At 46.7% G+C, this 42,668-nt stretch carries 44 protein-coding genes, 1 tRNA gene and 9 pseudogenes; 15 read left to right on the top strand and 39 right to left on the bottom strand.

From position 1 onward, the window contains the following. The 8 genes from D1841_RS10520 to D1841_RS10485 form a co-directional block, all read right to left on the bottom strand. A partial coding sequence (locus tag D1841_RS10520) for a DNA cytosine methyltransferase (protein ID WP_160643005.1) occupies nt 1-247 on the bottom strand: 247 nt, incomplete at its 3' end. A gap of 34 nt (nt 248-281) precedes the next feature. Next, complete coding sequence (locus D1841_RS10515) at nt 282-578, bottom strand: DUF4314 domain-containing protein (protein WP_160643004.1); 297 nt, start codon at nt 576-578, stop codon at nt 282-284. Nucleotides 579-595: 17 nt separating this feature from the next. Next, nucleotides 596-1,048 carry a hypothetical protein gene (locus D1841_RS10510; RefSeq protein ID WP_160643003.1) on the bottom strand — a complete coding sequence of 151 codons (453 nt, stop codon included), beginning with the start codon at nt 1,046-1,048 and terminating at the stop codon, nt 596-598. Nucleotides 1,049-1,065: 17 nt separating this feature from the next. Further along, nucleotides 1,066-1,326, bottom strand: a complete 261-nt coding sequence (locus tag D1841_RS10505; RefSeq protein WP_160643002.1) for a hypothetical protein — start codon at nt 1,324-1,326, stop codon at nt 1,066-1,068. A 629-nt stretch (nt 1,327-1,955) separates the two neighbouring features. Beyond that, nucleotides 1,956-2,480 (bottom strand): YcjF family protein, encoded by a 525-nt coding sequence (locus tag D1841_RS10500; protein ID WP_160643001.1) that lies wholly within the window; start codon nt 2,478-2,480, stop codon nt 1,956-1,958. Nucleotides 2,481-2,494: 14 nt separating this feature from the next. After that, nucleotides 2,495-3,937, bottom strand: a complete 1,443-nt coding sequence (locus tag D1841_RS10495) for a hypothetical protein (protein ID WP_160643000.1) — start codon at nt 3,935-3,937, stop codon at nt 2,495-2,497. 12 nt (nt 3,938-3,949) lie between these two features. Further along, nucleotides 3,950-4,789, bottom strand: coding sequence for a hypothetical protein (locus tag D1841_RS10490; RefSeq protein ID WP_160642999.1), 840 nt, complete (start codon nt 4,787-4,789; stop codon nt 3,950-3,952). 82 nt (nt 4,790-4,871) lie between these two features. Continuing rightward, the gene (locus D1841_RS10485; protein ID WP_160642998.1) at nt 4,872-5,318 is read right to left on the bottom strand and encodes a hypothetical protein; all 447 of its coding nucleotides are present in this window, start codon (nt 5,316-5,318) and stop codon (nt 4,872-4,874) included. A gap of 243 nt (nt 5,319-5,561) precedes the next feature. On the opposite strand from D1841_RS10485, the gene D1841_RS10480 reads away from it, so the two are divergent. The 4 genes from D1841_RS10480 (at nt 5,562) to D1841_RS10465 (ending at nt 9,021) form a co-directional block, all read left to right on the top strand. Beyond that, a complete protein-coding gene (locus D1841_RS10480) occupies nt 5,562-5,894 on the top strand; it encodes a helix-turn-helix domain-containing protein (RefSeq protein WP_160642997.1) in 333 nt (110 codons plus the stop codon). 111 nt (nt 5,895-6,005) lie between these two features. Then, entirely contained in the window at nt 6,006-7,118 is a 1,113-nt protein-coding gene (locus tag D1841_RS10475; protein WP_160642996.1) for an amidoligase family protein, read from the top strand. Then, the gene (locus D1841_RS10470; RefSeq protein ID WP_160642995.1) at nt 7,118-8,032 is read left to right on the top strand and encodes a hypothetical protein; all 915 of its coding nucleotides are present in this window, start codon (nt 7,118-7,120) and stop codon (nt 8,030-8,032) included. The genes D1841_RS10475 and D1841_RS10470 overlap by 1 nt, the downstream gene beginning before the upstream one ends. A 440-nt stretch (nt 8,033-8,472) precedes the next feature. After that, nucleotides 8,473-9,021 (top strand): recombinase family protein, encoded by a 549-nt coding sequence (locus D1841_RS10465; RefSeq protein WP_160642994.1) that lies wholly within the window; start codon nt 8,473-8,475, stop codon nt 9,019-9,021. Nucleotides 9,022-9,062: 41 nt separating this feature from the next. Here the strand turns inward: D1841_RS10465 and D1841_RS10460 are convergent, their stop codons facing one another. Then, entirely contained in the window at nt 9,063-9,362 is a 300-nt protein-coding gene (locus tag D1841_RS10460) for a hypothetical protein (protein ID WP_160642993.1), read from the bottom strand. A gap of 150 nt (nt 9,363-9,512) precedes the next feature. Here D1841_RS10460 and D1841_RS10455 point away from each other — a divergent pair, with 150 nt between their 5' ends. Then, nucleotides 9,513-9,701: a helix-turn-helix domain-containing protein gene (locus tag D1841_RS10455; protein WP_160642992.1), complete on the top strand. Its 189-nt coding sequence runs from the start codon at nt 9,513-9,515 to the stop codon at nt 9,699-9,701. Between the two features lie 39 nt (nt 9,702-9,740). Here D1841_RS10455 and D1841_RS10450 read toward each other — a convergent pair whose 3' ends face one another. Then, nucleotides 9,741-10,241 (bottom strand): relaxase/mobilization nuclease domain-containing protein, encoded by a 501-nt coding sequence (locus tag D1841_RS10450; protein ID WP_160642991.1) that lies wholly within the window; start codon nt 10,239-10,241, stop codon nt 9,741-9,743. A gap of 425 nt (nt 10,242-10,666) precedes the next feature. On the opposite strand from D1841_RS10450, the gene D1841_RS10445 reads away from it, so the two are divergent. Both D1841_RS10445 and D1841_RS10440 read left to right on the top strand, forming a co-directional pair. Further along, nucleotides 10,667-12,637, top strand: coding sequence for a DEAD/DEAH box helicase (locus D1841_RS10445; protein ID WP_160642990.1), 1,971 nt, complete (start codon nt 10,667-10,669; stop codon nt 12,635-12,637). A gap of 187 nt (nt 12,638-12,824) precedes the next feature. Further along, nucleotides 12,825-14,246, top strand: a complete 1,422-nt coding sequence (locus tag D1841_RS10440) for a site-specific integrase (protein ID WP_160642989.1) — start codon at nt 12,825-12,827, stop codon at nt 14,244-14,246. Nucleotides 14,247-14,367: 121 nt separating this feature from the next. Here the strand turns inward: D1841_RS10440 and D1841_RS10435 are convergent. From D1841_RS10435 to D1841_RS19165, 21 genes and pseudogenes are all read right to left on the bottom strand, one after another. After that, nucleotides 14,368-14,444 (bottom strand) — tRNA-Met (locus D1841_RS10435). A 38-nt stretch (nt 14,445-14,482) separates the two neighbouring features. Next, on the bottom strand, nt 14,483-14,680 hold the full coding sequence (locus D1841_RS10430; protein ID WP_166554259.1) for a hypothetical protein: 198 nt from the start codon (nt 14,678-14,680) through the stop codon (nt 14,483-14,485). Between the two features lie 162 nt (nt 14,681-14,842). Then, nucleotides 14,843-15,964: an SGNH/GDSL hydrolase family protein gene (locus tag D1841_RS10425; RefSeq protein WP_160642987.1), complete on the bottom strand. Its 1,122-nt coding sequence runs from the start codon at nt 15,962-15,964 to the stop codon at nt 14,843-14,845. 35 nt (nt 15,965-15,999) lie between these two features. After that, complete coding sequence (locus D1841_RS10420; RefSeq protein WP_160642986.1) at nt 16,000-17,307, bottom strand: sugar phosphate nucleotidyltransferase; 1,308 nt, start codon at nt 17,305-17,307, stop codon at nt 16,000-16,002. A 5-nt stretch (nt 17,308-17,312) separates the two neighbouring features. Continuing rightward, nucleotides 17,313-18,257: a GDP-L-fucose synthase gene (locus D1841_RS10415; RefSeq protein WP_237076291.1), complete on the bottom strand. Its 945-nt coding sequence runs from the start codon at nt 18,255-18,257 to the stop codon at nt 17,313-17,315. Nucleotides 18,258-18,278: 21 nt separating this feature from the next. After that, on the bottom strand, nt 18,279-19,337 hold the full coding sequence (locus tag D1841_RS10410) for an NAD(P)-dependent oxidoreductase (RefSeq protein ID WP_160642985.1): 1,059 nt from the start codon (nt 19,335-19,337) through the stop codon (nt 18,279-18,281). Further along, nucleotides 19,321-20,139, bottom strand: a complete 819-nt coding sequence (locus D1841_RS10405; protein WP_160642984.1) for a transketolase — start codon at nt 20,137-20,139, stop codon at nt 19,321-19,323. Before D1841_RS10405 ends, D1841_RS10410 begins: the two co-directional genes overlap by 17 nt. A 33-nt stretch (nt 20,140-20,172) precedes the next feature. Beyond that, the gene (locus tag D1841_RS10400) at nt 20,173-21,099 is read right to left on the bottom strand and encodes a transketolase family protein (RefSeq protein WP_160642983.1); all 927 of its coding nucleotides are present in this window, start codon (nt 21,097-21,099) and stop codon (nt 20,173-20,175) included. Between the two features lie 30 nt (nt 21,100-21,129). Next, nucleotides 21,130-22,329, bottom strand: coding sequence for a DegT/DnrJ/EryC1/StrS aminotransferase family protein (locus tag D1841_RS10395; RefSeq protein ID WP_160642982.1), 1,200 nt, complete (start codon nt 22,327-22,329; stop codon nt 21,130-21,132). Beyond that, a complete protein-coding gene (gene gmd / locus D1841_RS10390) occupies nt 22,319-23,371 on the bottom strand; it encodes a GDP-mannose 4,6-dehydratase (protein ID WP_160642981.1) in 1,053 nt (350 codons plus the stop codon). Before gmd ends, D1841_RS10395 begins: the two co-directional genes overlap by 11 nt. Nucleotides 23,372-23,468: 97 nt before the next feature. Further along, complete coding sequence (locus D1841_RS10385) at nt 23,469-24,398, bottom strand: alpha-1,2-fucosyltransferase (protein WP_160642980.1); 930 nt, start codon at nt 24,396-24,398, stop codon at nt 23,469-23,471. 109 nt (nt 24,399-24,507) lie between these two features. Then, a complete protein-coding gene (locus D1841_RS10380) occupies nt 24,508-26,118 on the bottom strand; it encodes a 2-C-methyl-D-erythritol 4-phosphate cytidylyltransferase (protein ID WP_160642979.1) in 1,611 nt (536 codons plus the stop codon). A gap of 12 nt (nt 26,119-26,130) precedes the next feature. After that, the gene (locus tag D1841_RS10375) at nt 26,131-27,045 is read right to left on the bottom strand and encodes a phosphorylcholine transferase LicD (protein ID WP_160642978.1); all 915 of its coding nucleotides are present in this window, start codon (nt 27,043-27,045) and stop codon (nt 26,131-26,133) included. A gap of 19 nt (nt 27,046-27,064) precedes the next feature. Next, nucleotides 27,065-28,411 (bottom strand): Gfo/Idh/MocA family oxidoreductase, encoded by a 1,347-nt coding sequence (locus tag D1841_RS10370; RefSeq protein WP_160642977.1) that lies wholly within the window; start codon nt 28,409-28,411, stop codon nt 27,065-27,067. After that, nucleotides 28,408-28,938 carry an adenylyl-sulfate kinase gene (locus D1841_RS10365; RefSeq protein ID WP_160642976.1) on the bottom strand — a complete coding sequence of 177 codons (531 nt, stop codon included), beginning with the start codon at nt 28,936-28,938 and terminating at the stop codon, nt 28,408-28,410. The genes D1841_RS10370 and D1841_RS10365 overlap by 4 nt, the downstream gene beginning before the upstream one ends. A 24-nt stretch (nt 28,939-28,962) precedes the next feature. Then, nucleotides 28,963-30,030, bottom strand: coding sequence for an FkbM family methyltransferase (locus tag D1841_RS10360; RefSeq protein WP_160642975.1), 1,068 nt, complete (start codon nt 30,028-30,030; stop codon nt 28,963-28,965). Between the two features lie 47 nt (nt 30,031-30,077). Continuing rightward, on the bottom strand, nt 30,078-32,072 hold the full coding sequence (locus tag D1841_RS10355; RefSeq protein ID WP_160642974.1) for a hypothetical protein: 1,995 nt from the start codon (nt 32,070-32,072) through the stop codon (nt 30,078-30,080). Between the two features lie 286 nt (nt 32,073-32,358). Next, nucleotides 32,359-34,047 (bottom strand): flagellin, encoded by a 1,689-nt coding sequence (locus tag D1841_RS19615; protein ID WP_160642973.1) that lies wholly within the window; start codon nt 34,045-34,047, stop codon nt 32,359-32,361. 144 nt (nt 34,048-34,191) lie between these two features. Next, the gene (locus D1841_RS10345; protein WP_160642972.1) at nt 34,192-34,368 is read right to left on the bottom strand and encodes a carbon storage regulator; all 177 of its coding nucleotides are present in this window, start codon (nt 34,366-34,368) and stop codon (nt 34,192-34,194) included. A 27-nt stretch (nt 34,369-34,395) separates the two neighbouring features. Next, nucleotides 34,396-34,959, bottom strand: coding sequence for a hypothetical protein (locus D1841_RS10340; protein ID WP_160642971.1), 564 nt, complete (start codon nt 34,957-34,959; stop codon nt 34,396-34,398). A 183-nt stretch (nt 34,960-35,142) separates the two neighbouring features. Further along, a pseudogene (locus tag D1841_RS19165) lies at nt 35,143-35,490 on the bottom strand (recombinase family protein); the annotation flags it as partial. Here D1841_RS19165 and mobQ point away from each other — a divergent pair. Further along, nucleotides 35,455-36,213, top strand: a pseudogene (gene mobQ / locus D1841_RS10330) (MobQ family relaxase); the annotation flags it as partial. The pseudogenes D1841_RS19165 and mobQ sit on opposite strands and share 36 nt — an antisense overlap. Nucleotides 36,214-36,404: 191 nt before the next feature. After that, nucleotides 36,405-36,590, top strand: a complete 186-nt coding sequence (locus D1841_RS10325; RefSeq protein ID WP_237076289.1) for a recombinase family protein — start codon at nt 36,405-36,407, stop codon at nt 36,588-36,590. Nucleotides 36,591-36,633: 43 nt separating this feature from the next. On the opposite strand, the pseudogene D1841_RS10320 reads toward D1841_RS10325, so the two are convergent. After that, nucleotides 36,634-36,918: pseudogene (locus D1841_RS10320) on the bottom strand (MATE family efflux transporter); the annotation flags it as partial. Nucleotides 36,919-37,131: 213 nt separating this feature from the next. On the opposite strand from D1841_RS10320, the gene D1841_RS10315 reads away from it, so the two are divergent. The 4 genes and pseudogenes from D1841_RS10315 to D1841_RS10300 form a co-directional block, all read left to right on the top strand. Further along, nucleotides 37,132-37,656 carry a PadR family transcriptional regulator gene (locus D1841_RS10315; protein WP_160642969.1) on the top strand — a complete coding sequence of 175 codons (525 nt, stop codon included), beginning with the start codon at nt 37,132-37,134 and terminating at the stop codon, nt 37,654-37,656. A gap of 181 nt (nt 37,657-37,837) precedes the next feature. Then, a complete protein-coding gene (locus D1841_RS10310; protein ID WP_008978029.1) occupies nt 37,838-38,191 on the top strand; it encodes a helix-turn-helix transcriptional regulator in 354 nt (117 codons plus the stop codon). A gap of 2 nt (nt 38,192-38,193) precedes the next feature. Beyond that, a pseudogene (locus D1841_RS10305) lies at nt 38,194-38,563 on the top strand (hypothetical protein); the annotation flags it as partial. Between the two features lie 63 nt (nt 38,564-38,626). Next, nucleotides 38,627-38,791 (top strand): annotated as a pseudogene (locus D1841_RS10300) (helix-turn-helix domain-containing protein); the annotation flags it as partial. On the opposite strand, the gene D1841_RS19840 reads toward D1841_RS10300, so the two are convergent. The 3 genes and pseudogenes from D1841_RS19840 to D1841_RS10285 form a co-directional block, all read right to left on the bottom strand. After that, entirely contained in the window at nt 38,735-38,857 is a 123-nt protein-coding gene (locus D1841_RS19840) for a transposon-transfer assisting family protein (RefSeq protein WP_347564041.1), read from the bottom strand. The pseudogene D1841_RS10300 and the gene D1841_RS19840 overlap by 57 nt on opposite strands. A 2-nt stretch (nt 38,858-38,859) precedes the next feature. Further along, on the bottom strand, nt 38,860-39,813 hold the full coding sequence (locus tag D1841_RS10290) for a hypothetical protein (protein ID WP_160642968.1): 954 nt from the start codon (nt 39,811-39,813) through the stop codon (nt 38,860-38,862). A gap of 3 nt (nt 39,814-39,816) precedes the next feature. After that, a pseudogene (locus tag D1841_RS10285) lies at nt 39,817-40,047 on the bottom strand (hypothetical protein); the annotation flags it as partial. Here D1841_RS10285 and D1841_RS19160 point away from each other — a divergent pair. Together D1841_RS19160 and D1841_RS10280 are read left to right on the top strand one after the other, a co-directional pair. Beyond that, nucleotides 39,982-40,272: pseudogene (locus D1841_RS19160) on the top strand (recombinase family protein); the annotation flags it as partial. The pseudogenes D1841_RS10285 and D1841_RS19160 sit on opposite strands and share 66 nt — an antisense overlap. Nucleotides 40,273-40,278: 6 nt before the next feature. Then, nucleotides 40,279-41,034, top strand: coding sequence for a DUF4368 domain-containing protein (locus D1841_RS10280; protein ID WP_237077168.1), 756 nt, complete (start codon nt 40,279-40,281; stop codon nt 41,032-41,034). A gap of 81 nt (nt 41,035-41,115) precedes the next feature. On the opposite strand, the pseudogene D1841_RS19835 reads toward D1841_RS10280, so the two are convergent. The 4 genes and pseudogenes from D1841_RS19835 to D1841_RS18710 all read right to left on the bottom strand — a co-directional run. Continuing rightward, a pseudogene (locus D1841_RS19835) lies at nt 41,116-41,301 on the bottom strand (recombinase family protein); the annotation flags it as partial. 214 nt (nt 41,302-41,515) lie between these two features. Further along, complete coding sequence (locus tag D1841_RS10270) at nt 41,516-41,734, bottom strand: DUF1902 domain-containing protein (protein WP_160642966.1); 219 nt, start codon at nt 41,732-41,734, stop codon at nt 41,516-41,518. Between the two features lie 64 nt (nt 41,735-41,798). Further along, complete coding sequence (locus D1841_RS10265) at nt 41,799-42,278, bottom strand: helix-turn-helix domain-containing protein (protein WP_160642965.1); 480 nt, start codon at nt 42,276-42,278, stop codon at nt 41,799-41,801. Between the two features lie 95 nt (nt 42,279-42,373). Then, nucleotides 42,374-42,668, bottom strand: a pseudogene (locus tag D1841_RS18710) (hypothetical protein); the annotation flags it as partial.

The raw sequence follows: 42,668 nt of genomic DNA, 5'->3' as shown, positions 1-42,668 counted from the left end.
CAGCAATTGAAAAAGATTGGCAAGGAAAGCCTCCGCAAATAAGGTCGATATCCGGCAGCGCATTGGGGTCGATGGTTTTGGCATCTGCAAAGAACACTTCTCCTTCCGTATCGTACATAGCGTTATATGCCTGATTTGCATACCTGTCTATTTCGCAGTGACCGACGCATTCAAACCCGCCTACAGCCTCCAGGCCAGAACGAAAGCCGCCGATTCCCGCGAACATATCAAAAAATCGGATAGCCATCTGCCATCCGACCTACCCGAAATTGAAGCACCTCCTACATTTTCATACCGAAATCTTCATCTTCGTCCATGTCCGGCTCCTGTTCCTCTGCCAGTTCTTCTTCCGTCAGCTTGCGGAAAGAGTCCTCGTTGGGGATAAGCCCCAGCGACCGGCCATTGTCGAACTTGCAATGCAGGGTACCGATGTCGTCCACGGTAAGCACCGTACCTCGGGTGTTGTCCTCAACACGGTGCATATCCTCGCCCATACTCAGCAGCATGATCCTTGTGCCGCTGGGGTACTCAGCCTTGTAGCGCTCAGCCATCCTGTGCAGTTTATCCCATTCGTTCATTGTGATACCTCCATTTCTTAAATACCGCCCATCCCTTGATGGGGTTCCAGATGTTCTTCCAGCTCATCTTCGGTACAGAGAAAATAATCATCACTGCTGTTCCAGTAGGAAACGTAGAGATCACCCTCATCCGTTTCGATGGGCCGCTGCTCAAAACCTTCCCCAAGCCCATCTGAACATTGCCCAAGGATTTCTTCCCGCAAATCGGCCATCTCGTCCGGCGTAAGCGGCTCTTTGAGGTGGCAGTCGATACGGCCCAGGAGCCTGCCATCCATTTCTTCTACCGTCCACACGGCGGACATGAGCTTGGCAGCTACACCAGCATTCCTGTCCAGGTACTGAGCCATATCGCCCATCTCAGGGCCTTGCTCGTCGGCGATGCCCTGCTCAATCTGGTCTTGGTACGCCGTCAGAAAGCCGCTGCCCACGTCGATATACTCGTCGCACTCGCCGTCATCCAGCTGGCCCACGAGAGGGCAGTAGAATGTCAGCTTGACCGGCCCGGCAGGAACTGCTCTGCCTCGTATGGGATAAACGCTTCCATGCGCTTGGCGAGAAAGTTCAGTTCGTCCAGGTCGATTTCTTTCCCGTTCAGTACGGACAACGCCTGCGGAGTGACCTCATCGGCCACGAACCTTGGGGGTGTAGCGTGGAAAGCGTTGACAAGCTCTGTTTCGAGCTTGCCATCGGGTAGGGGGAGGGTGAGCTCAGTCCGCATAGGGCCGTGCCAGATTTTCAAGGTTATCATTTTAGAGCCTCCTTTCAGAAATGAAAAAAGCCGGTCGCTTGTTTTGGAGAGGTTTCTCCAGCGACCGGCTATGTATTTCTGTGGCGAGAGGGCCAGCAGATGCTATCCACTGGCCCTCTCGTTCTGCTTTATTCTGCTGTGTGAGGGTTCGGTTCCTGCCGGAAAGCCAAAACGCCATTTTTTCATCTACGTTTTTGACTTTTCAAATCCAGGCTTTTAGGCATCAAAAAACCGCGCCACAGCGCGGTTTTTTGAGCGAATATCTTTTTTATATCCACAGGATGGTTGCGGGGGCAGGATTTGAACCTACGACCTTCGGGTTATGAGGGGCTAATTGTAAATTTAACTGTAAATAAATACGCTAAATCAACCGATTTCTAAGGAAACGCAGTATATTATTTCACTGTTATACACAATTTGCCCACACTCCCCTGCCCACGATGGTTGAGGCTGGGGTCAAATTGGGGTCAACATTTTTTATACATTTCCTGTTGAAACCTACTTTTCATATTTATACAAGCCTTATTCATTATAGCAAGTCCAAAAAGCAGCTATCCCTAATAAGACCAAAAATCTTCCAGAACCAACCGATTTCTACCTGTTCTTGAAGAACTAAACGTCCCAGGCAACTATTCTTTTTTCTTCTTCATTTGCGCCTTAAATGCTTCCTTCAACATATCTTTTCCAGCTTTTGAAGTCAACTCGTTTTGCCTCAATTTACCCATTTTAATTGCTTTGCACACTTCAATATAGGCTTTGCCTAAAGCTAGAGTAATAACACCTGCTGTTCCAGCAGAGATAACCCCGCCAACAACAGAGCCAGCTCCAGGGATAAGCTTAAACAAATTCGCCGCTACCGTTTTCCCTAATACTGTGGCACCTCCAACACCTATTGCTGCAACTGCGAGCGATTTAAGAGCATCCTTACTTATGTCAATATGAAATACACCATTGATTGCAGCCATCATTGCCACTTGCTCTGCAATCATCATGGGGGCATCTGCAAAGGGAATTGGTATAACACCTGTTGCACCTGTACCCGCAGCAAAACCAAGCACTACATTATTGGCTTTTTCAACCATTTCATTGTACTCATACGCCTGCAAATCGTCAATAAAAGAATCCTCATAATCTCGTTTGTTGTTTTCTTCCATATGGATTTCCCCTTTCATGCTAAAAAGAAACTGTCAATATCCGCTTTATTTCTTAATACTTTGCCGCTCTGTACCCCTATGTAGTCTGCCAGGGCCACAGAACCATCAAAAGCTAAATTTACATCTTCGTCAAAGGCCAACTCTGTAATGGAGACAAACTTTGCAAACTCTTTTTTCAACTGTGCGATAAGCATTTGGTAATGTTCATCCAATTCCTTATTCAGTTGCTCTATCCCTTGCATATAGCTCTGGGATAAGGCTTGCTCCCGCTGAGAGAAGTAATCCTTTGTAATACCATACAGCATGGTGCCTACTACATTGCCGATAACGGCTCCCAACACGGGAACCGGAATAAACACCTGTCCCAGCAAGGAAGAAACCGCACTCACAGACACATCTAAGCACAACACCTGAGAATTATCCAGAAATTCTTCTTCTGAAATATTTCCCAACTGTAATTGTCTCGCCTGAGAAGAAACCCCCAAAACGGCTGTGACAAAAGCGCTGGCTACTGCCGCAGGCGTAGCCGTAAAGTTTGTCATGCCGTAGATAGCTGCACCACGGATACCGCCTGTTGCTGTACCCTTGGCGGTATCTAATCCAACTTCTTTCCAATCCTCCGCTGTAAACTCAGAAACTTTCTTCCCTTCCTTAAGCTTTTTAGCTACACCAAGGCAAAAGCTCATGCCCCCTTCCACAGCGGCGGAAACTGCCGTAGCTTGAACACCTTGCTTTATAGTAGGTTTACTAGCTTCATATGCTTCATTGCGGCGCTGTTGGTCAATTTGTCGGATATTATCCTCTTCACCCTTAATACTTGCGACAGCTTTCCCCTGCTGCACATCTTGATAATTAGCAACAGATGGTTTGACTACTCGGGTGAAGCTTATCTGCTCATCCCTCTCCCATTGGCGTATGGATTTAACTAAAGTGTTTTCGCTACGGCTCAGCGCAGAAGATGGTTTATTTAGGATAGAGATGATTTTCTCGTATTGGTCTTTGGGGATTTGGTAGAACCCGTTATCCGTCTTTATAAAACCTGGGTAAGTTTTTAAATGTTCTTTTACCGCATCAAAAGACCTATTTCCTAAATCACCAACGTAAAATTTAGACTGTACTGGCCTGCCTTGAAAAAGGTAATCCTCCGGGGCTGTCCTCCCCACGCCCTCAAAAGTGTACTCTGGGAAAAGTCCTAATATCAACCTTCTGGCATTAGAGATATTGACCTGGAAATGTTCCGCAATTTCCCCATGCTTAGTGAGCGGGCTTCCTAATATCTTTGAAGGATCGCCAATAAAATCTTTTAATTTTTGAAGCTCTTGCAGCGCCTCCTTCAAATTGATATCTTGAGCAAACAGTTTCCGCACTAATTCATCCAGTCGTATTTGGTTTAACTGATGAATCCAGGAGGCTATTGCTTGCTCTTGGGACGTTTTTATGACCTGTGTTGCCTCCATAAAGCCGCCTCCTTAAACAGTCTCGTTAAGAAGCTCTGCTAAAGAGAAAGTGTTGTTGACCAAAATCCCCAGCCTCTTTTGGTCTGAGTCAGCCAGGGAGAGATAATCTGAACCTTTTAACCGTTTGCATTCGTTGAAAGAATCCTCCAATTTGCTAAGAAGTAAGGATGTCTTATCGATAATGCTCTGAATTTTTGCAGTAGTCTCACGCAAATTGGCACCAGCTATCGTTACTTCTCTCGCTTCTGCAATGGCCTCGTCAGCAATTTTCTTATTTTTCTTTCCTTTGGAGAAAACGGCTAATGCTGCGGAGGCACCAGCAATCCCCCAGCCCACAGGCCCGGCTAAAGCCAATAAAGCCTGACCCCCAGCTATGCCAGCACCGCCTGCACTCAAGGCTCCACCACCTAACCAAGCCAGGGCCGCTTTTGTTGCCACAGCGCCATGAAGGGCAGATATAGCTGTACCTGTGGAAGCTGTACCAAAAGTTGTGGCTACCCACATGGCAGCAGAAGGAGCCAAACTGGCAACAGCAGTACCCGCAGCAAGTCCTGTAGCAACGCCTACGCCTGATTTGACAGAACTTGAAAGAGCCTCTGCCCCGTATTCTTCTGTACTATGGAACTTCTCTTTTTCTGCTTGAATATCCAAAAGGTTCTTCTCAAATTCCTTTGGGCTGTTGGCAATGCCAGATACAAAAGCTTCTATTTCCTCTATCAAACGGACGCATTCCCGCCGCTTTTGGTATAGAAAGACTCCACATCCTTGCATCTTTTCATACTCAGCATTGTATTTTTTGACTGCACGTTCATGGATTTCCATCGCGTCATTTTTGGGCTTTTTGTAAAGCATGGGTACACCTCCACACAGCAAATTATTTTATACCTTCCCCGCCAGGGGAAACTAGATGGTATATCCTATCCACGGTGTAATATCACAGATGAAGTAACACTTTTCGAACCCAATCCTGAATGCTAGTATATTTTGGGGGGAACCTTAAACCCTTCCAGAATGAATAGGTTGGTAAATCTTCGTCAGGAACTAAGCCTTTTAAATCATCAAATCGTTTCGCGTTAAAGCAACGCAATCCAATCACTACTCGCTTATCATAAGGAGGGAAAACCAAATCGACTTCAGGAGGTTCGTCACTCCATCCTGAGCCAGTATAATACTGATATTTATCATTGAACTTGTACCGAGCAACATTTCCTACACCACTAAAACCTTCCTCCCAGTCCTGACTCCATGGGATTTTAATACCGGAAAAGCTGTCACCGTCAACAGCGAACAGAATTTCATTCCCTTGAATCATTAAGACTGCATCATGATAATTATAACCTTCGCTACCATCTGAAAGATGAATTCTAAAACAATCAACCATATGTTACTCTCCCATCCGAGTTTAGATTTCGTCTTTAGTTGCTATGTCCTGCGCACACTATGGAGCGTACACATAGTATACTAGACGAGTGAAGTCGAGCGTTTTTTCTGAGGTTTCTCGATATTTCCACAGAAATCGATTTTCGCTCTATATTATACCTCACCAAGTTTATTTTGTCAATATTTCCAATAAAAATCGAATTTGGCGCTATAATCAAGTGAAAACAACTGGTGAGGTTTCCTTATGATTGGAGAGCGCCTATACGACTTACGCAAGGACTTTGGGCTGACGCAGGACGAGTTAGCCGCGATACTGAAAATCAACAAACACTCCATTTCCTCCTATGAACGCGACAAGAGCGAACCGCCAGACGCTATCAAAATCGAGATGGCTAAGTTTTTTGGCGTGTCGGTTGACTACCTGCTGGGCCTTACAGACGACCCTAACCCTTATAATGGCAAGCATCCTGTCATACGACTGCCTATTAACTTCCCGGAAAGCGCTAAACGAAGCTTGTACGATTATATATCATTTCTAAAAAGCAAGTATACGGATAGACAAGATGAGGATGCTTAAAGAGTAGATAGGCTAATCTCGTAAATATGCACGATTTCAACTGTATATTATCTCTATGAGAAAGCGCAGAGCCATAAACTCTGCGCTAATTTACTCTATGGAGGTAATAACATGAATGAAGCTGCTATTTGTACCGTCTGCCACCAGCCTTTCCCACAAACCCAGCTTACAAGCTTTGGGGATGCTTTGCTCTGCCCAACCTGCCTTGAAAACTCTACAGTGCTGTGTGAGCACTGTGGGCAGCGGATATGGGCAGACGAAAATGCGGGAGATGCTGGCATCTCGCTCTGTCCATCCTGCCGGGAATCCCTCTACACCACCTGCACAAGCTGTGGCTGCCACGTATCCCCCAGCGCCGCCTATTATGAAGATGAGGACGATTGCCAGGAGTACCCCTACTGTTGGTGCTGCTTTAACCAGATGCAGCGCGACAGCGATATCCACGAATACAGCTACAAACCCTCCCCCATCTTCTTCGGCAATGGCAACCGCTACTTCGGAGTGGAGCTTGAAATGGACGAAGCAGGTGAAATCGGCAAAAATGCCTGTCAAATCCTGCGCAGAGCCAATCAAGGAGAAGAGCTTGCTTACTGCAAACACGATGGCAGCTTGAATGATGGCTTTGAAATCGTCACGCATCCCATGACTTTGGACTATCACCAGCAGGCTATGCCTTGGAAAGCGCTATTACAGGAAGCTGTCAACTTAGGCTACCGCTCTCATAAGACAAGCACCTGTGGGCTCCATGTCCACGTCAACCGCTCCGCTTTCGGTGACACTGTGGCTGAACAAGAAGCCTGCATTGCCAGAGTGCTCTACATCGTGGAGAAATTTTGGGATGAGCTATTGAAATTCAGCCGCAGAACGCCTCATCAGCTTGAGCAATGGGCCAGACGCTACGGCTACAAAGACCAACCGCAAGACATACTTGACCACGCGAAAAAAGGCTATAATAATGGTCGTTATGCCTGCGTCAATCTCTCCAACTACAAAACCATAGAGTTTCGCATTTTCCGTGGAACTCTCAAATACAACACTCTCATAGCCACGTTGCAGCTTGTAGACAAGATTTGTGACGTGGCTATCAATCTGTCAGATGAAGAGCTTACCCCTTTGGCCTGGACAACCTTTGTCGCTGGAATCCAGGAACCAGAGTTGGTGCAGTATCTCAAGGAAAGACGCTTATACGTCAATGAGCCTGTGGCAGAAGGGGGTGAAATCTGATGTGCTGCTTATTTGGACTGCTGGATTGCGGAAGTGATTTTTCTCCTAAACAAAAATCAAAAATGCTGTCTATCCTCGGTACTGAATGCGAAATCAGAGGCACAGACGCTACAGGCATTGCCTACAACTCCGCTGGTGAGCTTCATATTTATAAGCGTCCTGTTCCTGCTCACAAGTTGCGGATGCGCTTACCTTCGGATGCTAATATCATAATGGGACATACACGCATGACAACGCAAGGAAGCGAAAAGCGGAATTACAACAACCATCCTTTTTGGGGTCAGGCTGGTGTGCGTTTTGCGCTTGCTCACAATGGGGTACTGCGCAATGATAAAGCGCTGCGCAAATCAGAGGCTTTGCCAAAGACTAAAATCGAGACAGACAGCTATATTTCTGTGCAGCTTTTAGAAAAGCAAAAAGCCCTCAACTTTTCCAGCCTAAAGTCTATGGCAGAGAAAGTCGAGGGTTCTTTTACTTTTACCCTCCTGGATGAGCACAACAACTGGTATCTGGTGAAGGGTGACAACCCGATTTGCCTCTGCTGGTTCCCTCAAAGTATGGTATATCTATACGCATCAACAGAAAGCATTTTAAGTAGCGCTCTTTGCAGGATTCCCTTGAAGCTGGGGAAATCCGAGAAAATAGTGGTTGCAGATGGAGAGATACTGCGAATCAACGCACGAGGGCAGATTGCAAGGAGTCGATTTGAGATGAAGGAAAGCTGGTGGAGCTATCCCATAGCCTATTCTTACGAAAGCTTATATTGCTCAACAAGAGTGAACCAAAGCTATACAGACGAATTAAAGTCTGTAGCTGCCGCTTTTGGCTACTCCCCTAGATTTGTAGACAGCGCTTTAGGAAGTGGGTTCACTCTGGATGAAGTAGCGGAAATGCTCTACTGCAACGAAATGTAGGTTAAACTTGCCTTATAACAGTTTACATAATTGAAAAAGAAAGGTTGATGCAAAATGGAATGGACAATGATGGGATTCGTTATCACGCTTGCTATCCTCTGTATAATGGAGGAATCCAATAGCGAAGCAAGGAAGGGGGTGTAAGGGTATGGTTATCAGTTTTGCAGCTTTAGGTACAGCCCTGGCCAGCTTTGCAGAAGGTGCTATTTTGGCTGCTTCTGTCTACCTTGTAAGCAGAGGTGTGAGGAATCCTCTGCGGAACAGGAAGAAGTAGAAAACAAAGAAGCCTGGCCTTGTTCATGAGGTCAGGCTTCTTGCTTGTGCCAATAGGGTACACTCTAACAGCATATCAAAATCATATCCCAGTAGGGTTGATTTCCGGCTTTTGGCATATGCCAATTTCCGTAGAGACCCTATTGGGAAAGAGAGGAGAGATACCTTTGAAAGTCGGCTACATCCGCATCAGCACCACAGACCAAAACACAGCACGCCAAGAAGTGCTCATGCAAGAGCTGCAAGTGGAGCAAGTCTACATCGACCGCATGAGCGGCAAGAATACAGACAGACCAGAGCTACAGCGTATGATGCACTTTGTGCGTGAGGGTGATATGGTGATAGTTGAATCCATCAGCCGTTTTGCCAGGAATACCCGTGATTTGCTTGACTTGGTAGAACAGCTCACCGCAAAACACGTAGAGTTTGTCTCCAAGAAAGAAGCTATCGACACCAGCACACCAACAGGTAAGTTTATGCTTACTGTATTTGGAGCGGTTGCCGAATTGGAGCGCGAATACATCCTACAGCGCCAAAAAGAAGGGATAGCAGTAGCAAAGGCTGCTGGCATCTACAAAGGCCGAAAGCCTATCGTGCATCCAGATTTTGACAAGGTTGTGTGTCAGTGGCGAGAAGGGAGGTTTACTGCCAAAGAAGCTATGAGCAGGTTAGGCATGAAACCCAGCACATTCTACAGGAAGGTAAAAGCGTTATAACCCAAGAGTGAAGGGGGTTGGAACCCCAACCCCTTTCTTTTTTAGCTGTCATACTGCTCGCAACTGCTGTCTTTGCAGTTCCCAAAGAAAGCACATTTAGGACACTTGCACTTGGGTTTCTTGGCATAATGGCCTCGGCCTTGCTTAAAAAGCCGCATAGAGTTTAGCTGGTTAAAAATAGCCATTTCACTTCTGCCGAAATGCAAAGCCATCTCCGAAATACCATCCCCGAGCTTGAACATATCTGCAAGCTGCTCTCGCTCTTCTTTTGACCAATAATCCTTGTTGCGGTCTGCTGTGCTTTCGCGCATACGGATTATCTCATTTCGATGTTCTTTCACGATTCGCACCTCCTTTCCTATAATTCTTATTTTTATGTTAGTTCATATTATCTTTTTACATCTCGAAAAAAGCAGCTTTTCTATCTGCATTTTTTCATAATAAACAAACGAACAGAATAATAAAAAAAGACAAAAGGAGACTGAGCAGCTATGTTAGAAGAATATGATGCCTTATTAACCGTGCAAGAGCTTCGGGAGATTCTGAATGTAGGACGCGGTTCCGCTTATGAGCTGCTGAAACAAGGCGAGATACCCGCATTCCGTATCGGTAAGAATTGGAAAATACCGAAGGATGCAGTTATCCACTACATCAGCCAGTGGCAGAACCACCTGCATTAACAGCAAACCCCCGATGGTTTTAGGCCATCGGGGGTTCTCTCACTGGATATCTTCGTCAGACAAAGTTGAGACGTACTTTATACTATAGATGCCGTATCGGTGGTTAGCGGCGTTGATAGCGTTCAGCAGTTGAAAGTGCTCCGCTTTGTCACCATGGTACTTATAGCCATCTACATAGCTGACAGCGTTAAACATGATGTGGAAATGCAGGTTCTTTGTATCCTCGTGTACAGCATAAACTACTTGATACCTTTGGCCTAAGTAAGCTGCAACCTCTCGCGCTATAGCGTCAACTACTGTTGGGTCAGTGGTGTCAAAAGGTGTGTAAGATACCATAAAATGTCGAACCCGAATTCGGCTATCCTTGTTAAACTGCTGTGCTGTCTGGTTCATTTCCTCAACAACATTAGCTCCCACGCTTTCTCTTCCCACAAGCTGGTGTGGGATTTTGTTTGGCTGCATGATGTAATCGTACAGTAAACTTCTTGCATTCTCGTTCTGATGAGTTCCTTTTTTGTTTGCAACTTTCATAACTGGCATTTTGTATGCCTCCTTTAAATTTATTTTTACTCTATAGTATATATATAAATATAAAATTACATATAAGTATAGTGCGTATAAAATCAATAGCTATTGAATATAGTCTTTTAATTTAACTTGAATAGGATAATTAAATACCCCCCAACCCCCAAAGCCAGGGAAGAAATATTCTCAACTCTTTGCGAATATTAACATCCCTGCCAGGTCCCTACTGAGATGTTATGTTCGTTTTAAAACTTTACCATCGTTTTTAAGATTGCGACTTATCCGCTAACAACAAGGCTTACTCCGATAGAACCATCCTCTTTCATCAAACGTCTGTTGTCCCTTATTCAAAATCTCACTCATCACTTGCATTTCAAAATTTTGTATGTTATTATATAAGAAAACGACAAAATTTTTGCAATTTTGAGGTTTGATTGTCTATGCAGTACCTTACAGAAGCCATAAGCAAAGAAGAAGTTGATTCCTGGAAACCGGGGGATACTGTCGTTATAAACTCCCCCACTGGCAGCGGAAAGACCACTTTTATTCTCTCAGCGCTTCTCCCTCGCGCAATAAGAGCAGGTAAACATATCCTTTATCTCTGCAACCGCAAAATTCTGAATGAACAGGTCATAGTCGATTCTCGCAGAAAGCTTTCAGAATTTTTCGGGGAGACAGAAGAACTCACAGCCGAACAGCTTCGAGCCATCCACATCATTACGTATCAGCATTGTGAGAAAAATTATCAGTTTCCAAACATCAATAAAGAAAAGGAACAGTTTCACTTGTTCGAAGAAGATATCATGTACTATGTCTACGACGAAGCCCATTATTTTCTAAATGACGCTCAATTCAACCCCGGTACGAATTACTGGATGGAAAAAATACCTACAAAAGAGATAAATGTTTTTATGAGCGCTACACCAGAGCCTTTGGAGTGGTTTCTGGCTTTCAGCAAGCTAAATCTAAAATCATTTAATTATCAATATCATTTTAAACTCATCTTATCGCAATATAGAAAACAGGCAGAAAAGCGGAAAGAATTAACAGATGACAAAACAGGTTTAAAACTTTACGCAGATATTACACATCAAGGCTCGGAGAGCAGAAGTTGTGTTAAGCTAGTTGAAAACTATACTACACAGTATATTAATAAAAAATGCCAAGAGATTAAAATTTTTCCCGAAACATTTGATGCCGTAAAATACCACATTAACCAGGGTAAAAACGCTTATAAAACACTTCCTGCCCCCGCAATACAGAGCTGTTATAAACAACTAAACGTGTTTTATTATCGTGAAATGAAGGAAATATCAAAAGAAATCCAGGCTCATCCTGCTGATGAAAAGTGGCTGGTTTTTACAGACGATGAAAACGCAGGGTATAAACTGGACGCATATATGGAGGAGCGGGAAATAGATTCTGCTTTCCTCAGCAGAGACACGATAGGAAAAACAGGCAGACCAAAAAAGGAATTCAAAAATGTAGTTGAAAAGCAGAAATTTGGCTGCCGTGTTCTCATCTCCACATCCATCATGGACTGCGGGGTAAGCATCCATGACCCCGCTGTCAAACACATCGTAATCGCACACAGCAATAAGGTGAATTTCCTACAGATGCTCGGTCGAAAGCGATTGGACAAAGATGAACAGGTAAATTTGTACATTATGCTGGAAACAGAGCGCCGCATACATGGTATCCGCCATCAGCTAGAAAGGCAAATGAAAAACCTTTGCCGTTTGGGGTTGGTTGAAGATTTTACTGGCGAGTTAACAGACACATGGGATTTAAAGGCTAAGTACACCTTATCAAAGGTAGAATTGGACCTGGCCGAAAATGTTTTTCACTCAGATGCGGGAAAAAGATTGATTTATCCTTATTGGACTGGAACATATAGGCCTAAAAAGACATTCATGCATGACTATCAAATTAGCAAAACCGCTTTCTTATCAACCTTATTTGACCTATCTGGATACATAGAAGCTTTAAATGAGTTCCATGACAACTCCTCCGACCCTTATTTTTACCTAAAGCGGCAGCTTTCTTGGCTCGGCAAAGAGTACGATGAACACAGATGGCTGCATTATGGAAAGGCTCAAAAGGCTATAGCTGATTTTTTCAATAGGTATTATACAGCAGGTGCTTCCTCGAAAGAAAGAATCTGGATAAGGAAAGATGCGCAAGACGAATTCGCTTATGAATGCTTCACCCTCCTTTTATCCCTTCCTGAGCTGCCTGCAAGCCTAAAACGATACGGTGACAGATTCGGTAAACCAAAAAGAGCACCTGGGAAAAAGCTACTGAATAAAGCATTAACAGCTCTCTGCCTCCCCTTTGAAGTTTCCTCCAAATCGCGTACAGTCTCAAAGGGTGTGCGAGAAACGTGTTGGTATGTAGAAAAAATCAGTTAAAACGACTGCAAAAAAGAGGTTGTCGCCATCGACAGCCTCTTTCCTTTTGGGACTTTGATTGTAAAAAGATAAACTCATTCGAACCTATAAAGTAAAGAACCGCTCAACCCGCTACTGTCAATTACATATTATCACTATGAGACAGCAAGCACGGTTCTTACTACTACATAGGAAAGGTTTGAGTATCATGTCAAAGATAAGAGCTAACAACGAAGGAAGCATACGCCAAAGAGCCGATGGCCGCTGGGAAGCCCGCGTAACCATCGGCTTAGATTTTGCTACTGGGAAGCCCAAACGGGTTTCACGGTACGCGCCTACAAGAGCAGAAGCGGTCAAACTGCTGCACGAAATGTCTTATCTCTGCGAGACAGCTCCTCGGAATTTCAGCAACATTACCCTGGAGGAATGGCTGGATATGTGCTTGGAGGTCTACATGAAAAACTCCCTCAAGCAGTCAACCTATGTCAGCTATGAGGGGTATATCCGTATCCATTATAAGCCTACCCTGGGGTCTGTAAGGCTGAAAGACTTAACGCCTCGCCTGCTACAGCAGTTTTACAATTACAAGGCAGAAACAGAAGGTCTTGCTCCCAAAACCCTTGTGAACATGAACCTGTTCCTGCACAAAGCGCTGTCTTATGCTGTATCAGAAGGGTACATTCCCAGCAATCCTGCTTCGGCTATCAACCTGCCTCAAGGCAGCAAGCCGCAAATCGAGATACTCACAAGGGATGAGCAGGCAAGCCTCCTGAAAGCTACCTATCAGCACCGCTACGGGGTGTTTGTGCGGCTGGTGCTCTTTACCGGGGTTCGCATGGGAGAGCTACTGGGGCTGCGCTGGGAGGATATAGATGTGCAGTCTGGATTGATGCACATTCGCCGCACGTTGAACCGTTTGACGAAAAAAGAACGTCCGCTTGCTCCTGGTGAGAGCAAGACGGAAATCGTCATACAAGCGCCGAAGTCGCAGAACTCGATACGCTCTATTCCTCTGCTCCCTGCTGTGATGCAGGATTTGTTAAACTGGAAAGCTGTGCAGCAAAGCGACCAGCAAGCGGCAGGGGAGCTTTATCAAAACAGCGGCTTCATTGTGACAAACCCACTGGGTGGGTACATGGAGCCACGCACCTTCAAAGACCAGTACAACCAGATGCTGAGTATAGCTGGATTGCGGCATTTTACTTTTCATGCACTCAGACATACGTTCGCATCTCGTGCCATGGAACAAGGTATGGATGCCAAAACGCTTTCGGTTATCCTAGGCCACGCTTCTGTGTCTTTCACCATGGATACCTACACCCATGTGCTTAACAACCACAAGGTAGAGAGCATGGCTCTGATGGGTGAACTGTTCGACATGGGACAAGTACCCCAGCAGGAAATTTCTTATCCTGTCATTGCTACCCCATTGGTAAACGGCGAATACGGCTTTTCCGCTCCCAACTTTCCAGAAGTCAATTTCTCTGGTCCAGACCTCTACCAAGGCTTGCAGTATATGAAGGAGCATCTGCAAGAAGAGCTTTTAGTCAGCATTTGCCCTCCCGAACCTACGCCAGCCAATCAAATCATGCTGGATGCAGGCCAGCTTCTGCTGCAAATTCCTGTCTAAAGTATATCCCCTGTTGGAAATGAGTTGACAACGTTGGGGTCAAATTGGGGTCAAATCTCATATGCAGAGCCGCTAGAAACACAAAATATAGCCCAGAACGCTTGGTTCTGGGCTATATATGTGGTTGCGGGGGCAGGATTTGAACCTACGACCTTCGGGTTATGAGCCCGACGAGCTACCGAACTGCTCCACCCCGCGAAATATAATTTCCTTGTCTCTTTTTGAGTGCTTAATTATTATAGCACAGGGAAAAGAAAATTGCAAGGGATTTTTGAAATTTTTTTACTCAGCTTTTCCGCTAAAGCCCAGAGGTTTGGTTCTATCAGTTCACCAGGTTTTTCTGGTTCCGGGTCAAAAGGTGGCACAAAAACTGAGAGGCTGTCAGCGCGAGTCAATCGGTACAAATTGACAGCCTCCAAAATCATCTGCAACATATACTCCATCCTATCCACATCATCCCAATCCCAAAAGCCATCCTTCACAATTCTATTCGTATTGGCAGGGGCGCCTGCCCTCGCCTTCTAAGTATATCAACGCACTCAAAAAAATAACGTTAACTTTGTTTTAACTGATGACAATCAGGTATCATCATGATGTCATCTTAATATAACTTCTCTATTTATTATTTCTGTGAAAAGTTTTGCCCCCAGTGAATTCAGATGTATCAAATCCGTAAAACATTCTTTCCGATGTTCAAATAAGTCCGAGTAGTCAAAAAGTGAAATTCTTCCGGTTTCCGCTTCTATGTCATTTAGTATCTGATAAAACTCCTTGCGTTTTTCCTCAAAGGCTTCTTTTGACTGTTTATCTATCCCATGTAAGTAATAAGGAGGAATTATCACAACAGGGTTTGCTCCATCTTCCCTTATCAGATTAATAAACTTTTTGAATATGTCTATATTTTCTACAACAGTTTCTTCATGTTTCCGAAACCATATAGATGGCAGAACACTTTCACCATCCGGTATAGAATAGTGCTGGCTTTTATTTTGATGGTCAAATTGCCCAAAGTGGTAAAACTCAGTTATACGTTTACCAAACAAACGATAATTTTCAATATATTCCCACGCATCAGCACAGAACTCTGCATTATGCCAGTCATCCAGGCGCCATAAAGAAAAAATATTTCCTGATTTGTATTGAGTAAGCGAACGAGACATATCATAGTGGAAATGATCATAAGCAAACATAAGCCACACTATATCTATTTTCTTACTAATCTTTTTGCAATTATGCATATATTTGTATACTTCTAAACTATAGTATAAATCCATGCCAGGACAGCAGCACCTAAAAAATGGAATTTTTAAGCCTTTTAATATCAAGTCAGTATAAGAATACGACATTCCAAAAATTAAATTTGGCTCTCTTGAATAATAATTATTTACGATATTAATTAAATCTATATGTGCTCTTTCCTTACTTTTTTCCATAAAAAGAAGTGGAGTTAGAACCTTCTTTGCATCTATGCTGCTTTCCTGGATTCTTTTAAGCATACTTGCTAAAGTTGATTCCTTTTTTGAGCATAATAATATAAAATCAAAGTCAATATTTTGTAATTCTTCAAATTCAAAAAAAGGTTTGTTATCTAAAGCATCATAATTATATTTTCCATCAATACAGCCAATGATTTCATAGCTTTTATCCATAAAAAACTCAACATTCCGGCGCATCTCAACACTTGCTGTACCACATCCATACAAGATAATTCTTTTCATTTAACAATCCCCCAGAACATATGCATATATACCATTCAATTTAAAACAGTCTTATCCTCCCCACTGATCTCCTTTCCAAACTGCACCTCAACCATTTTCAGTTCGGATAAAGCTAGAACAGTATGGGGGCACCTGGCTTTCATGGAAACAATGTCGCCAGCCTGCACAAGCTTCTCTTTGCCGTCCAGGATCACTCGGCCTTCACCGGCAATTACCACCCACGCCTCGTCCCGGAACTGGTGGCTGTGGTAATTCATGCTGTGCCCTGGCTTCAGCGTCACTTTGATAGTCAGGCTGCTGTCCTCCACGTCCAGAACCTGGTAGCTTCCCCAGGACTTTTCCGCATACATTACCTGCTGTTCCAGGCTGTCTACCAGCGGCTTTATGTGGCTGGACTGCCCTTTATCGGAAACCAAAATCCCTTGGGGACTGGCAGAAATAATCACATCATGCAGGCCCAATGCCAGGACAGGCACATTCAATTCGTTGAGGATATGTACATTTTCACAGCTTTCGTGCAACACTGCTTCTCCCAGGCTGTGTCCATCCATGGCCTCTGTAATGGTATTCCAGGTGCCAATATCTTTCCACTCGCCTGCAAACCGCAAAACCTGGATGTCCGGCTCCTGTTCCACGACAGCATAATCAAAGCTGATCCTAGGAAGCTGCTGATACTTTGTGTACAAATCCTGATAGTCTGTGAAATTTACCGATTCATGGGCCTTATCCAGGACATATTGCAGCCTGAAGGCGAACACGCCGCCATTCCACAGGCCACCCTTTTCTATATAATCCTGCGCGGTTGCAACATCTGGCTTTTCTTTAAAAGCCAGCACCTTGCTGACCTCCGCAGCGCCTTCCGGCAGAATATACCCATATTTTTCGCTGGGATAGGTGGGCTGCATGCCCATCAAAACCAGATTTGCGTCTCCGGTTATAGCAAGTTCACTCAGCCTTTTCAACGAATGAAAGTATGAGCCGTCCACATAGGGATCCACCGGACACACCACCACAGGCTCTTCTGGCGATACGCCCTGGACATCATACAGGTATGCGCAGGCCAGCGCAATAGCAGGAAACGTATCCCGCCGGCGGGGTTCCACAGAAATGGATACATTTTTCTCCAACTGATTGCGGATGGCCGACACTTGGGCTTTTGATGTGGCGATGATGATTTTTGCATCCGGATCAGCCTGGCGGATTTGCCTGTATACCCGCTGCACCATGGACTCCTGCCTGCCGTCTTGTGTTTTAAAAAGCTTGATAAACTGCTTGGAGCGCACTTCGTTAGACAAGGGCCACAGCCGCTTACCTGAACCGCCGGACAACAGAATAACATTCATATATTTTACCTTTCAGCCCGCACAGGATTGTGAAGAAAATCCTCATAAGTCAGGCGGATCCCCTCTTCCAACTCGGTTTTATATGTCCAGCCCAGGGCGGCGGTTTTGGAAATGTCCAGTAGCCGCCGGGGTGCGCCGTTAGGCCTTGTAGTATCCCAGGAAATTGTGCCGGTATACCCTATAACTTTTGCTGTCAATTCGGTCAAATCCCGAATGCTGATCTCCTTCCCTGTCCCAATGTTGACAGGGGCTTCGCCACTGTAATGGTTCATCAGATAAATACAGGAATCTGCCAAATCATCAACATACAGGAATTCCCGCAATGGGCTTCCGTCTCCCCAACAAACCACATTCGGTATGCCCTGCACTTTGGCCTCGTGAAACCGTCGGATCAGAGCGGGGATTACATGTGCCTGCTCTTTATCAAATGAGTCTCCAGGGCCGTAGGCATTAGCTGGGATAGAACTGATAAAATCGTCCCCATACTGTCTGCGTATGTAGGCACACAGGCGGCTGCCGCAGGCCTTCGCCAGGGCATAGCCCTCGTTGGTATACTCTGGCAGACCCGTTAAAAGCGCCTGTTCCTTCATGGGCTGTGCGCAGTCCCGGGGATACATACAAGTGCTGCCCAAAAACAGGAATTTCTTTACACCATACTGATGCGCCTCCATAATCAAGTTGTCTGCAATCTGCATGTTGTCATAGAAAAAATCTGCCGGCGCTTCGCTGTTTGCCTTGATTCCTCCGACCCGTGCGGCAGCGGCAAAAACGTATTCCGGCCTTTCCGTAGCAAAAAAGCGCTGTACATCAGCCTGGCAGCGCAAATCCAACTCCTTGTGTGTACAAGTGATGATATTTCCATATCCTTGCCGCTTTAACGCACGCACAATGGCAGAGCCTACCATACCCGTGTGGCCGGCTATATATACCCTGGATTTTTTGTCCATCAAATCGTTTCCCTGCCTTTATCCCTAAATGTAACTCTGTATTGTTCTCCGAAACCCTATTTTTCCGCTAAACAAGCTCTTCCATCCTAAAGCCTTCAGTTTCCCATTATCAAGCTTTTTTATATTGACTCCACTGCCTTTTTTGAAGGCATAGCGCTCATCTATTGGAACCAGCACCAGCTTGGATAAGCTTTCTGGAGTCCCATCAAGCATATACTCTATAATCTGTGGCAAAGGCAGCATCTCATCCCCACAAACGTTATATGCTTCACCAGAAACCCCTTGGATCATCACATCTAAAATAGCAGAGCAGATATCCCCCACATATGTGTACTGTACTATAGCATCCGGGTCATCATACAACTCTATATCCTGGCTGGATAGAATTTTCTTTATGGAGCGAGGAAGAACCCTCCCGTCATTTTCTATATCAAAAGTGGGGCCATATGTGTGAGATATCCGTACAATATTTGTCTTTACAGCATATTCTCTTGTAAAAGCCGCACACATCTGCTCGGCGCAGCGTTTGCTTTCCGTATAACATGCACGGCTAGACAGCGGATCGACAATCCCATAAGCGGATTCTGATAAAACACTCTGGGTTCTTTCCGTTTCCCCATATATTGCACTGGATGAGCATAGCAAAAGCTTTGCACCAGATTCTTTGCAGTAGTCCAATAGCATCCAGGTCCCCAGGATATTAGGTTCCATAACTTTTGTTGGGTACATTTTGAAAGCGTAATTGTTAGCCAAACTGGCCGTGTGGATAATATAATCGCATAATACACCCCTAGGATGCTTCTGTGCTAAATCGAAGGTTACAATATGGCACCTGCCGCTTTCCCAAAAATCCTGATAATACAACTTCAATTTTTCTGTATTCCTGCCATGTAAAAACACATGTAAGTCCAGCTTATCTGATAAATATAGCAGGAGCCATCCCAGATATGAACCTATCATACCGGTAGAACCCGTTATCAAAATTTTTGCGCCACGAAGGGATTCCAGTATGTTCTGAAATTCTTTTAAAAGCAGTAGAGAATCCGCTTTTACTGTTTCAGCCCTTCTACTGTAGGGATTCATACGCCCGCTTAACCTCCTCCCCTTTCGGAATATACCCATGCATAAGTGGCCTGTCTACCAGATATTCTAACCCTTTGCCTTTCTTTGTATGGGCAATTATGCACTGTGGCTTGCTGTGTCCAGGTTTTCCTGCCTCTGAAAGCGCCTCATAGACCTGTCTGACATCGTGCCCATCAATTTCGCAGACATCCCAGTTACAGCTAAGCCATTTTTCCTTGAAAGGCTCCAGCTTCAACATGTGTTCTGTAAAGTCTGAGCATCCTAGAAAATTCCTATCTACTATTACAATCAGATTGTCTAACTGTTGATGGCCTGCAAAGTTCATGGCCTCCCAGATAGAACCTTCATAGCATTCCGCATCGCCGACAAGGCAGTATACCTTCCATGCTGCTTTTTGCAGCTTAGCGCCTTTTGCTAATCCCGCTGCGACACCCAATCCTATCCCCAAAGAACCACCATAAAAGTCAAAGCCCGGATAATATAGTTTGCGGAGCTTTTGATTAGAGCCTCCAACCCGAATCGTCTCCATCAATTCCTTCTCTGTGAAATACCCTAAATCTTCAAAGATGGGGAACAGCATTCCGACACTATGCCCCTTGCTGATTACCATCTTATCAAAATCCCCTGCCTCATCCCAATAGGGAGGGAACTGCATAATTTCATGGTAGAGCACAGTAGCAATTTCAGTCCAGGAAAAAGCAGAGGTCAAGTGCCCATACCCCACCTCTGTAAAGATATCCAAAAAACGTTTTCGGTATTGATACGCCTTTTGCTTAAGCTTTGTTACACCATACTTCATCATTTGGTTTCCTCATTAACCTTAATTACTTAAATCTCAGGCCATTTCCAGAATAACTTTTTCTATGTCAGATTCTGTAAAACCTTGGCTCTTTCTGATATACTCTCTATTGGTGAAAGCATTATAATACCCATTTTTTAATTGGAGGCCTAACCGCTTTACAGGTTTTGACATCCCGTAATCTGATAATAATTCGAGTATGTAAGAACCGATTCCGCCTGCAAGGACATTCTCTTCAATTGTCAAAACCTTTCTTGCGGATTGCAGACACTTTACTAATTGCTCTACATCTACTGGTAAACCAAACAGGTCAATAAGTTGAACTTTATTTTCCATCCCAAAATGTTGGCTGATTGTTTTCCGTATAGGAGAAATAAAACATCCAAAGGTTACGACACACAGGTTCCCCGGCTGGCCATATGTAGTGAAGCCTGTGTGCAAATTAATATTTTCCTCGTTATAAAAGGTTTCAGTGACGCCCTTATCAAAACGGATATATCGGGGATAAGTACACGTTGGTACTTCCTTTGCCAGTTTTTCTGCTATACACGTATCCGAGGGGTTGAACATCCGCACATTTGACAGCATTCGCATCATGCCCATATCTTCAATGGGCATATGGGTATAACCTGCCTCAGCAGAACACAAGCCTGCATTGAGGCCGCAAAGGGTTATTGGAACATTTAGTTCTGCCAGCAGCGAACGGATTTGATCGTATGCCCGTGTGATGGGAAACGGATTCAAACCGTAGGCAACCACTTTTTTCCCTGAAAGAGATAAACCCGTTGCAACGGAGATCAAGCTTTGCTCTGCAATTCCTACACTGATATATCTCTCTGGGTAATATTTCCGGAAATCATCTAAACTTGGTGCACCCAAGTCTGACGTGATGATAACAATATCTTCCCCTTGGCTGACTTGCGAAAAAATTTGATTGAAAAAAGCATCCCGCACTGAAAGCATAATCCTTAACTCCCACGATTTTTCGTCCGCTCATTGAATTGTTTCCAGGTATTCTTTTATCACCTGAATCTCATACCCCAGCTCATCTTCAGACAGCCCGTGATGGCACCCGATATAAAACCCATTTTGGTTTATATACTGTGCCACAGGATAATCCTTCTCCATATCCCCAAAAATCTCCTTATAGACAGGCTGGTTCAACAGACAAAGCATAGGCCGGGTTTCAATATTGTGCTTCTCCAGATACCGCACAAAATCATCCCGGTTAATGCCGCTCCCCTTACGGGGCAGGATGGGAAACATCATATAGGTGTGCTCCACATTGTCCGGATGCCGCGGCAGTTGGATTCTATCCTCAAAAGGCGCCAGTCCTTCTATCAAAAACTGCGCGTTCCGGCGGCGCGCCCCCATGATTTCATCCACACGCTCCAACTGACCAAGCCCCAGCGCGCCTTCTATCTCTCCCACCCGGTAGCTGTATCCCAGCCGCACAAACATAAACCGCCGGTCTATCTCTGTCTGCATACGCTTAGGGCATACCGTATCGCCATCGCTGGCAAGGCACCTCTCGCAGGTGCAGGCCCGCCCGTGGGCCACCAGGCTCCGCATGATCTCCATCAATCCGCTATCGCTGGTGCACATGACCCCGCCCACGCCAGTGGTAATGGTATGGGCCACATAGGTGCTGCAAGCCATAATGTCGGAAAAGCTGCCCACCGTCTGCCCATCCACCTTGGCAAAATGGGCTTCCGCGCAATCCTCCACAATGCGCAAGTTATGCTTTCGGGCAATCGCCACAATGCGCTTCATATCACAGGGCATGCCAAAACAGTGGACTGGCATAATGCACTTAGTCCGGGGCGTAATATGCTTTTCGATTTCATCGGGATTCATATTATATATAACGGGGTCAACGTCCACAAAAACAGGCTTCATCCCCGCATGCATCACGGCGTTACTGGTGGCAATAAAGGTGATGGCAGGCACCAGCACTTCGGTTTCATCTGTCCAGCCGTCTACCTCCCGCAGTGTCTCCAGCGCCAGATGGAGGGCCCCTGTGCCGCTGTTGCACATGATGCCGTACTTGTGACCGTGCATATGGGCAAACTTTTTCTCGAAAGCAGCCACATATTTTCCTTGGGAAAGCCGCTGGTTATCCAAGGTGTCCAGCACATATTTTTTCTCAATTTCCGTCACAGAAGCGTATCCCACGCCAATTTTACCCAGCACAAAGCCGCCCCCTTTTTTCCTGTTTTGCCAGCTCCCGGTCGTACTCCGCCATAATCCGTACCAACTCTTCATAGCTGGTCTTTTGCGGATCCCAGCCCAAAACAGTCTTTGCTTTGGTGGGATCTCCCAGCAGGTTGTCCACATCTGTAGGCCTGAACCAGGCCGGGTTGACTTTCACCAGCAGCTTCCCTGAACCGGCGTCATAGCCTTTTTCGTCAAGGCCAGCGCCCTCCCAGCGGATGGTAATCCCGTTGGCGGCAAAGGCTTTCTCTGTGAAATCCCGCACCGTATGCTGTATGCCAGTTGCAATAACAAAATCCTCCGGCTTGTCCTGCTGCATCATCAGCCACATGCATTCCACATAATCCTTTGCATAGCCCCAGTCCCGCAGGGAATCCAAATTTCCAAGCTCCAGACAGTCCTGCAAGCCCTCGGCAATCCGACCAGCCGCCAAGGTAATTTTCCGGGTGACAAAGTTCTCCCCCCGGCGCTCTGATTCATGATTAAAAAGGATACCGTTTACCGCGAACATGCCGTAAGCTTCCCGGTATTCCTTGACCATCCAGAAGCCATACTGCTTCGCTACAGCGTAAGGGCTATAGGGGTGAAACGGGGTTGTCTCTTTTTGGGGCACTTCCTCCACCTTGCCGTAAAGCTCTGACGTGGAAGCTTGGTAAACCCGCGTTTTGTTTGTGAGGCCCAAAATCCGCACCGCCTCCAGGATCCGCAGAACGCCCAAGGCATCTACGTCGCCCGAATATTCCGGTACGTCAAAAGAAACCTGCACATGGCTCTGGGCCGCTAGGTTGTAGATTTCGTCAGGTTGTACCTCATGGATAATGCGGATGAGGGAGGAAGAATCGGTCAAATCACCGTCGTGCAGGGTTATGGCGTTTTTTGCAATTAGGAGGTTGATACGGGCAGTATTCGCTACAGACGAGCGCCGGACAACGCCGTGTACTTTATACCCTTTTTCCAGCAGAAACTCTGCTAAGTAAGAGCCGTCCTGGCCCGTGATGCCAGTTATCAGTGCGGTTTTCATTGCTATGCACCTCTGTGTTGTTTCCTTATAGCAGCATTGATTTGTAATCCCTTCCTTTAGAAGGGATTACATGGAGGTACCTCCATGTAATAACTACTCACTCTTTTTTCAGTTTTATTTCAAATTCCAGATTGGGATTCAGCCATCCTGCCACCTGTGAAAAGGCGCTTCGCGCATTACGAATCATCCCTTTGCACATGCTGAGGAGTTGCATGTCTATGTAGCTGTTTTTGCCCGTGTTGCCAGCAACGTATGTCGTGCTCTGTGACAGGTCAAAGCCCAGTTCTTTTTCGTTGGCACGGCACCATTCCAAATCGTCTGAGAAGATAAAGAAGTGGGCGCTGGGATGTTCCTCCATTACCTGTTGGCAGGCTATTTTATAGTTCTCATTAGGAACCGCGCGGTTTATTTCTGGCAGCAGAAAATCGCCTCTTCTTACATGGATACCCACAGAATAACTCGTATTAAGCATATCTGCAAATCTCTGGTTCGTTTCATCCAAAAGTCTGGGAAAAGTAAATTCTAAAAGATTTTCTTCTCTAAATTCTTCAAACCATGTTCTTTTTGCTGGATACGTATAATAATATATATTGCGATATGGCAATTCAAGAATTTCAGGGTCAAAACCCGATGTATAAATTATATCTCCATCAAACCAGAATTCGTTGCCTAACGCTTTTGAACTTCTCACCAAAGTAATTGGAACGCCTTTTTCCAAGAGAATCTGGGGCAAAATGATGCCAGTTCTATTTTGAAAAGGAATTCCGGCTTTCTTTTGCTGTAACAAAGCATTCCGCCGCCTCACTATGATGTGCTCCCATGTTTGTTTATTAAAGCAGTCGCTTAACATACGCGCCTTTATTCCAAATATTCGCTCTAGTTCATATCCATTATGTCCGTTTCGGACAAAAGCATCTGAGTCATCGAAAAACCAACGCTCTCCAGGATGTTTTCTTTCTGCATATCGTGCAAATACATATTGGCGCATTTGAGACGCCAACCCACACTCAAGGTACTGTATTCTCATTTTTAATTTTTCTTCCTTTGTTTTTAATATCAATGGTTTTAACAGACATGACTATGGAAATTATCCATCGGAAGTTACATACTCCACTATATATAAAATTTATATGATTTTATATCCGTTTGTCATCAATCAAATTAGGCATCGGCAATTCCTCCTTCTGCCACTCCCCATTCGGATAAAACATGCGTTTAATCGCATCTACTGTCCAGGCAACTGTTTCATATCCATCATCAGCCGCATTTACCCATTCGTTTAAAACGCATATCCAATCAATAAACAAGGCGGCATTTAACCTTTCCGGTTCGCCATATGGCTTAAAGAAACGGAAACGCTGGATAAACCCCTCCAAGCTATCCGGCTTTTCATCCATGCCGTCTGTCACATGGGTGCGGGTAAACTCAAACTCATAAGGCCCGATTACGCCTTGGGCATCAATCGCGCGATACGAACCGCCTGCATCCAGGATATTCCGCCGCTGCAAATCCTTATGCAGCAATACTTTGGGGGAATCTCGGAAATACTTGTCCCACAGCACCCTGCAAACCGCTTCCATTTTTTGCCGGAACTCCCGCTGGAAGGAATGTCCTGCGGCTAAACCTGCATTGCTCTCAAAGATGCCCATAACGGTGGGCAGTTCCGGGTGATCCCCAGGATTGATTGCAAGAAAGCCGTCTGCAACCTTATTGAAAAAATCCCTAAGCTTTGCATTCCTGTGGTCAAATTTCACTTGAAGGCCTGGATAGACCTGCCGAATCAGCAGCGCGCAAAAAGCATCATCATAATCCAGCAGCTCTGCCATAAAAGCCGGTCCGGCAGCCTGGTAATAATACCGTTCCCCAATGTACCGCCCCAGGAACGGTGCGTCGAACTTTACAATTACATTGCCAAACGCCTCTGAACAGCATTCATATACAATGCCGGTAAAGCTCTGGGGGTTTATGGTATAGGAAGAAATACCCCACCGCTCCCGCAGCTTGTCAAAATATCCCGGCACAGCACCGAACCACTGTTGAGCGGCTGCCTGGTCTACAGAACTTAGCCAGGATTTGGCTTTTTTTAAAACCCGTTCCTGTTTTGGTTTGAGGATGAACTCGTCAAGAAGGACATCCGCCACATCCATGTCCAGAGGATATGTCAGCTTCATGTTGTATGGATAGTCAAAGCACCGGAAGCTGGTTGCCCCTGGCGGCAATTGGTGCTCTGCCGCCCCTGAAGGATGGCCGCCGTCAAACACGGGCGCAATCACCTTGAACCGAAACCCCTCCGGGGCGTTTGTATGGAAAAATTCATCGCGCAAAGCCTGCGTGCCGTCGTACCTGCCTAAACTGGAGGTGATTTTCCGGCAGGTCACCACATGGTCATATTCATCCAGGATCTCAAAATAGCGGGAGATCTGCTCCTCTGTGACAATAGGCTGGACTGCGTCCAGAATTATGACCTTGTCGCAGTCATAGTGGGCGGATATATAATCAAAGCCGCTTTTGATAGAGCGGTTACGCTCATTTCCGCCTTCCACCGTTTCAACCTCATACTTTTGGCGCAGTTTTTCCACATACTCCCCATTGGCCACAATGATAATTTTATCTGTCACTTTCGACAGCCTGCAAACATCCAGCACATATTCAATGACAGGCTTCCCTCTTAACTTGCAGTATTGCTTCGGGATATCCGACCCAAAGCGGCGCCCTACGCCGCCTGAAAGCACCAGGGCAATATTCATAGCCGCATCACCTCAAGTTTCCTTTTTATATTCCCGATACGGCACCTCTGCATTAAATTTGAGAGGGCGGTGTGTGGAGGGCTGCCGTTTCATCACCATATAGTCATCCCCATACATTTCTGTAAGGAATTCCTTATAGCCGTTCGGGATGGGGATTTCTATCCCTTCAAACGCGGCTGGGCGCGTTTCGCTATACCACTCCTTGCGGAGAAGGACATAGCCCCTGTTGCTTTTCAAGCTGGCAATCAGATCTGTATCTGTACTGTTCCATTGGGTACAATAGCTTTCATATCTTCTACAAAGCCCCTTCATGCCCCAAAGATGCTTTAACCCCAGGGAGAACTTGCCCAACAGCTTCTCTTTAAAAGCCATTTTCCTGCCAGAATGAAAATAAGACTCGTAATAGGCTGCATAACGCAAAATCCGCCAGTAAACTTTGAGGGTTTTCCTGATTGCGGAGATCTTCCTGCCATCATCCGGGACATTGTCCAGAACATACAGGTCAATAAAAATCCCTTTATTTTCATAAGGCCGCCTATTGTCAAAATCGCTGATAAGCGTTGTATCAGAATTCCGCAGCCGACTGCCGCCCATAACAAGCCCTGGATCCGACTCTGTCGTTTGAAAAAAATAAGGATGCTGAAATTCCTTATCAGCAATTTTAACAAGCTTTTCATATTCCGACCGGGTCATAACCAGGTCAACATCATCATCCCAAGGAATGAATCCCTTGTGCCGGATCGTGCCAAGTAGCGTCCCGCCATCGGCAAAATATGTCAGGCCATGCTTTTTGCACACGCGGTCAAACTCTACAAGCAAGTCTAATTCCACTGCCCACAGTTTTTTCATCTCAGCGCTAACTGTGTATCCGCACCGAACCTCTTCCTCTAAAAAACCGTCCGGCAGTTCTATTTTGATTGGCAGCAAGCCCAACACCCCTTTACCATTACGGCCCGATTTTTACCACATGGCCCTGCCGGTATTCCTCCATGATCCCCGCGATATCTACCGACAATTTGCAGGCGCCCTCATCCATGCGGCCTTCCGTTATGCGGGTTAAAAACTCTGTCAGCTCGTACCGCAGCCCTTCCTCCGAGAATTTGTAAAAATTCTTTTCCGCTTCGTTAAGGTTTTCAAACCGCAGTTCAAAATACTCGGTTTTCCACCAGGGGGCTGGGACATAAATGTATCCCCGGGTGCCCGCAATCACCAAGCTCCCCTCGCTTTTTACCCCCAAGCCCACCTTTGCGGTGGCCAGGGCCTCCGGGTATTGCAGATGCATCTGTGTAAACACATCCACCCCTGTTTTCTGATCTAACAAGGAGTAAAACTGCGCATGTTTATAGTTGGATCCCAAAAGCTGCAAAATTGCCAGCAAAGGATACGTCGCCAGTTCTGTGACGCTGCCCCCTGACTCGCTGTCCTGCATCTCCCGCACATGGGGCGGAACCAGCTTTGTAAATGCCGCGTCAACACTGACGATGCGCCCGATCTTACCGCTTTTCGCGCAGCTTACCAGCCGCCGGAAGCCCGGGCAGTATGCCGTCTTAATAGCCTCCATTAAAATCATGTTGTTCTCGCGGGCAATCTCAAAAAGCTTCTCCGCCTCATTTTTCGTGAACACCATAGGCTTTTCGCACAGCACATGCTTTCCCGCCTGCAGGGCGCGTTTTGCATAACCATAATGCGTTTCATGGGGGGAGGCAATGTAGACCGCCGTAACCTGCTTTAAGAACTTGTCATAATCGTCACTATAAAAAGCCAGTTCGTGCCTTTGGGAAAAGGCTTCCGCAGAAGCGCTGCGGGGATTGTAAACTCCTTCCACCGTAACGCCGCTTACAAATTTCGACTCCGGAATAAAGCGGTTCGCAATTCTCCCGCTGCCCACCACGCCCAATTGGATTTGGGGATGCTGCCTGTCCCGCAGCTCTGTGCTGGAAATGCCCCGGGTTCGCTCCAGGTACACCACCTGGCAGTATTCTTTCAAATAGTCAAACCGCCCTACCCAGTCAGACCCAATAGCAAAAATGTCCGCATGGAGCCGCGTGATATCGTCTATCTTCTGCCCCTCATATTCTTCTACCACAATCTCGTCAGCCAGCCCTGTGTTAAGGACGTTTTGCATACGCTCTGCAAGGGATTGCTGCACATTCAGCTTGCCGCGATACCGATCGTAGTTTTCGCTGGTAACTCCCACAATGAGGTAATCTCCTAAAGCCTTTGCGCGCTTTAGCAGGTTGACATGCCCATAATGGAGCAGGTCAAATGTTCCGTACGTAATAACCTTTGTCATTTGTTTTCCCCATGAGACAAGCCGAAAAATGCCTCCAGCCTGTCCACAATCTGATCCGGCGTCTCCCTGCCGTCATTTTCAACTATTATATCCGGATGCTCCGGTTCTTCGCAGAGGATGTCTACCCCTACAACATTCTTAACGCCGGAGCTGTAAAGCCCTTTCTGATCCCGCTGGCAGAGGGTTTCCCAAGCCGCCTTAACATAAATTTCTTTATAATTCTCTATATGGTTCTTTGCCCAGGAGCGGGCCGCATGATACATGGAAATGCTGCAAAGCACCACATCCACACCTTGCTCCGCCAGCATATGGCACATTTCAAAATTGTAATAGGAACCCCGCAGGCGCTCTTCTGTGGTATAGCCACTTTTCTTGTGAAAAGACAGCCGCCGGAGCTGATCGCCGTCCAGCAGCACAATATCATTTCTTTGGGCCTTTTGCCGCTTGTAGAATAGCCCGCCAAGGGTGGTTTTGCCTGCTCCTGCTAAGCCTGTGAAGAAGTAAACTGTTCCCTTTTGTGTTTTCATAAAATAGTGTCCCTTCTTCTGTTTTCAGGGTATCGCATACAACACCGTTCCAAAGATAAAATTAGAATGATGCCTTATATACAGTTTATATTCCGGAACTAATTCTTTGATATATAAGGGTATTTCCACCATATCTTCCGGCTTGTGATAAATACAGATTGCCAGCTTGGGCTTGTCCCGCTGGATGACCTTTTGAGCGCCTTTCAGAGATTCCAGCTCCGCGCCCTCAATATCCATTTTGATAAAGGTAACTTTGGGAGATTCTTCAGAATAAACTATTTCGTCAATGGACACAACATTAACAGATAAAGAAGTTTCGGAGTCAACGATACATGAACTACTCCCTTTTGCATCAAAATATAATGTGTCTCTAAAACTCCATGTTCCAAATGGAAAAATTTCTGCTTCCCGCAAACAGGCTTGTTCTTTCCTTTCCAAACAGCATTTATAATTTTCTGGATCGGGTTCAAAGGCATATATCTTTTCTACGTTTAAGCAGCGCTTTTTTAGTTCGAGGGATGTTTCCAACCTGTAACAGCCAGCGTCAATAAAAACTTCATCTTGAAGCTGCACTATATCCTGCGGAAAGTACGCATCTTCACTTTCTGCTTCCTTTGCAACACAAAAAATTTTCTCTTTTGGGTATTGTGCTCTCTCTAAAAAATCTAAAATTTCTGTTTGGGGCTCAGCCTTGATAGGCGTTACAATTACAAAAAATTTATTTTGGGCTATCAGCTCTTCAGGACTCATAACAGAATATCCTAAATATCCCGTTTCCTGCTTTTCTTTATTATTACTGCAAAACCCTATAATACGTTTATCTTTATCCCATTGGGAAAAAACCTGTTTGGAATGCTGCCCTGTACCATATAAAATAATTTCCGCATCAGAAGGGATATGACGCAATATCTCTGCTATAAAAATAGAACTTCTCCCCGTTTTGGAAGAATACATCTGTTCAGGTATGATTTCTTTTATATAATTATAATTATCAGAAATTAAATAACTCAGCCGATTCAGATAGATGAATTTTGACTGGTCATCCTCCAGCATTTCATAAACTTTCTGATAGTTCTCCAGTGTAGATTGCATGTTTTTTCTCCTCAGGTTTCCGCATTTCTTTCATAATGTACAAGCCTTCAATGGTATACAGACTGCTCCAGCAGGGCAGGATTCAGCTCCAGCTTCGGCATCATCCGCAGCGGCTGGCCGTTTTCATTTATGAAATTCAACCCGCGCATGAGAATCTTCACAATTCTCACGCGGTTCTTATACATATCATCCAAAAAGCTCTCCAGCATCTGTTGGCGCTGGGCATCTTTTTCCTCTCCGTCTACTGCTAGTTTTATGGTACCGAATACCTCCTTCCAGGTTTCGATGATATAGTGGTTCATGGTATCAAAACCGGAAATCCATTCTTCCGTTTTTTTCTGGTCAACCGCTGAATCATCATAGTACTGGAAGGAATACCCATAATATTCATAGGCGTCCCGCAAGAAGTATTCGATAAACTGCCGCTCGCTGTCATTGACGTATTCATCGTAGGTTCTGTAAATGGGTGCTGGATCAAACCCGTCCGTAAGCCCGCCTCCATAGTCCCTTGCTTTTCCGTTTTCTGAGCAATATGTCATACTCTCTGTGTATGGCAGATCCAAAAAAGCAGATAAGGCGGAGAAGGTGGCCTTGGGATTCAGCTTCCCATCTTCCAGCCTCACCAAAACACTGTCATGGTACAGCCTGTCCTCTGGGTCAATCATAAAACTGCGGTTCAAAACGCGTTCGGAAATCGCATCGCTTACCACGCTCTTCGTTTCCTTGCCCTCCTTGTTGCTTGCCAACGCAGAGGCATACATAAACCGCACTGTAGCCCCATGGCTGGTGGTAAACCGGCGCATGGGTGTAAAGGTTTTTATGTATTTAAAGCCCTGGAATATAGGGGATTTTTTCACCAGTTCATAGTTCGCCGCATTTAAAACAGCCCGGTTTTTCTCATCCACCTTCAGCGAATACACAATGTTGTGGAAGTGGGGCTGGAAAAACACGGCGGGTACAATTCTGGACTCCCTGTCCAGCCCTGCCGTCGCCATCTCGTTGTTGAGGAAGATTGCCACCAGGATGTCCTTGTCCGTCCTGTCCCGCATCCGGTACAGTTCCTCTATGGTCTGCGGTGGCCAGCCTTCAATGCATTCTAAAGCTTGTTTCAGGCTGGAAACCCGCTCGAAAGCCTCCCTGCTCTTCTTAATGCTCTCCTCCACGCTATACATCATCATAGAGGGCAGGCACAGCAGATTGGGGTGGGAGTCGAAAACTTCGTTGAAAAAGTCGCCGCCGTTGTGGGTGGAAAGCTGGGTGTGCCAGACAAGCTTTGTAACCTCCCCTACACGCACTGGCTGCACAGTACACTGGCTGTAGTCAACGCCAAATTCTTCTTTGAAGTCTATGGGATACTTGCACCGCTCATCTTCGAACAGGAACACAAATTTCCGGCTGTCCAGCAGGGGCTTTAGATTCAAACAGGTAAGATACGAGCAGAAAAGCGGCCAGCTATTATAGTACAAATATATATGGTTTTCCCGGGCCACGTCCTCGCTTTTGCGCACGTTGTCCCTGAGATATTCCAATTCATATTGGGAAGTAACATCCTCTGCGAGGATGGGATTTTCTAAATCATGAAAAAAATTATGCTTGATAACGGTATCCCGGAAATTGACATATTCCCCAAAGCGTTGTGCCTCCATGTCAAAAGGCGTATAGCTGTTATCATCATAGGGGTAAAACCGCAGGGGCAAGTCCTCAAATTTAGGAAAATCGCTGCGGAAAATATAGGGATACTTGGATAAATACTTGCAGTTCCTGTCATACCTGGACTTCATCAGCCGCAGGTTTGGCTCGAAGAAGGCCTCGCCCATAATCTCCAGGATGTTTTCCTGGAAAACGCCCCGGTTATATAAATCCCTGAAAAACGTATAGGAAATCTTGTAGTCTTCGCCCTTTCCAAACTGCAGGATATAAGCCGCCGCCTCCATTTGCGTGGTAGGATCCGGCTCCTCCGTGAGGGCAATCTTATATGCCTTTACCGCCTTGTCAATCTCGTTTAACTGCGCCAGTCTCTGCGCTATCTCAATCGCTTTCATCCTTCGATACCCTTTCAGGATCCCCGACAAAAAGGGGACAGGCACATGCCTGCCCCCTCTCCTTGTGCGTGGGATTTACTTTTAGAACAACATTTTCCTGCTTTTTAGCTAACGAAATTAGCCGAGGAGCTGCAGCACACCCTTCGTCGCGGTACGGCCTTGCGGCTCGCAGTGCTGGGCTATGCCCAGCACTGCTCCGCTTTCCGGCCGGCCGCTCCTCTCCGTAAAAAATCTACCGATTTTTTACGGGAAACTCAGGCGGCTCCACTACAGCTAACAGCTACTATTAGCCTAAGAGCTGTAACACACCCTGAGGCACAGCATTGGCCTGAGCCAGCATAGCCTGTGCGGACTGGATGAGGATGTTGTTCTTGGTGTAAGCCATCATCTCTTCGGCAACGTCTGTGTCGCGGATGGTGGACTCAGCGTCCTGAATGTTCTCAGCCATGACGCTCAGGTTGTTAGCGGTGTGCTCCAGACGGTTCTGGGTTGCGCCCAGTTCGCCGCGGACAGAGGACACAGTGTTGATGGCGTTCATAACCTTGTCGATAGCCTTGGCAGCGTTCTGTGCATCGCTGATGTTCAAGCCGTTGATGCCCAGAGAAGACACATGCATATCCTTAATGTTAACCATCATCTGGTTGTAGGTATCTGCAGTGTCACCAATCTGGAGCTGCAGGGCGCCAGAACGGCCAGCAGCGCCGGACACGCTGATCCACTTCTTCACGTCATCTGCTGTGTACATGGTTTCGCCAGCAGCCTCGGCCCCTGCATGGTGAGATTCAGTCTGGGTAACCCGGATGGTGCCGTCGCTATTATGAGAAACCTTGAACATAGCATTGTTCGAGGCAGCCTTGGTCAGGGCGTCGGCAATGGCGTTCTTATTGTTGGCAAAGTCAAGCTTGCCATCCTTCACAAAGTCCTTCAGGCCCAAAGTAGTGCTGTTGGAAGTGGAAGCCTTATAACTTACCGTATAGGTTTCCTTGCCGATTTTAATCTGAGCGCCGTCCTGCAGCATATCCTCAGTCAGCGCAAACTCAGCCTGGGCCACCTGGCCGGGGTTCTTCACTTTACCGGTGGTAATAGCTTCTGCCTTGCCGTTATAGACGCTGTTGGCCCCTGTAACAGTGGAAAGCGCGCCTCCGCTTGCAGTTACTGTAAAGGTAAAGTCAGAATTCAAAATCTGTGTCAAAGCTGCGCCTGTTGCCGCGCTAAAGGCTGTAGAGGCTGTGCTTCCTGTATAGGTAACAACGCCAGAAGCAGATATTGCAATAGTTATCTTCCCAGAAATTGTACCGGAAGCTGCAACAAAGCTGAAGTTAGTTCCCTTCAGGATCTCGCCCTTCCTAACTCTTGTGGCCTGTGCAGTAAAGCTTGCGTTTCCAATCTTAAAGTTCAGGGTAACAGTGCCGGAAGCGGAAGCCACAACGCGCAGGCCGTCCAGAGAAATCCTAAAGGTAGGATCCACGCTAGAAGCAACCGTGCTGGTTTCCACCTGGTTTACAGTAGCCTTCGGATCAATAGTGGCGCGCTTGCCGGCTGCGCCAGCTTCCATGGAGCCGTCCAACAGCTTGATGCCGTTGAAGTTGGCGGAATCGGCGATACGGTCAATTTCTGTGCTGAGCTTATCAACTTCTGCCTGCAGGTTCTCACGGTCAACCTCGTCCTGATAAGTGCCGTTAGCGGACTGGGTGGCCAGATACTTCATGCGGTTGAGCATGTCCTGGATTTCCTGCATAGCGCCTTCAGCGGTCTTCACCAGAGAAATGCCGTCCTTTACGTTCTTCTGGGCAGCGTTCAAGCCAGTGATCTGGGCGCGCATCTTCTCAGAAATAGCCAGACCAGCAGCGTCGTCGCCAGCGCGGTTAATCTTGTAGCCAGAGGACAGCTTTTCCAGGTTCTTCGCCAAAGCGGAGGTGTTGGTGTTGTAGTTGCGATAAGCGTTCATCGCCAGGATGTTGTGTTGAATACGCATAATTTTTCTCCTTCAAAATTATATTTAGCGTTTTTTACCTTCCGGCGTCCTTCGCCGGGTTTGTGCGCCGTTTAGGCAAACTGGCCAAGTTTGCTTATTCAGCACTGTATATTTCAACCAGCCTAGGACTGGCAGAAACCAAAATTATTTTTCACGCAATGAAATTTCCGGCGCTTCCTCTGCCCACTTCCGCCGCACCGCCACTTCCTTGGGTGCATTCACAGCCAGTTCTACAGAGCCGCCCCGCCAGCGGTATACATGAACAGAAATGTTGTCGCCGATGGTAATACATTCACCTGCTTTGATCCTCAAAGTCAGCATACCGGGTTCCCTCCCGTTGTTATAGTTTCAATCGTTATTGGCACTTTCCACCCGCTGAACCGCACCATAAAATGTAGACGGGGCCATCCCGCAGCGCTCAGCGGCATCCTTCATCTTCAGTTTGTGGCTGCGCCACAGCAGCCGGGCTTCTTCAAAATTCTCCGGCAAAGGCTTGCGGCTGTTCACCTTGACAGGCTCTTCCATGCGGCGAACCGCATCATAAAAAGAGGTTTCTGCCATGCCGCAATGCTTTGCCGCGTCTTTTAATTTCAATTCGTGATTGCGCCAAAGCAGCCGGGCTTCCTCGAAATTGTCCGGCAAAGGGTTCCGTTTGCGGCCAAAGGCTACGCCTTCAGCTTTGGCCTTCGCGATACCCTCGGCCTGCTTTTTGCGCCTGTCCTCTTTGATGGACTGCTTGGTGGCGGACATAAATAAGTCGCCTACAAACCCGCTCAGCAATTCGTGGCTGTGTTCGGCGTCGCTTTCCACAATAAACGAAACGATTTCCTGTGCTAAATCACTTAACCAGGCCTTCATTTCATCCGGCTGCAAGGAAGGGTTCCCATCAAACAGAACATCTTGTATCTGCATAAACCGCGCCCTCCCCTAGCAATTTTGTCCGGACAAGTGTGATTTATCGGACACTGCTTATTTAGCGTTGCTTTCTTGCTTACACACAGTATATCGGCGTGCTTTCGGAAAAGATAAGCGGTTTTTTGAAAAAATTGCTGTCCGGTTACCTACAAGTTTTCGGACACTGCATTTTTTTGGTTTTTCGGCAGATTCCGTGCGTTTGGCGGCGTCATAAAAGGTCGATTTCGGCAGGCCGCACGCGTCTGCGGCTTCCCGCAGGCTGATCTCTCTCTTCTGCCATGCTAAGAGCAGCACGTGAAAATTGTCTGGCAACTCCTGCTCTGGCCGACCGAATTTTACGCCCCGGGCTTTTGCCGCCGCAATGCCCTCGGCTTGCCGCTGGCGGATGTTCTCCCTCTCGCTCTCGGCCACGAAGGAGAGGATTTGTAGCACCAGGTCAGCGATGAAGGTGCCCATGAGGTCTTTAGCGGTGCGGATGTCCAGAAGAGGCATATCAATCACGCAGATGTCCACGCCTTTTTTCATTGTCCCATCCAAATCATCAAGCGGAGCGTGGGCCGTTCGGCTGTCGCTGCTGCCGCCTACCGGAGCGGTGAGCGGCTAACAAACGGGTGGGACGGGCGCACCCATGACTACACGCACAAGCCCGGTGTTGTCCATACTGAAATCATACTGCCTACCCACGCCCCGCCGGAGTTTCAAGACCGCTCCACCCTCTGGAACTCCGTGGGGCAAATCGAGAAATCCAGCGATGCCCAGCTTGCCCGTGAAATCGAAGTTGCCCTTCCCGTGGAGTTGTCCAGAGCGGAACAGTTAGCCCTTGTCCGGGCGTTTGTCAAAGACAATTTCGCGGACGCTGGAATGTGCGCCGACTTTGCACTCCATGATAAGGGTGACGGCAATCCCCACGCTCATATCATGCTGACGATCCGGCCCCTCCGTCCTGATGGTAAGTGGGGGCCGAAGTGCCGGAAAGTTTATGACCTGGATAGCAAGGGCAACCGTATCCCGGACGGCAAAAGTGGATGGAAGAATCACCGGGAGGACACCACCGATTGGAACAATCGAGAGAACGCCGAGAAGTGGCGGGCGGCATGGGCCGCTTACGCTAACCGAGCGTTGGAGGCGGCAGGCCGACCGGAGCGGATAGACCACCGCAGTTACGAGCGGCAGGGCGTTGAGAAAATTCCCACCATCCACATGGGCGTTGCTGCCAGTCAGATGGAGCGGCGGGGCATCCAGACGGAGAAGGACGGCAAGCGAAGCCATCCACGAAGCCGCCGTAAAGAAAATCCTTTACGACACAAGCAGTTAAAATATGTGTGCAGTATCGTCAGAAGCAGCAGGCTGTCAGCTTGACTTTAATGCTTTAATGTGGTATAGTGTAGATGACAGACGAGCATAAACCCTGTTGTTTCTCGGACTGATAAGGAGGCAGTTTTATGAGAGAACAACAGAATTACAGAGCCGCTATCTATTGCCGGCTTTCTTCCGAAGATGGGGCCGACCACGAATCTATGAGCATTGGGAACCAGCGGGCATTGCTGGCCGAGTATGTGCAGAAACAGGGCTGGGAGGTTGTCGATACCTATATCGACGACGGATTCTCAGGTGCGAATTTTTGTTGAGGTAAGATAACGTAACCTTTTTTGCAGAGGGTGTTATCTTACCTCTTTTAGCGGTTTCTCTATCGCCGCGTCCTAACAGCCTTGAAAGATAGGAAGCTGCTCCGTTACCAAACATTAACCCTAACTCGACAACTACCTGCCCTAATGGAAATACAATCGAGATTGCCCCCATAGGGCTTTCCCCTAAACCTCCTACAAAGTAAGCGTCCACCAGATTATAAAGGGCATTTATCAACATACCAATCATAATCGGAACGCCGAGAGCCATAAGAGCTTTGGGGATAGGCGCACTCCCTAAAAGCTCCATTTTGTTGTTACGTTCACTCATTGTGAATACTCCTTTCTCTTGATAGATAATATAGTTTACAGTAGTGTAAAGTATAACATACCGCCGCAATAGAAATACTACTATAAATTATAGCGGTTGTCAAGGTGGCGTAAAAAATTTCTTTGATTTCTTGACAGGAACTATAAAATCGAATACTATAAATTACAGTGTGGGGATAGTTTCCGCACAAAAACTCAAGAAAGGCGGGGCAGCATGGCAACGATTGATTTGATTGTACTGGGAATGTTGAAGAAAGAGCCTATGGGAGCTTATGATATTCAAAAGTTGGTGGAATACCGGAACATATCTAAATGGGTGAAAATCAGCACTCCCTCTATTTATAAAAAAGCAATCCAGTTAGAGGAAAAAGGATTAATTAAAGCAGATATTGTCAAAGAGGGAAAAATGCCGGAAAAGGCGGTTTATTCTTTGACAAGTGCGGGAGAAAAAGAATTTGAAAGACTTATGTTTGAAATTGCAACCAAACCCATTCATCTCTTTTTGGATTTTAACGCTGTAATTGTGAATTTAGATAGCCTAAATTCGGACAGTCAAAAATTGTGTATTGAAAGTATTGAAAAAAATGTAACTTCGTTAAAATCCTATCTGGAACAAAATCTCCGCGAAAAAGAAAACGTACCAGAAATTCCAGAAACAGGCATGGCTGTTTTGCATCAACAATTTGTTCTTGTAGGAGCTATCGAAAAATGGATTGCTTCGCTTAAAGAAAAATTCTAAATAACTAATCGACAAAATGAAAGAGGGTGAGCGTTTAGATTTATTAAACGCTTGCCCTTTTTCATATTTTCGTCAAAAGTAAATCCCTTAAATTATATGAATTATTTTGGCTAATAGTAGGTATTATGTAGACATATCCAAAAGGAAAGGTGAACAGTAAAATGTAATAAGGTGAATAACAATGGCAAAAAGACCAGTACCGAAATACGACTTCAAGGCTTTTGGGGCAGCGATAAAGGCGGCGCGGACAGGGCGCAAGGAGAGCCGCAAGAAAGTAAGCGACGAAATGTTTATCTCGCCGCGCTACCTTGCGAACATTGAGAACAAGGGGCAGCACCCAAGTTTACAGATTTTCTTTGAGCTTATGCTCCGCTACAATATATCCGTAGACCAGTTCCTTTTGGAAACGCCGCCGGAGAAGAACACGCAGCGGCGGCAGCTTGACGCGCTCCTTGACGGTATGAGCGATACAGGCATACGGATTGTGACCGCAACGGCAAAAGAGATTTCCGAAGTCGAAAAAGAGGGCGAATAGGAATTATTTTCTGCGCCGTAAACTTCGTAGACCACCGTAAATACAATTCCAACAAAAGGAGCTATTACGGCATACGGAACATGAGCGACAAGCTGTGCCGGGACAACGGGCTTTCCGTGGTCGTCCCCGGCAAGGGAAGCAAGAGAAAGAGCTATGCGGAATATCAAAGCGGCGGGCATTGCAAAGCTCCCGAACCTTGCCGCACTGCAATCGGAATATGAAGCCCTCCAAGCGCAGAAAGAAGCCCTTTACGCCGACTATGGGAAACTGAAAAAGAAAGTCCGGGAATATGATATTATCAAGCAGAACATTGACAGCATTTTACAGGCAGACAGACAGCCGGAACGGGAAAAAGAAACAGAGCGTGGATAAGGATAGCAAAATCCCCGCCGCTGTGCTATGATAGGGCTATCAAAAAGCAGAGGAGCGTTGAACATGGAAAACCAGAAAATGCCGGAATATGAAACCATACGCGCCGCCGTCGCCGGGGAAAAATGGGCGGTGGAGAAAGTCGTGGATTGCTATAAGGACGAAATCGACAGGCTATCGACGGTAGCGGTCAGACAGCCGGACGGAAGCACGAAACAGGAAATCAATCAAAGCCCGCTTGCCGCCCTCGTTGTAAATGCTCAAAAGGTTTGTTTCTTCAACAGTCAGTCTAATCATGCTCATACCTCCATATCGTGATTTTTTGTTTTTGCCGCCGCCTTTTTCGGGGCGGTCTTTGCCTTGTCTGCTTTAAGCTGCGCCCGGATAGAGGGGCGGGGCTTCCTTATCTCCCTGTCCCGGTTCTCCCCCTTGTCAATCAGCGCATACGTCCCATGTCTGCCCTCGATTTTGGAAAAGGAAAGGGTCTTATAGGGCAGCATGGAGAAAAGGCGGTCAGTGTCCTTTGTGGCTGCAAGCCGCATGAACGCCGGGGAAAGCTCTACCATGAAATGGGTCTTGTTCGGGCTGTTCGGCTCATAGTGCCGCTTCATTTCCCGCACAATGCGCCGCGCTTCCGTTTCAATCAGCCCGTCCCGCAAGGCTGTGATATGCGCCTTGAAGTCCCCCGGTGAAAGCTGCTCCCGGCTGCGCCGTTCTTCCTGTAAGAGCGATTGCAGCGCGTCCGGGTCGTTGGGTAGGGCTTCAAAGCGTTCAAACTTCCCAAGCTGCGGGTCTGGGTTGCCGTTGAAGAACCGTCCGGCGGGTATCTCCCTTTCCCCTCGCTCATAAATCAGCTTCACCGTATCGGCGGGCAGCTCCTTTTCCTTGACGCGCTCATAATGTTTAGAGTAGTCCAGTTCGTACAGATTGCCCTTGATTTTCCCGCGCTCCTTTCCCGTCAGCTCGATTGCATAGGCAAGAACGCGGTCGCTTGTCTGCTCCATGTAGAAACGCCATGTGTTGTGGGGCGCGGTGTCTTTGAGGAAAACGTCGCGCTCCCGGAAACAGTGCGTCCCGGACGGGCGGCAGAACCACAAAAGGGTCTTGTCCTCCCTGTGGGGGCTTGCCGCCGCCTTTGCGATAATCTCTTTGTCAATGTCTAAGTCGCTCTGGTAAAAGCCTGTGTTCTGCTTCATAATCGCTTCAAGGGAAGCGAACAAATTCACGTTTTCAAATTTACTCTGTTCCGGCATGGGTCAGCTCCTTTCCAAGTCCTGTGACTTCTGCTTTGCGTTTTTCTTCTGCGCCTTTTCCTTGTCGGCTCTAAGCTGCGCCCGGATAGAGGGCTTTTTTTCCGGCTTCGCTCCCTTGCCGCGCTCCTTGTCGGCTTTGACAGCGTTAGCCAGGTCAACAAGGGAAATCTGCTCGCCCGCCTTTACCTTTGCTTCCAGTTCGTCAACGGTGGGGGTGTTGTTGATGATACCGTCAACAACGAGGGTATCTTATCCCCCAAGGAATATACACGTTTCCGCAAGCACAATCCTGAACGGGATGGCGAGTTTGAACGCCGCCACTTCTGGACACGGACTTATGTACATTTCATGCTTCAAAACGAAATCTATGTGGGGAGCATGGTGCAGGGGCGGCAGTACACGCCATCCTACCGAAGTAAAAAAAGGGAACCTATCCCTAAAGAAGATTGGGTAGTTGTTCCTGATATGCACGAACCGATCATATCCCGCGAATTATTTGATGAAGCACAAAAAAGACTGATTGCACGGAAAAAGACCATTAAAGCCAAAGACGAGCCGGCGCTGTTTGCAGGACTGTTTTACTGCGAAGCCTGCGGAACATCCATGAAGTTGGGTGTCAGCCAGCAGAAGTATTTTTACTATATGTGCGGGCGCAGTCAGGCGATAGGGACAGTAGCTTGTTCCAGCCACTATATTAACCGTGACACCTTTCATCAGGCAGTGCTTGAGGACATCCGCCGCAATGCCAGACTGTTCAGCGAGGACACCGAGAAAGCAGCACAGAAACTGATGGAACTGAAATGCGCCGACCAGCAGAAGCAGGCCACAACGATGAAGCGTGACCTTGCATCGGCAAAGAAACGGCTGGCTGACCTGGATGTGAAGCTGAAACGTACCTACGAGGACAACATGAGCGGCAAGCTGCCTGACCACATCTTTACCATGTTTATTGCAGACTACGACCAGGAACGGGCTGCACTGAAAGCGAACATTGCAGAGATGGAAAAGGCGCTGGAAAAGGTTCGGGATACCAAAGCCGATATTGACCGCTTCGCAGCCCTTATCCGAAAATACACCAGCTTTGAAAAACTCGACCGCTTCATGCTTCATGAACTGATTGACCGGATTACGATTTATGAAACGCCGGGTATGGGACGCTGCCGCAAGGGTAAGGAAAAGCGCATTACCATCTACTACAAATTTGTCGGGGTTATCCAATAAAGCAAAAACGGCATCCCCTATGGATGCCGAAAAAAACAACTTGGCTTTACGTCTATTTGTCATATCATCATCCCTCAAAAGGCGCTGGTAAGCCCTGCGGATGGCTGTTTTGGCCCCGGCACCGCTGATAGCTTCGTCGGCATATACTTCCATCACATGGAGCGAATGGGCAGCAGCATACTCCCGGCAGGCCCGCACCTGGGCTTCTATGCTGGATTCTGTCTGTTTATCCGATGAGAACCGGGCATAGATAACTGCCTCATTCATGCTGTCACGCTCCCTTGAAATTAGAATTTGTGGTCAATCCCGCACTGTTTCAAAACAGCATTTGCTGTGTGCCGAGACTTGATTTTCCCGTCGACTGTAACGTGCCGGCACGTCAACGGGCTGTACCAAATATCATGGTCTCCCTTGCCGCGGCGACAAAACGTGCAGCCGTTTTCGGTCAAGATATCCCGCACCCTTTTCTCATACTCTGCCATTATGCCAACACCCTCTCCTGCCGCTTGGACATAATGGTCAAGGTGGCGCGGGCCGGTTCTTGCCCGTTTAATGCAATCAGCTCTGGCGCGGCAAAGCGCACCCGTTCCACCAGGGCATCAAAAGAGCCTGATTCCAGCACAAGGCCCGGAATATCCTCGCTGGTGGCAACCCAGACGCTTGCCTCATCGTCCCAGGTAAAGTTTACCGTGTATTCCATGATAGTACCTCCTTTTTGGCAAATAGTGTTTGCTGGTTCTGTAAGGCCCTGTAGAGGGCTTTTGCTATTCTTCTGGGGTAATTTTATTCCCTTCCTCGTTAGAAGATTCTGAGGGCGGTTCTAACAAGAATTGTGGCATGTCTGCCATATCACCTGCAAAGTGCAAAAGATTAAACTGCCCCTTCATATTCAATTTATTAAATACACAGACTAACCGACGTTCATTAGGCTCAAAAGTATATCCCTGGCTTTCAAATTCAGCAACGACTTCCATACGTGTTAATATATTGGTAGCTGCTTTAGCAACGTTTTTTCCTAACTCAACGCCTGTTTTAACTAGCGCGGTTTCTTCGTCTCCATATAAATCGAGGTAATATACACCAAGAGCATCTGCTATTTTTACAAGAGTTTCTCTTTTGGGATTGCGTTTATCAGTTTCATATTGTGCTATCATCGAGCCAGAAACACCTAATATATTTCCTAACTCCTCTTGAGTTATTCCCTTTTCTTTTCGTGATGCCTTAATGCGCTGGCCCGTGGTCATCCAACCACCCCCTTCCTAAACAGTATAACATGCTTACACAAAAAACGGAAGAAAAATTTTAGCAAACGCTCAATTTTATTGACTTTAGCAATTGTTCAAGGTATACTGTTATTAAGCAAATACTCAAGTTTGGAGGTAAACCAAATGCGTATTGACCGAGTGAAGCTGATAGCCGAAATGGCACCCACGGCGATACAGATACCCGCCGGGTGCCGCCCCGCAAATGCAATAGCTTTCTTTGTTTTTTCAGTTTTATTTATATCAGTATTATTAGGGGCGGAAATTCCGCACTCTTGACCGCTGGTTTTCCGTCGTGCAGACTGCGGTTTTTCAGCAGTCTTGACTGCGGCACTGTCAAGCGGTCTTGACTGCTGGTTTTCCGCAGTCTGA

Source organism: Neglectibacter sp. X4 (genome assembly GCF_009917365.1).
In the GTDB taxonomy this organism is placed as follows: domain Bacteria; phylum Bacillota; class Clostridia; order Oscillospirales; family Acutalibacteraceae; genus Acutalibacter.
The sequence above is the reverse complement of the archived record's forward strand: the minus strand, read 5'-3'. Positions and strand labels throughout refer to the sequence as shown.

Bases quoted from the DNA above. Each gene is read 5' to 3' on its own strand.
- D1841_RS10515 (WP_160643004.1), bottom strand. From the start codon at position 578: ATGAACGAATGGGATAAACTGCACAGGATGGCTGAGCGCTACAAGGCT.
- D1841_RS10505 (WP_160643002.1), bottom strand. From the start codon at position 1,326: ATGATAACCTTGAAAATCTGGCACGGCCCTATGCGGACTGAGCTCACC.
- D1841_RS10500 (WP_160643001.1), bottom strand. From the start codon at position 2,480: ATGGAAGAAAACAACAAACGAGATTATGAGGATTCTTTTATTGACGAT.
- D1841_RS10495 (WP_160643000.1), bottom strand. From the start codon at position 3,937: ATGGAGGCAACACAGGTCATAAAAACGTCCCAAGAGCAAGCAATAGCC.
- D1841_RS10490 (WP_160642999.1), bottom strand. From the start codon at position 4,789: ATGCTTTACAAAAAGCCCAAAAATGACGCGATGGAAATCCATGAACGT.
- D1841_RS10485 (WP_160642998.1), bottom strand. From the start codon at position 5,318: ATGGTTGATTGTTTTAGAATTCATCTTTCAGATGGTAGCGAAGGTTAT.
- D1841_RS10480 (WP_160642997.1), top strand. From the start codon at position 5,562: ATGATTGGAGAGCGCCTATACGACTTACGCAAGGACTTTGGGCTGACG.
- D1841_RS10475 (WP_160642996.1), top strand. From the start codon at position 6,006: ATGAATGAAGCTGCTATTTGTACCGTCTGCCACCAGCCTTTCCCACAA.
- D1841_RS10470 (WP_160642995.1), top strand. From the start codon at position 7,118: ATGTGCTGCTTATTTGGACTGCTGGATTGCGGAAGTGATTTTTCTCCT.
- D1841_RS10455 (WP_160642992.1), top strand. From the start codon at position 9,513: ATGTTAGAAGAATATGATGCCTTATTAACCGTGCAAGAGCTTCGGGAG.
- D1841_RS10450 (WP_160642991.1), bottom strand. From the start codon at position 10,241: ATGCCAGTTATGAAAGTTGCAAACAAAAAAGGAACTCATCAGAACGAG.
- D1841_RS10445 (WP_160642990.1), top strand. From the start codon at position 10,667: ATGCAGTACCTTACAGAAGCCATAAGCAAAGAAGAAGTTGATTCCTGG.
- D1841_RS10440 (WP_160642989.1), top strand. From the start codon at position 12,825: ATGTCAAAGATAAGAGCTAACAACGAAGGAAGCATACGCCAAAGAGCC.
- D1841_RS10430 (WP_166554259.1), bottom strand. From the start codon at position 14,680: ATGTTGCAGATGATTTTGGAGGCTGTCAATTTGTACCGATTGACTCGC.
- D1841_RS10425 (WP_160642987.1), bottom strand. From the start codon at position 15,964: ATGAAAAGAATTATCTTGTATGGATGTGGTACAGCAAGTGTTGAGATG.
- D1841_RS10420 (WP_160642986.1), bottom strand. From the start codon at position 17,307: ATGAATGTTATTCTGTTGTCCGGCGGTTCAGGTAAGCGGCTGTGGCCC.
- D1841_RS10410 (WP_160642985.1), bottom strand. From the start codon at position 19,337: ATGAATCCCTACAGTAGAAGGGCTGAAACAGTAAAAGCGGATTCTCTA.
- D1841_RS10405 (WP_160642984.1), bottom strand. From the start codon at position 20,139: ATGATGAAGTATGGTGTAACAAAGCTTAAGCAAAAGGCGTATCAATAC.
- D1841_RS10400 (WP_160642983.1), bottom strand. From the start codon at position 21,099: ATGCTTTCAGTGCGGGATGCTTTTTTCAATCAAATTTTTTCGCAAGTC.
- gmd (WP_160642981.1), bottom strand. From the start codon at position 23,371: ATGAAAACCGCACTGATAACTGGCATCACGGGCCAGGACGGCTCTTAC.
- D1841_RS10385 (WP_160642980.1), bottom strand. From the start codon at position 24,398: ATGAGAATACAGTACCTTGAGTGTGGGTTGGCGTCTCAAATGCGCCAA.
- D1841_RS10380 (WP_160642979.1), bottom strand. From the start codon at position 26,118: ATGAATATTGCCCTGGTGCTTTCAGGCGGCGTAGGGCGCCGCTTTGGG.
- D1841_RS10370 (WP_160642977.1), bottom strand. From the start codon at position 28,411: ATGACAAAGGTTATTACGTACGGAACATTTGACCTGCTCCATTATGGG.
- D1841_RS10365 (WP_160642976.1), bottom strand. From the start codon at position 28,938: ATGAAAACACAAAAGGGAACAGTTTACTTCTTCACAGGCTTAGCAGGA.
- D1841_RS10360 (WP_160642975.1), bottom strand. From the start codon at position 30,030: ATGCAATCTACACTGGAGAACTATCAGAAAGTTTATGAAATGCTGGAG.
- D1841_RS10355 (WP_160642974.1), bottom strand. From the start codon at position 32,072: ATGAAAGCGATTGAGATAGCGCAGAGACTGGCGCAGTTAAACGAGATT.
- D1841_RS19615 (WP_160642973.1), bottom strand. From the start codon at position 34,047: ATGCGTATTCAACACAACATCCTGGCGATGAACGCTTATCGCAACTAC.
- D1841_RS10345 (WP_160642972.1), bottom strand. From the start codon at position 34,368: ATGCTGACTTTGAGGATCAAAGCAGGTGAATGTATTACCATCGGCGAC.
- D1841_RS10340 (WP_160642971.1), bottom strand. From the start codon at position 34,959: ATGCAGATACAAGATGTTCTGTTTGATGGGAACCCTTCCTTGCAGCCG.
- D1841_RS10325 (WP_237076289.1), top strand. From the start codon at position 36,405: ATGAGAGAACAACAGAATTACAGAGCCGCTATCTATTGCCGGCTTTCT.
- D1841_RS10315 (WP_160642969.1), top strand. From the start codon at position 37,132: ATGGCAACGATTGATTTGATTGTACTGGGAATGTTGAAGAAAGAGCCT.
- D1841_RS10310 (WP_008978029.1), top strand. From the start codon at position 37,838: ATGGCAAAAAGACCAGTACCGAAATACGACTTCAAGGCTTTTGGGGCA.
- D1841_RS19840 (WP_347564041.1), bottom strand. From the start codon at position 38,857: ATGATTAGACTGACTGTTGAAGAAACAAACCTTTTGAGCATTTACAAC.
- D1841_RS10290 (WP_160642968.1), bottom strand. From the start codon at position 39,813: ATGCCGGAACAGAGTAAATTTGAAAACGTGAATTTGTTCGCTTCCCTT.
- D1841_RS10280 (WP_237077168.1), top strand. From the start codon at position 40,279: ATGCACGAACCGATCATATCCCGCGAATTATTTGATGAAGCACAAAAA.
- D1841_RS10270 (WP_160642966.1), bottom strand. From the start codon at position 41,734: ATGGAATACACGGTAAACTTTACCTGGGACGATGAGGCAAGCGTCTGG.
- D1841_RS10265 (WP_160642965.1), bottom strand. From the start codon at position 42,278: ATGACCACGGGCCAGCGCATTAAGGCATCACGAAAAGAAAAGGGAATA.